The 57,671-nt window shown below is 71.7% G+C and carries 44 protein-coding genes, 1 tRNA gene and 3 pseudogenes (2 of these 48 cut by a window edge); 30 read left to right on the plus strand and 18 right to left on the minus strand.

The annotated features are described in order from the left end of the window. The 5 genes from thrC to ACP4J3_RS29095 all read right to left on the minus strand — a co-directional run. A protein-coding gene (gene thrC, locus ACP4J3_RS29075; RefSeq protein ID WP_426539021.1) for a threonine synthase crosses the window boundary here: on the minus strand, positions 1 to 269 show its 5' portion. Its footprint begins 790 nt before the window's first position; the window shows 269 of its 1,059 coding nt (coding positions 1-269); its start codon is at positions 267 to 269; its stop codon lies off the left edge, out of view. A 6-nt stretch (positions 270 to 275) separates the two neighbouring features. Next, positions 276 to 1,568, minus strand: a complete 1,293-nt coding sequence (locus ACP4J3_RS29080; RefSeq protein WP_426539022.1) for a homoserine dehydrogenase — start codon at positions 1,566 to 1,568, stop codon at positions 276 to 278. Positions 1,569 to 1,750: 182 nt separating this feature from the next. Continuing rightward, positions 1,751 to 3,142 carry a diaminopimelate decarboxylase gene (lysA, locus tag ACP4J3_RS29085; protein ID WP_426539023.1) on the minus strand — a complete coding sequence of 464 codons (1,392 nt, stop codon included), beginning with the start codon at positions 3,140 to 3,142 and terminating at the stop codon, positions 1,751 to 1,753. Positions 3,143 to 3,155: 13 nt separating this feature from the next. Then, positions 3,156 to 4,283 carry an ArgS-related anticodon-binding protein NrtL gene (gene nrtL, locus ACP4J3_RS29090; protein ID WP_426539024.1) on the minus strand — a complete coding sequence of 376 codons (1,128 nt, stop codon included), beginning with the start codon at positions 4,281 to 4,283 and terminating at the stop codon, positions 3,156 to 3,158. A 229-nt stretch (positions 4,284 to 4,512) separates the two neighbouring features. Further along, positions 4,513 to 4,995, minus strand: coding sequence for a response regulator (locus ACP4J3_RS29095; protein WP_426539025.1), 483 nt, complete (start codon positions 4,993 to 4,995; stop codon positions 4,513 to 4,515). Positions 4,996 to 5,170: 175 nt separating this feature from the next. On the opposite strand from ACP4J3_RS29095, the gene ACP4J3_RS29100 reads away from it, so the two are divergent. Further along, positions 5,171 to 5,242, plus strand: a tRNA-Arg gene (locus tag ACP4J3_RS29100). 561 nt (positions 5,243 to 5,803) lie between these two features. Here ACP4J3_RS29100 and ACP4J3_RS29105 read toward each other — a convergent pair. Next, positions 5,804 to 7,480 carry an SWIM zinc finger family protein gene (locus ACP4J3_RS29105; RefSeq protein ID WP_426539026.1) on the minus strand — a complete coding sequence of 559 codons (1,677 nt, stop codon included), beginning with the start codon at positions 7,478 to 7,480 and terminating at the stop codon, positions 5,804 to 5,806. Between the two features lie 206 nt (positions 7,481 to 7,686). Here ACP4J3_RS29105 and ACP4J3_RS29110 point away from each other — a divergent pair, with 206 nt between their 5' ends. The 3 genes from ACP4J3_RS29110 to ACP4J3_RS29120 all read left to right on the plus strand — a co-directional run bounded on the left by ACP4J3_RS29110 (position 7,687) and on the right by ACP4J3_RS29120 (position 10,644). Then, the gene (locus ACP4J3_RS29110; RefSeq protein ID WP_426539095.1) at positions 7,687 to 7,869 is read left to right on the plus strand and encodes a hypothetical protein; all 183 of its coding nucleotides are present in this window, start codon (positions 7,687 to 7,689) and stop codon (positions 7,867 to 7,869) included. 93 nt (positions 7,870 to 7,962) lie between these two features. After that, complete coding sequence (locus ACP4J3_RS29115) at positions 7,963 to 9,480, plus strand: AAA family ATPase (RefSeq protein ID WP_426539027.1); 1,518 nt, start codon at positions 7,963 to 7,965, stop codon at positions 9,478 to 9,480. A gap of 981 nt (positions 9,481 to 10,461) precedes the next feature. Beyond that, positions 10,462 to 10,644 carry a hypothetical protein gene (locus tag ACP4J3_RS29120; RefSeq protein ID WP_426539028.1) on the plus strand — a complete coding sequence of 61 codons (183 nt, stop codon included), beginning with the start codon at positions 10,462 to 10,464 and terminating at the stop codon, positions 10,642 to 10,644. A 221-nt stretch (positions 10,645 to 10,865) separates the two neighbouring features. On the opposite strand, the gene ACP4J3_RS29125 is transcribed toward ACP4J3_RS29120, so the two are convergent. The 4 genes from ACP4J3_RS29125 to ACP4J3_RS29140 all read right to left on the minus strand — a co-directional run bounded on the left by ACP4J3_RS29125 (position 10,866) and on the right by ACP4J3_RS29140 (position 14,504). Further along, entirely contained in the window at positions 10,866 to 11,279 is a 414-nt protein-coding gene (locus ACP4J3_RS29125) for a PIN domain-containing protein (RefSeq protein WP_426539029.1), read from the minus strand. Beyond that, positions 11,276 to 11,539, minus strand: a complete 264-nt coding sequence (locus ACP4J3_RS29130; protein WP_426539030.1) for a CopG family transcriptional regulator — start codon at positions 11,537 to 11,539, stop codon at positions 11,276 to 11,278. The genes ACP4J3_RS29125 and ACP4J3_RS29130 overlap by 4 nt, the downstream gene beginning before the upstream one ends. 1,343 nt (positions 11,540 to 12,882) lie before the next feature. Beyond that, positions 12,883 to 13,704: a hypothetical protein gene (locus ACP4J3_RS29135; RefSeq protein ID WP_426539031.1), complete on the minus strand. Its 822-nt coding sequence runs from the start codon at positions 13,702 to 13,704 to the stop codon at positions 12,883 to 12,885. Positions 13,705 to 14,021: 317 nt separating this feature from the next. Further along, complete coding sequence (locus tag ACP4J3_RS29140) at positions 14,022 to 14,504, minus strand: Lrp/AsnC family transcriptional regulator (protein WP_426539032.1); 483 nt, start codon at positions 14,502 to 14,504, stop codon at positions 14,022 to 14,024. Between the two features lie 94 nt (positions 14,505 to 14,598). On the opposite strand from ACP4J3_RS29140, the gene ACP4J3_RS29145 reads away from it, so the two are divergent. Continuing rightward, positions 14,599 to 15,072: a rhodanese-like domain-containing protein gene (locus tag ACP4J3_RS29145; protein WP_426539033.1), complete on the plus strand. Its 474-nt coding sequence runs from the start codon at positions 14,599 to 14,601 to the stop codon at positions 15,070 to 15,072. A 15-nt stretch (positions 15,073 to 15,087) separates the two neighbouring features. On the opposite strand, the pseudogene ACP4J3_RS29150 reads toward ACP4J3_RS29145, so the two are convergent. Beyond that, positions 15,088 to 15,852, minus strand: a pseudogene (locus ACP4J3_RS29150) (IS5 family transposase); the annotation flags it as partial. A gap of 1 nt (position 15,853) precedes the next feature. Then, positions 15,854 to 15,934: pseudogene (locus tag ACP4J3_RS29155) on the minus strand (short-chain dehydrogenase); the annotation flags it as partial. Between the two features lie 56 nt (positions 15,935 to 15,990). On the opposite strand from ACP4J3_RS29155, the gene ACP4J3_RS29160 reads away from it, so the two are divergent. After that, positions 15,991 to 16,236: a hypothetical protein gene (locus ACP4J3_RS29160; RefSeq protein ID WP_426539096.1), complete on the plus strand. Its 246-nt coding sequence runs from the start codon at positions 15,991 to 15,993 to the stop codon at positions 16,234 to 16,236. A 1,087-nt stretch (positions 16,237 to 17,323) separates the two neighbouring features. On the opposite strand, the gene ACP4J3_RS29165 is transcribed toward ACP4J3_RS29160, so the two are convergent. Continuing rightward, positions 17,324 to 17,878 (minus strand): ATP-binding protein, encoded by a 555-nt coding sequence (locus tag ACP4J3_RS29165; protein WP_426539034.1) that lies wholly within the window; start codon positions 17,876 to 17,878, stop codon positions 17,324 to 17,326. A 198-nt stretch (positions 17,879 to 18,076) separates the two neighbouring features. Here ACP4J3_RS29165 and ACP4J3_RS29170 point away from each other — a divergent pair, with 198 nt between their 5' ends. Then, complete coding sequence (locus tag ACP4J3_RS29170) at positions 18,077 to 18,307, plus strand: DUF397 domain-containing protein (RefSeq protein WP_426539035.1); 231 nt, start codon at positions 18,077 to 18,079, stop codon at positions 18,305 to 18,307. Positions 18,308 to 18,547: 240 nt separating this feature from the next. Next, complete coding sequence (locus tag ACP4J3_RS29175; protein ID WP_426539036.1) at positions 18,548 to 19,459, plus strand: helix-turn-helix domain-containing protein; 912 nt, start codon at positions 18,548 to 18,550, stop codon at positions 19,457 to 19,459. A gap of 46 nt (positions 19,460 to 19,505) precedes the next feature. On the opposite strand, the gene ACP4J3_RS29180 is transcribed toward ACP4J3_RS29175, so the two are convergent. Then, positions 19,506 to 20,321 carry an SAM-dependent methyltransferase gene (locus tag ACP4J3_RS29180; protein WP_426539037.1) on the minus strand — a complete coding sequence of 272 codons (816 nt, stop codon included), beginning with the start codon at positions 20,319 to 20,321 and terminating at the stop codon, positions 19,506 to 19,508. Between the two features lie 259 nt (positions 20,322 to 20,580). Here ACP4J3_RS29180 and ACP4J3_RS29185 point away from each other — a divergent pair, with 259 nt between their 5' ends. The 10 genes and pseudogenes from ACP4J3_RS29185 to ACP4J3_RS29230 all read left to right on the plus strand — a co-directional run. Continuing rightward, entirely contained in the window at positions 20,581 to 21,993 is a 1,413-nt protein-coding gene (locus ACP4J3_RS29185; RefSeq protein WP_426539038.1) for an MFS transporter, read from the plus strand. A 2-nt stretch (positions 21,994 to 21,995) separates the two neighbouring features. Continuing rightward, positions 21,996 to 22,202: an MbtH family protein gene (locus tag ACP4J3_RS29190; RefSeq protein WP_426539039.1), complete on the plus strand. Its 207-nt coding sequence runs from the start codon at positions 21,996 to 21,998 to the stop codon at positions 22,200 to 22,202. Position 22,203: 1 nt separating this feature from the next. Continuing rightward, on the plus strand, positions 22,204 to 25,770 hold the full coding sequence (locus tag ACP4J3_RS29195; RefSeq protein ID WP_426539040.1) for an amino acid adenylation domain-containing protein: 3,567 nt from the start codon (positions 22,204 to 22,206) through the stop codon (positions 25,768 to 25,770). Next, a complete protein-coding gene (locus ACP4J3_RS29200; protein WP_426539041.1) occupies positions 25,761 to 26,807 on the plus strand; it encodes a MupA/Atu3671 family FMN-dependent luciferase-like monooxygenase in 1,047 nt (348 codons plus the stop codon). The genes ACP4J3_RS29195 and ACP4J3_RS29200 overlap by 10 nt, the downstream gene beginning before the upstream one ends. Then, positions 26,804 to 31,636: a condensation domain-containing protein gene (locus ACP4J3_RS29205; RefSeq protein ID WP_426539042.1), complete on the plus strand. Its 4,833-nt coding sequence runs from the start codon at positions 26,804 to 26,806 to the stop codon at positions 31,634 to 31,636. Before ACP4J3_RS29200 ends, ACP4J3_RS29205 begins: the two co-directional genes overlap by 4 nt. Next, positions 31,636 to 35,478, plus strand: coding sequence for a non-ribosomal peptide synthetase (locus tag ACP4J3_RS29210; protein ID WP_426539043.1), 3,843 nt, complete (start codon positions 31,636 to 31,638; stop codon positions 35,476 to 35,478). The genes ACP4J3_RS29205 and ACP4J3_RS29210 overlap by 1 nt, the downstream gene beginning before the upstream one ends. Beyond that, complete coding sequence (locus tag ACP4J3_RS29215) at positions 35,468 to 38,719, plus strand: non-ribosomal peptide synthetase (protein WP_426539044.1); 3,252 nt, start codon at positions 35,468 to 35,470, stop codon at positions 38,717 to 38,719. Before ACP4J3_RS29210 ends, ACP4J3_RS29215 begins: the two co-directional genes overlap by 11 nt. Then, on the plus strand, positions 38,716 to 40,755 hold the full coding sequence (locus ACP4J3_RS29220; RefSeq protein ID WP_426539045.1) for a beta-ketoacyl synthase N-terminal-like domain-containing protein: 2,040 nt from the start codon (positions 38,716 to 38,718) through the stop codon (positions 40,753 to 40,755). The genes ACP4J3_RS29215 and ACP4J3_RS29220 overlap by 4 nt, the downstream gene beginning before the upstream one ends. Further along, positions 40,752 to 41,504, plus strand: coding sequence for a thioesterase II family protein (locus tag ACP4J3_RS29225; RefSeq protein ID WP_426539046.1), 753 nt, complete (start codon positions 40,752 to 40,754; stop codon positions 41,502 to 41,504). The genes ACP4J3_RS29220 and ACP4J3_RS29225 overlap by 4 nt, the downstream gene beginning before the upstream one ends. A gap of 97 nt (positions 41,505 to 41,601) precedes the next feature. Beyond that, positions 41,602 to 42,852: pseudogene (locus ACP4J3_RS29230) on the plus strand (beta-ketoacyl-[acyl-carrier-protein] synthase family protein); the annotation flags it as partial. A gap of 12 nt (positions 42,853 to 42,864) precedes the next feature. On the opposite strand, the gene ACP4J3_RS29235 reads toward ACP4J3_RS29230, so the two are convergent. Next, positions 42,865 to 43,929, minus strand: coding sequence for a Ku protein (locus tag ACP4J3_RS29235; protein WP_426539047.1), 1,065 nt, complete (start codon positions 43,927 to 43,929; stop codon positions 42,865 to 42,867). A gap of 51 nt (positions 43,930 to 43,980) precedes the next feature. Here ACP4J3_RS29235 and ligD point away from each other — a divergent pair, with 51 nt between their 5' ends. Further along, on the plus strand, positions 43,981 to 44,862 hold the full coding sequence (ligD, locus tag ACP4J3_RS29240) for a non-homologous end-joining DNA ligase (protein ID WP_426539048.1): 882 nt from the start codon (positions 43,981 to 43,983) through the stop codon (positions 44,860 to 44,862). A gap of 104 nt (positions 44,863 to 44,966) precedes the next feature. On the opposite strand, the gene ACP4J3_RS29245 is transcribed toward ligD, so the two are convergent. Then, positions 44,967 to 45,776 carry a nuclease-related domain-containing protein gene (locus ACP4J3_RS29245; protein ID WP_426539049.1) on the minus strand — a complete coding sequence of 270 codons (810 nt, stop codon included), beginning with the start codon at positions 45,774 to 45,776 and terminating at the stop codon, positions 44,967 to 44,969. 112 nt (positions 45,777 to 45,888) lie between these two features. Between ACP4J3_RS29245 and ACP4J3_RS29250 the strand changes: the two genes are divergently transcribed. From ACP4J3_RS29250 to ACP4J3_RS29280, 7 genes are all read left to right on the plus strand, one after another. Continuing rightward, positions 45,889 to 46,398: a protein-tyrosine phosphatase family protein gene (locus tag ACP4J3_RS29250; protein ID WP_426539050.1), complete on the plus strand. Its 510-nt coding sequence runs from the start codon at positions 45,889 to 45,891 to the stop codon at positions 46,396 to 46,398. A gap of 91 nt (positions 46,399 to 46,489) precedes the next feature. Continuing rightward, positions 46,490 to 47,227 (plus strand): hypothetical protein, encoded by a 738-nt coding sequence (locus ACP4J3_RS29255; RefSeq protein WP_426539051.1) that lies wholly within the window; start codon positions 46,490 to 46,492, stop codon positions 47,225 to 47,227. Next, positions 47,224 to 48,459 carry an ATP-binding protein gene (locus ACP4J3_RS29260; RefSeq protein WP_426539052.1) on the plus strand — a complete coding sequence of 412 codons (1,236 nt, stop codon included), beginning with the start codon at positions 47,224 to 47,226 and terminating at the stop codon, positions 48,457 to 48,459. The genes ACP4J3_RS29255 and ACP4J3_RS29260 overlap by 4 nt, the downstream gene beginning before the upstream one ends. Positions 48,460 to 48,704: 245 nt before the next feature. Then, positions 48,705 to 49,109, plus strand: a complete 405-nt coding sequence (locus ACP4J3_RS29265; RefSeq protein WP_426539053.1) for an SH3 domain-containing protein — start codon at positions 48,705 to 48,707, stop codon at positions 49,107 to 49,109. A 52-nt stretch (positions 49,110 to 49,161) separates the two neighbouring features. Further along, entirely contained in the window at positions 49,162 to 50,580 is a 1,419-nt protein-coding gene (locus ACP4J3_RS29270; protein ID WP_426539054.1) for an FtsW/RodA/SpoVE family cell cycle protein, read from the plus strand. Next, on the plus strand, positions 50,577 to 52,052 hold the full coding sequence (locus tag ACP4J3_RS29275; protein ID WP_426539055.1) for a penicillin-binding transpeptidase domain-containing protein: 1,476 nt from the start codon (positions 50,577 to 50,579) through the stop codon (positions 52,050 to 52,052). The genes ACP4J3_RS29270 and ACP4J3_RS29275 overlap by 4 nt, the downstream gene beginning before the upstream one ends. 72 nt (positions 52,053 to 52,124) lie before the next feature. After that, positions 52,125 to 52,643: a DUF3291 domain-containing protein gene (locus tag ACP4J3_RS29280; protein WP_426539056.1), complete on the plus strand. Its 519-nt coding sequence runs from the start codon at positions 52,125 to 52,127 to the stop codon at positions 52,641 to 52,643. 45 nt (positions 52,644 to 52,688) lie between these two features. On the opposite strand, the gene ACP4J3_RS29285 is transcribed toward ACP4J3_RS29280, so the two are convergent. After that, on the minus strand, positions 52,689 to 53,795 hold the full coding sequence (locus tag ACP4J3_RS29285) for a ferritin-like domain-containing protein (RefSeq protein WP_426539057.1): 1,107 nt from the start codon (positions 53,793 to 53,795) through the stop codon (positions 52,689 to 52,691). An 89-nt stretch (positions 53,796 to 53,884) separates the two neighbouring features. Here ACP4J3_RS29285 and ACP4J3_RS29290 point away from each other — a divergent pair, with 89 nt between their 5' ends. The 4 genes from ACP4J3_RS29290 (at position 53,885) to ACP4J3_RS29305 (ending at position 57,283) form a co-directional block, all read left to right on the plus strand. Then, positions 53,885 to 54,823, plus strand: a complete 939-nt coding sequence (locus tag ACP4J3_RS29290; RefSeq protein ID WP_426539058.1) for an AurF N-oxygenase family protein — start codon at positions 53,885 to 53,887, stop codon at positions 54,821 to 54,823. A 254-nt stretch (positions 54,824 to 55,077) separates the two neighbouring features. Beyond that, positions 55,078 to 55,725 (plus strand): TetR/AcrR family transcriptional regulator, encoded by a 648-nt coding sequence (locus tag ACP4J3_RS29295; RefSeq protein ID WP_426539059.1) that lies wholly within the window; start codon positions 55,078 to 55,080, stop codon positions 55,723 to 55,725. Between the two features lie 10 nt (positions 55,726 to 55,735). Further along, complete coding sequence (locus ACP4J3_RS29300; protein WP_426539060.1) at positions 55,736 to 56,050, plus strand: hypothetical protein; 315 nt, start codon at positions 55,736 to 55,738, stop codon at positions 56,048 to 56,050. Between the two features lie 99 nt (positions 56,051 to 56,149). Further along, positions 56,150 to 57,283, plus strand: coding sequence for an NlpC/P60 family protein (locus tag ACP4J3_RS29305; protein ID WP_426539061.1), 1,134 nt, complete (start codon positions 56,150 to 56,152; stop codon positions 57,281 to 57,283). Here the strand turns inward: ACP4J3_RS29305 and ACP4J3_RS29310 are convergent. Further along, on the minus strand, positions 57,201 to 57,671 hold the 3' portion of the coding sequence (locus tag ACP4J3_RS29310) for a styrene monooxygenase/indole monooxygenase family protein (RefSeq protein ID WP_426539062.1). Its footprint extends 783 nt past the window's final position; only the last 471 of its 1,254 coding nucleotides appear in the window; its start codon lies off the right edge, out of view — the gene reads right to left on this strand; the stop codon is at positions 57,201 to 57,203. The two genes, ACP4J3_RS29305 and ACP4J3_RS29310, sit on opposite strands and share 83 nt — an antisense overlap.

Consider the following 57,671-nt stretch of genomic DNA (forward strand, 5'->3'; position numbering starts at 1 on the left):
GAGGTGTTGCCGGTGGAGGCGCAGATGACAGCCTTCGCGCCCTCCTCCTTGGCCTTGCTGATGGCCATGGTCATACCGCGGTCCTTGAAGGACCCGGTCGGGTTCGCACCCTCCACCTTCAGGTGGACCTCGCAGCCCGTGCGCTCGGAGAGCACCTGCGCGGGCACGAGGGGCGTGCCGCCCTCGCGGAGCGTCACGACCGGCGTGGTGTCGGAGACGGGCAGCCGGTCCCGGTACTCCTCGATGATTCCGCGCCACTGGTGGGTCATTGCTGGTTACTCTCCTTCAACCCGCATGATGCTGGCGACACCCCGCACGGTGTCGAGCTTGCGCAACGCCTCGACGGTCCCGCCGAGGGCCGCGTCGGACGCACGGTGGGTGACGACGACGAGGGAGGCCTCGCCGTCCTTGCCCTGCTGGCGAACCGTATCGATCGAGACACCGTGCTCCGCGAACACGGTCGCCACCTGGGCGAGAACACCCGGTTTGTCCGCCACGTCGAGGCTGATGTGATAGCGCGTGACGACGTCACCCATCGGTGAGACGGGCAGGGCGGCATACGCCGACTCGCCGGGCCCCGTCGCCCCGCTGAGCCGGTTGCGGCAGACGGCGACGAGGTCGCCGAGCACGGCGGAGGCGGTCGGCGAACCGCCCGCGCCGGGGCCGTAGAACATGAGCTGCCCGGAGGCGTCCGACTCCACGAAGACGGCGTTGTAGGCGCCGCGCACGGAGGCGAGCGGATGGGTCAGCGGAATCATGGCGGGATGCACGCGCGCGGTCACCGACGCCCCGTCCTCCGCCCGCTCACAGATGGCGAGCAGCTTGATGGTGCAGCCCATCTCCTTGGCGGAGGCGAAGTCGGCCGCGGTCACCTCGGTCATGCCCTCGCGGTAGACGTCGTCGAGACGCACGCGCGTGTGGAAGGCGATACCGGCGAGGATGGCGGCCTTGGCGGCGGCGTCGAACCCTTCGACATCGGCGGTCGGATCGGCCTCGGCGTACCCCAGGGCGGTGGCCTCGTCGAGGGCCTCCTGATACCCGGCGCCGGTCGAGTCCATCTTGTCGAGGATGAAGTTGGTCGTCCCGTTGACGATGCCGAGGACGCGGTTGACCTTGTCGCCGGCGAGGGACTCGCGAAGCGGCCGGATCAGCGGGATGGCACCGGCGACGGCGGCCTCGTAGTAGAGGTCCTTGTCGTTCGATTCCGCCGCCGCGTGGAGGGCGGCGCCGTCCTGGGCGAGGAGCGCCTTGTTGGCGGAGACGACGGAGGCGCCGTGCTCGAAGGCGGTGGTGATGAGGGTACGGGCGGGCTCGATCCCCCCGATGACCTCCACCACGACATCAATGTCGCCGCGTTTGACGAGGGCGGTGGCGTCGGTGGTGACGAGGGCCGGGTCGATGCCCTCACGCACCTTGGAGGGCCGCCGTACGGCCACCCCCGCGAGCTCCACGGGGGCCCCGATCCTGGCGGCGAGGTCGTCGGCGTGCGTCGTCATGATGCGCGCCACCTCTGAGCCGACAACCCCACAGCCCAGCAGCGCCACCTTCAGCGGACGCGTACGCATCATCCGACCTCGTTTCCTCATACCGTCTACGGTTGCACCAGTCTCACTCACCGGACGGAAGTTTCTGCCCTTCGTCCGGATCGTGAGACATCGATTTCATTTGTACGGGGGCGACAGACAGGAGATCTTCCGCCCCCGGGTCTTCTCCGGTATCCGGACCTTTTCCGGTCTCTGGGTCTCCGGGGTCACCCGACGTCGAGCCGCAGCAGATCCTCCTCGGTCTCACGGCGGACGATCACCCGGGACTCACCCTCGTGCACGGCGACGACGGGCGGCCGGAGCACGTGGTTGTAGTTGCTGGCCATGGACCGGCAGTAAGCACCCGTGGCCGGTACGGCGATGAGGTCACCCGGTGCCAGGTCGGCGGGCAGGAACGCGTCCTTGACCACGATGTCCCCACTCTCGCAGTGCTTGCCGACGACGCGCGCGAGCATGGGCTCGGCCTCGGATGTCCGGGACACGAGGGCGACGCTGTACTCGGCGTCGTACAGCGCCGTACGGATGTTGTCCGACATGCCGCCGTCGACGGAGACGTACGTCCGCAGCCCGTCGAGCGGCTTGATGGTGCCGACCTCGTAGAGCGTGAAGGCGGTGGGCCCGACGATGGCGCGCCCCGGCTCGACGGAGATACGCGGAGTCCGCAGCTTGGCGGCCTCGCACTCACGGGTGACGATCTCGGTGAGCGCCTTGGCGATCTCGTGCGGTTCGCGGGGGTCGTCGTCGCTGGTGTAGGCGATGCCGAGGCCACCGCCGAGGTCGATCTCGGGAAGCTCGACCCCGTGCTCGTCGCGAATGTCCTTGAGCAGCCCGACGACCCGATGGGCGGCGACCTCGAATCCGGACATGTCGAAGATCTGCGACCCGATGTGGGAGTGGATGCCGATCAGCTCGAGCCCGTCGAGCCGCAAGGCCCGCCGCACGGCCTCGGCGGCCTGCCCCCCGGCCAGCGGAATCCCGAACTTCTGATCCTCGTGGGCAGTGGCGATGAACTCGTGAGTGTGCGCCTCCACACCCACGGTGACCCGAATCTGGACCCGCTGCCGCTTACCGAGTTCCTGGGCGATGTGCGCGACCCGCACGATCTCCTGGAAGGAGTCGAGAACGATCCGCCCGACACCGGCGTCGATGGCACGGCTGATCTCGTCCACGGACTTGTTGTTGCCGTGGAAGGCGATGCGGTCGGCGGGCATACCGGCGGAGAGGGCGGTGGCGAGCTCACCCCCGGAGCAGACGTCGAGGTTGAGCCCCTCCTCGTGCAGCCACCGCACGACGGCACGGGAGAGGAAGGCCTTGCCGGCGTAGAAGACGTCGGCGTCGGACCCGAAGGCGCTGCGCCAGGCACGGGCACGCGAGCGGAAGTCCGCCTCGTCGAGGACGTAGGCGGGAGTGCCGTGCTCCTCGGCCAGCGCCTTGACATCGACCCCGCCGACGGTGACGACGCCGTCGGAGTTACGGCCGACGGTCTCGGCCCACACCTTCGCGTGGAGGCTGTTGAGGTCGGCGGGCGGGGCGGAGTAGTGCCCCTCGGGGAGGACATCGGCGTGGCGGGGCCCGGCGGGGTGTGCGGAACGGCTCATCGTGCGTGCTCTTTCAGATGTGTTCGGGTGCGTCGATGCCGAGCAGGGACAGGCCACCGGCCAGCACCGTCCCGGCGGCTTCGGCAAGGGCGAGCCGGGCACGGTGGGCGGCCGAGGGTTTCTCCGCACCACGCGGGAGAACGACGGGCAGGAGAGGGAGCACGGCATCGGCGACGGTGACGAGGTGCCGGGCGAGACGGTCGGGGGCTCGGTGCGCTGCGGCTTGGGCGAGGGTGCGGGGGTGGTCGGCGAGGAGAGTGGTGATGGCGTGCGACGCGTGCGACACGTGAGATGCGTCCGATGGGCCTGATGAGCCTGATGGGCTTGATGGGCCTGATGCGTCGTGGCCTACGTCCCCGGGCACGGCGTCGAATCCCAGGTCGGCGGCGTTACGGCTGAGGGCCCGGGTGCGGGCGCGGGCGTAACGGACGCGGAAGAGAGGGTTGCTCTCCCGCTGGACGAGGTGCTCGTCGGTGATACGGGGCCGGTCGTGTCCGGCGGGGTGCAGCAGGGCCCAGCGGGCGGCGTCGCGGCCGAGGGCGAGGGGGTCGGCAGGGGCGGGGACGGGGCGCACCGGGATGTGCGGCGCGGCGGGTCGCGTCTGCCGCATGGGCCGTGAGGGCCGGTGGTCGACGCCTACGCCCAAGATGTCGACCCACTCTGGCGCGAGCTCGCCCTCGCAGCGGGTGTGAACGGCGGCCCCCTGGGATCGCAGGATCCGGGCGAGGGCGTCCATCACGATGACGGCCCGTACCTCCCGGGGGCACACCAGCATCAGGTGGTCCGTGGAGGGGCCTTGGGCGTGCCCGTACCGGATGCCGCGCCGCAGGATCTCCTCGACGAGGGCGGTGGAGGCGGTGTCGCCGAGGCTGATGTTGAGGAAGCCGGGCCCTGTGATGACGACGTCGGTGACGCCGTCGGTACCGAGGAGGCGGGCCTGGAGGATCTCGGCGACATCGCGCGGCGACTGCCCGGCCGGCCGGGCGAGCTGGAGGGCGATGTTGGTGGCATAGTCCCCACACCCACCACGCCCGGGCACGGTCACCAGAGCCCGCTCCGGCACGACGACACGCAGCTCCCCCTCGTCGACAGCACGACGCACCGCGCGCAGCACGGTACGGGAGAGCTCGACGGGGGTCACGGGACAAGCGTATGGGAGGAGGGGGGTGGGTATGCGAGTGGGTTTGGGGCGGGGTCCGGCATGTGGACGGGGGTGGGGGTTGGCGCGGTGGGCCGGGATGTGGGCGGGTCGACGGCCGGCCCGGGGGTGGCTGATGCCCCGAGGAAGACTCAGTCTCGGAAGACTGATGCTCGGAGGACTGATGGCTCGGAGGACTGATGTACTGATGACGTACTGGCCGGGGGGATCATCAGCCCCCGGCCCTCCCGGCGGCCTCTCCCGCCCCGAGGACACCTCCGACGACGGCCTCGTCCGCGCCCCGGCCCTCGCCGGCTCCGCCCTCACGCTCCCCGCCCCGCTTCCCCTCGATCAACCGCCGTACGAGGCTGACGAGTTCGGCGGGCTCGAAGGGCTTGGCGAGGAAGGCGTCGACACCGACGTCGAGACCGCTGTCGACCTCGTACTGGGTGCAGGCGCTGATGATGGCGAGGGGAAGATCACGCGTGCGCGGGTCCGCACGCAGCAGCGCGGCGGTCCGGAGCCCGTCAAGCCGTGGCATGACGACATCGAGGGTGACGACATCGGGCCGCACCTGATGAATGACATCCAGACACTCGGCACCATCGGCCGCGGTCACCACCTCGAGCCCCTCCAGCTCGAGATTGACCCTGATCAGTTGCCGGATGACCTTGTTGTCGTCCACAACAAGAACCCGGCCGGACGCCCCTGGCACGAGTCGAGCGTAGGTCGAGACCGGCCATCGCGTCCGGGTTTTCCCGACTTCCACCCCCCTGCGGATGAGCCGCCCCAGGTCGCACCCGGTGCCACCACCCCGGAAACCCGTTCATGAACACCCCACCAGAGCTGGTAGGGTTCTACCCGTCGCCGCCAAGCAAGGCGCCCGACACGCCCCCGTAGCTCAGGGGATAGAGCAACGGCCTCCGGAGCCGTGTGCGCAGGTTCGAATCCTGCCGGGGGCACCCATACGATTTGCTTTGCCGCAGGTCAGGGTGCCCAGGCCCGTTTCCTTCAGCAGGAGACGGGCCTTTGCGATATATGTCGCGATGCTTCCTTCTCGGACACTGGCCGACAGCTGTCCGCGCGAACTTGCAGGTCGGCCGCCCGATAGGGCGCTCGCCGCATTGGACGCGAGGTTTGCGCAGGTGTGGGCCCTCTCCGACACCCAGAACATGGGAACGGAACGTGCTACGACGTGCCTGTGCGGCTCGGTTCTTCCTCGACTCCCTGATGGAGCCCTTGCTGTTCAGCGAGGCACTGAAGGACGTCCAGGATCGCTGCTGCCTGACGCCGTCCCAGCTCCTCCCCTTCGGGCCCATCCACAACGACGTACTCGATGACGACCTTGGGCGGTTCTCTCCGACTCACTCTTCGTACTCTGCATTGTGCGATGCCCGCTCGCGTGAGTTGGAAGAGTCGCGGCGCTTCGGGAATGTGTTTGACGCCGACAGGACGGTGGACGGTCTGCGACCACATACGGCGGTTTGCCGATCTGACGGGAGGGGTGCGAGACACCGTCCGGCTCACAGGCCATGTTCGTCCATCAGGCGCATCAGGTTCCGTTTGCGTTTCTGGGCGGTGCGCAGGGTGGTGACGTACCGGGCGAACTCGTCCTCGGTGCCCAGGCGGCGATGGCAGTTGCGGATGCTGAGCAGCAGGCCGACGAGCTGCTCGTAGACCGTGTTGCCGGTCTGCCTGGTCAGCGGCTCGGCCAGGCGCAGGTAGACGCCGAGTGCGTCGGCGGGACGGGTGGCCCGCGCCTGGTCGGCAAGGGTGAGCCACTGCCGGTCATGGGCGCCGGTCCGGGTAGCGGCCTGCCAGGCGGCGTCGACGTCCTTGTCGTCGAGCAAAGCATCGACCAGGACGGGGCCGCCGTACCAGCTCTGTTGCCGCCGCTCCGCGTCGGCGCGCAGTAGGGCGAGGGCTCCCTCGCGCTCGGCTGGCCAGCTGTCCGCGGCCGTCGCGGCGGCGCGCAGCTGCTGGTACGCGAGCAGCGAGCGGCGGGCGCCGAAGTGGTCGCGGCGCACGGCGACGGCGTCGGCGATCCGGCCCGCCTGCGCATAGCGGTCGCAGAGATAGTCGACGAGGGCGGTGTCCACGGCGGAGAGTTCCCGGGCGTCCCGGATACCGCGTTCTGCCCAGTTCAGGGCCTCGTCGGAACGCCCGGCGGCATCCAGCTCGCGGGCGATGACCAGGTGCGTATGGCCGTTCGGTGCGAGATCGGCCGCGTGCACGGCGATCACCGCGTCGACGTTTCCCCCGGCCTTGGCCAGGCGCTCCATCAGGTACTTCTCCGCCCAGCCGCGACGGTTGCGCCGCCACGCCTCGACAGCCAGTGTTCGCAGGACGACCATGCCTTCTTCGCCGAGGACATCGTCGTAATCGAGCGGATCGATGTCCGTCAGGCCGTCGTCGATGTCGCCGAGCGCATGGCCGACCAGCCAGCGGGCGAGCTCCTCGGGGTCGGGGCGTGCCGCGCGGCACGCGTCGAGGTGGGCGTCGGCGAGGTCTGCGCCGATCTGCCCGAGCCGGCCGTCGGAGTCGTCGACGCTGTCCACCGCCTCGGCCAGCAGCCGCATCGCCTCCCGCGCCAGGACGATCGCGTCGGCGGCCCGGCCCGAGCCGGTCAGCGCGCCGATCGCGGACACCGCCTGCCCGGCCTGATCGGCGTAGGCGCGGGCATCGGCGTACTCGACGTAGCCGTACTGCGCGAAGGGGCCGATGTCGAGCAGATCGCGGATACGGGACCGGACCGCGGCAAGGTCCCCGCGGGCGCTCGCGGACCGCAGTTCCAGGCGGCGCCGCAACTGCCGGTCCTCGTCGATCCGTTCCCGCAGCAGGGCGATCAACTCGTCCTTGGACAGGGCGGACAGCCACGTGTCGAGGTCCTGCGCGCGCTCCCGGGCCGCCTTCCGCTGTCGCGGCAGGCCCTCCCGCTGGGCAAGCGCGGTCAGACCGAGGGCGACCAGGTGCTTGCAGAAGTTGCCCTTCAGACCGTACGGGCAGTCGCATGCGCCGGACAGCCCGCCAGGCCCGTCCAGGGTCAGCTCCACCTCGTACCGCTCCGTCCCGTAGACACTCGCGGTGATCCAGCCGTCCCCCACCTCGACCCCTGACACCGCGTCGAGATACCCGAGGGCGCGATCGAAGGAACGGGCGCCGGCCAGCGCCTTGAGGTTCGCCTCAGTGAGGCCGCGCATGATTCTCTTCCGCCCTGCTGTGATGGTGCAGCCAATGCTCCGCCAGCCTAGGGGGCCGAAGCTTGCAAACCGACGGCTTCGGTGGGTTTGACCCCTCAACTCGCCCAATGCCAGGGGTGGTCAGCCGGTCACTCTCCCTCCCCCGGGCCAGGTGGAGTTCACGGCCCTCGGCTGCCCGCCCCGAGTACGGCGGCTGACCCGAGGCTCTGGCTCTCGCAGCCCACCAGCTCCGTCAGGCGCCCGGCCTGCCGGACGCACCGAGGCTGCCGCTGCCGCTGCACCTCGTCGGCCTCGTGCAGGCAGATGGCGGTGCAGTCCTGGTTCGGCGGCTCCGGGCCGGAGCCCGCCAGGAGCCGCGACCTTCTCAGCGAGAAGCAATCCGTGTGTGACCCACCGCAGCATTACGCTCACAGCCACCCACGTAGGTAAGGTGTGGCTATACGGATTTCGTTAAGGTTGACCTGAACATTTCTGGAGAAGGCATGCCTGTACAGCTTGGCAAGCCGGAGCGGCTGCTGGACCGTGATCACGAGTGGGCGCTGCTGAACGACTTCCTCGACGACCCAGCCGCCGAGCTGCGGCTGGCCATCGTCTCGGGGAGGCGGCGGAACGGGAAGTCGTTCCTGCTGGAGGCGCTCACGGAGGCGGTGGGCGGGCTGTATCTGACCGCCGTGCAGGAGGAGGGCCGGGTGCCCGCACTGCACCGGTTCACCGAGGCGATCGCCGCACACGCGGGAGTGCGGCCCGGGGCGATGCGGCTGGACGACTGGCGGGATGCACTCACCGCCGCCTTGGAGGTGGTGAACCGGGCCTCAGGGGCACCACTGATCGTCATCGACGAGCTGCCGTATCTGATGCAGCACTCCCCGGAGATCCCAGGGTTCCTGCAACTGCTGTACGACCAGTCGCAGTCCGGCAAAGCGCCCGGCGGCCGGATCGTCCTGTGCGGTTCGGCGATGAGCGTGATGTCCGAGCTGCTCTCCGGCACCAAGCCGCTGCGCGGCCGAGCCGTGCTGGACCTGCGCCTGCCGGCCTTCGATTACCGCACCGCCCGCGCCCACTGGGAGATCGAGGATCCGGCGGTGGCGCTGCAGGTCGACGCCGTGCTGGGCGGCGCCCCCGGCTACCGGCCGCTGGCCGCTGGGCCGGTGCCGCAGGGCGAGGCGGAGTTCGGCCCCTGGGTGGAGCACACTCTGCTGGACCCGGGGCGGGCGCTGTACTCGCGGGTGGAGGCCGAGTTCCTGCTGCGCGAGGACCCTCGGATCACCCACCGCACGCTGTACTACGACGTACTGTCCGCCGTAGCCCGGGGCGCCTCGACCCCAGCGAAGGTCGGCTCCATGCTGGAGCGTTCCCGCTCCGCCATGGTCGCCCCGCTGGAGGTGCTGGAATCCACCGGCTACCTCCGCAAGGAACAGGACCTGCTCAAGGCCCGGCACCCGGTCATCAGCGTGGCGGATCCAGTGATCCGCTTCAACCAGCTGATCACGCTGCCCATGGTGGACCTGGTGGAACGGCGACGCGGAGCCCAGGTGTGGCAGTCGTCCCGGCCGACATACCACTCGAAGATCCTCGGCCCGCACTTCGAGGAGACCGCGCGCGAATGGGCCCGCTCCTTCGCCATCGACGAGACAGAGCTGTCGCTCGGTGCGGTGGGCACGGCGGAGATCGCCGACCCGGCCGCCCGGACCAAGCACGAGGTCGACCTGCTCGCCCTGGCCCCCGGTGAACGCCCGCAAAGCCCCCGGGCGTCCATCACCCTGATCGGCGAGGCCAAGGCCACCGTCCAGCCCCGCGGGCTGAAGGACCTCGAGCGCCTCGAACACATCCGTACCCTCCTCGCCGACCAGGGACATCGGCCCGATGACGCGGTCCTGGCGCTGTTCTCCCTGCACGGCTTCCATCCTGACCTCCTCGAAGCCGCCGGGCGCCGCCATGATGTCCTCCTCGTCGACATCCGGGCGCTGTACGGCGAAGGACACATTCGCGGCCTGGCATGACCTGATCCGGCCCGCCGCATGGGAGGACGTCGCGCTGCACACAACCTGGTCCCCGCCCGGGGCCTGCCTGCCCACCCTCCCCCGGCCCGACCCGCGGCAGCGGCGGTCGGACAGTTCTCGGCCGTAGGTCTCCGGTCGCTGCCGGGGTGCCCGCTGAGCATTTCCGTCCAGCCGGACGGGGCGACGGCCCTTAGCCATACCGCACGACGGGGTTCCCTGAGTGAGGCCACCGCGCCCATGGCAGCAGCACGCCGACTGCGCCGCCGAGCGCGAGAAGGATGGGAGTCACGAACTCGCCCGGTACTCCGGCACAAGTGAACGCGGCCGCAAGAACGGCCAAGAGGGCGAAGGCGCCTAAGGCATGCCAGACGATCCGCCTCCGCGCCCCTTGGCCTGACGCGGCCACTGCACCGGGGCTGACCTCAGCGGAGTCTCGGCGCACCTGATCCTGTAATACGGCTACACGTGGCCAGCGTGCGGGTGCGTGCATCTCCCGTGAGGACACTCACCTCCGGTGTCTGCCAACCAGTGCGGGTCGTTGGGGCTTGTCGCGCAGGTGCCTGGTTCTCTTGCCTCGTCATGGCGCCACGGCCGAGACCATGTATTCGCGGACCCCGGCAGGAGCAGGGCCCCGGGCGATGCGTCCGGTCACCCGATCCCTCCCGGCCGGGAGGATACGTCGACCGCGCTGCGCCCGAGTCCGCACCTGGACGTCTTCGAAGCCGACTATCCGCATGAGCTCCGCTACTGCGGAGGCCAGTTCGAACACCTTGCCAGAGCGCACGCTGTTCGCGACGGCGTACGTGGCCGAGCCGCCGGGAGCCAATACGCGCCGCGCTTCCTCAAGATGGCGGAACAATCCGTCGGCGTATGCGCGCACGGCCCGCCCTTGCGCTGTCGACTCATGCCCGTACCGCTCGTACCAGGCGGGTAGCACCGCACCGGGCAGGTTCGTTGCATGAATCCCTGTCCGAAGACTGGATGGCACTCCCGGTCTGGGCGCGCAATCTGGCTTTCCGCCTGCTGTGCCTGCAGCGGCCTGACGACGCCGAAATCCTGGGGAAAGCCGGGGCGGACCTCCTGAGTTTCGGCCCCGACTGGGATGAGTTCGCGGAGAAATTGATGGCTCGATCCGAGGCGCTGAAGGTAAGGAAGAAGGAGTGAGCTCACATTCAGGCTCCGGGGCGAGAATTGGGCAGACGCTGCTCAATTCTGAACTTTCCCTGGCTGGCGTCGAGTTCGTTCGCGCTCTGAGTCACTATAAAGGACATGTTTGGGCCTTAGGGGTGGCTACCGCCATGCTCCAGATCGGAATGGCTCTGCGGTTGGCGGCCCTGCGGTGGGGAGTGTCAACGGGGATCGGTACCGCGGGTGAGAGTCGATGCCTAGACCTTGATGACGGTGATGCGAGAGCCGCACAGGGTGGTTAGATCCTCGGGGTCTGAGGTGAGAACCGTCGTCGGACCGGGGGCGGCGAGGGCGGTGGCGCTGAGCATGGCGTCGATGGCGTACTTGTGGCCGTGCAGCCCGGCGTCAGCGAGGAGTGCGGCGGCATGGCGGGCGATGGGCTCGGTCACCGGTTCGACGACGAGACGAGACAGTGTCCACTCCAGGGCCGGCCGTTTGATCCGAGGATGGACCACCTCGACGAGGGTTGCCGCAGAGGTGATCACTCGCAGGTCGTCGGCGCGTGCGAGGGCGAGCCAGCCGGTGACTGTGCGATCGCGTAGCACGGCCTTGGCCAGCCCTTCGCTGTCCAGGACCAGGGTGCCACCGGGGACGGCGGGAGAGCGGGTCACGCGGCGTTCGACCCGTCTCGTGTCTGCTCCTGGCGTGCGTGGTGGAGCTGGTCGCGCAGAGCCTGGATCTCCTCGTCCGTGATGGGCCCGTGCTCGGCCTCGGCGACCTGGATGAGTTCGTTGAGATTGTCGCGTTCGATCTGGCGAGCTACCGCGGCGGCCACGTAGGCGGACAGCCCGGAGGGGCCGCTGCGGGCCTTGGCGGCTTCGGCGATGTCGCGCGGCATAGTGATCGAGTACTTGCCGGTAGGCTCACTCATGCTACTCATCCTACCCGTCATCCTCTCCGCGGGTGTCGGAGATCGACCTGGTAGAGAGGTGCCCCTATGGCTCGCTTTGTCGAGTGCTCGTGCGATACCTGCCGTGCGCAGCAAGGGCTCCGAGGGCGCCACTGCCACCTGAACCGGAAGCGTTCACCTGGTCAGAGAGGCGGTGGACACCATGAGGAGTTCGGTATCGCAAACAGGCGGTGTCCCCAGACGGAGACGTGGTGGCAGGACTGTGATTGCGACGCGGGCTGTCAGAGACAGCTCCGAGGGCGGTGTGCCAGACGTCAGGGCGCTGGCCGACGAACTCGGTGCCACGCTGGTCCGGGCCGTTCGGCAGTGCACCGCTGACGAGTCGGCCTCGGCTGGGACAGGCCACGGTTCGGTCTCCGCCAGCTGGTATGACTTTGCGCTCGACTATCTGGAGATGCGCTGGCCGCAGGTCGCGGCGAAGACCCGCAACGAGACCGACGATGCGCTGTGCGCGATCACTCAGGCGATGCTCCGGAACGTACGAGGCCGCCCCAACGATGAGTTGCTGCGGCAGGCGCTGCGCGCGGGACTGGGCCTTCGTCGTGCCCCGGCCGGAGCCGCGCATGGCGCCCGCCGACGTGCGGCTTACTCTGCGCTGGGTGGAGAGGGCCTCACGCCCCTTGGTCGACCTGATGGACCCGGTCGTAATGCGGGCGGTGCTGCAAGCTCTGCGACTGAAACAGGACGGTACGATCGCAGCCGCCGAGACCCAGAGACACAAGCGCATGGCCCTCGTGAACGCAGTGCGGTACGCGATCGAGTAGGGCGGACTCCGCACCGACCCGATCCTCCCAGCGTGGCACGGGTGCGGCTTTCGTACGTCCCTTAGGTGGCACGAACAAGGAGGGAACAAACTCCTGCTTCAGCCGATCGAACGTCAGCGGTTCTCCCTCCAGTACGGCTGTCCGTAACAGCTTGGAGAGTTGCTCGGCGTCGTTCTCCGGCCTGCCGCGCGAGCTCCCGTGCGTAAGGATCGTTTCCGCCCGCCACCGTCAGCAGGTACTTGCCGAAGGCATGCTCTGTCATGAACCGCCCCAGCTGATCCAGGGGTTAACCTGCGCCATCAGCTCCAGCCGGAACATCGGCCGGTCCAGGCAGGCTGCAGTAATGACCCCTGAGCGCGCCGATGCGAACTCCGACCCAGAAAAGTGAAACGGCCTGCTGCGCCGGGTGCGCTTCTCGCCGTCTTGGCTGCAAACACGCAGGTGAGGAGAGGGGCGTCTCTCACAGGAACTCCGCATGCTCACGTTCGTCCCACGCATGTCCCACACGGAGCGATTCCATGGGATCGGACAAATGGGAATTCATCGGTTCGGCGCCGTGAAGCCCCAGGTCAGGGCGCCTAGCCGAGTGAGAAGGCGTCCGGCGGGGTCCCACTGGTTGGCCCAGGTCAGCGCCGTGTCGACATGGCGCCCGATTTCACGTCCGGCGGCGTCGAAGGCGAAGTCGAGGGTGTGGCCGTCGATGCCGAGGCCTACGCGGTTGCCTGCGGCGTCGTATGCGTAGGTGGTGACAGCGCCGGAGGGAGTGACTCGGCGCACCGGCCGGCCGAGCGGGTCGCGGTCCAGAGTGAGGATTCGGCCTTCGTACATCTTGGTACGCGGCCTGCCCATGCGGTCGCGCTGCAGGACGAGTTCGGACTCCGGTGTCGCGGCGGCGACGAGGCGGCCTGCGAGGTCGTAGGTGTAGCGGGTTTCGTCACCGTCGGCGTTCTTGACGGTGACGCGGCCGAGCAGGTCCCGTTTGTAGGAGGCGGTCTGGCCCATCGAGTTCGCCCGCTGTCGCAGGCGCCCGGCTTCGTCGTGAGCGTAGACAAGGAGGCGGCCGTCGAAGTCGCGTTCGGTGGTGACGAGGCCGCTGGGATCGTACTCGTAGCCCCAGGTCAGGCCCTGGGGGTTGGTGACCTGGCGCAGCCGGAGTTCGGTGTCGTAGCGGAACTCGTGCCGGGTGCCGTCCGGTTCGGTGCGGGCTTCGAGAAGGTCGAAGTGCGTGTACTCGTACTCAGTGACGCCGCCGACGGGATCGGTATGGCGGATCAGATTGCCTTCGCCGTCCCACTTCCAGGACTCGACGGCTCCGTCCGGGCCGGTGCGTCGGGCGAGCTTGCCGTCCACCGTCCGGCTCATGCGGTGGTGTTGCCCAGTGGGTCGGTCACCGTGACCGGGGTCATCGGGGGAGATCTACGTTCGAATCACGCACCGTGCGTAGGGGTCTGGTGCGCCGGACGGGGAAAGCGTCCGCCTCTCCGCTGCCGGCGGGACCGCAGAATCCTCCACCGTCCTGTCCACGTCCGCGGAGGGAAGTGGGACATGCGTACCCGTCTCACTGCGGGCCGGACGACAGCGGCCGTCGGACACACACGATGCGGCGCCGTGGTGTGTCGCGTCATGCGGGACAGGCGCGGACAGTTCGACGGTGGCAGACCTAGGGCCTGTCTGATGGGTCAGTCACCGTGCCCGCCGGGCGGCCCCTGGGCCACGACCGCCGTTACCGAGCGGCTTGGAAGCGGGCTGGAGTAGACGACGCTCGTGGTGACGGAGCCCAGAGCGGCGATGCGGCCCGTGGTGCGTTCCAGGTCGCGCATCGAGCGAGCGACGACCTTGAGGACGAAGCAGTCCTCGCCCGTTACATGGTGGGCCTCCACGATCTCGGGTGTGGTGTCGAGCAGGTCGTGGAATGGCTTGTAGTTGCCCGTGGGGTACCGGAGGCGGACGAAAGCCAGGATGTCGAGCCCCAGGGCCTCGGAGCTCACGACGGCGGAGTAGCCGGAGACGACGCCGCTGTCCTCCAGCCGACGGACGCGTTCCGTGACGGCGCTTGGTGACATGGAGACGCTACGGGCCAATTCGGCATAGCTGGCGCGCCCGTTGCGTTGCAGGGCTTCCAGGAGGCGTATATCGGTGGTGTCAAGGGAATCAGCGGCCATGGCCGATAGATACCACGGAGTCCACGGCGAAGGGCGAGCAGGACCGTGGATCACGGGTTCTGGGGAAAGGGGCGGGGAGCATAGCGTCCAGGGCATGACCACGACCCGGATCAGCGCCGCCCTTCGGGTGCCGCCGGCGGCACCCGCCGAGGCGGCCGCTTTCTTCCGCTCACGCCTCGCCTTCCAGGCGGATGTGTCCGATGTCCATGCCTCGTTGGAGTCCGGCGAGCCGGGCTTTGTGCTCGTCGACTCACGGGGAGACGCCGCGTGGGCGCAGGCGCATGTGCGGGGTGCGGTGCACCTGCCCACCGCCGAGATTCCGGAGCGCGCCGCGAGCCTGTTGGATCCGGCGGTTCCGATCGTCACGTACTGCTGGGGGCCCGGCTGCGACGGCGCGACCCGTGCGGCACTCGCTCTCGCTCGGCTCGGTTACCGGGTCAAGGAGATGATCGGCGGGATCGAGTACTGGATCCGCGAAGGGCTCCCCGTCGAGGGGGCGAACGGCGTTGAGCGGCGGGCTGCCGACCCGTTGACGGCGCCGGCCGGGTCCGCCCACTGCGCTTGCTAGGGACTCTCCGGCGAGTTACGCCCGCGACCAGAGGCGGAGCGCGGCGACGGTGACAGTGCCGTGAAACACGTAGGCTCTCTTGTCATACCTGGTTGCCACAGCCCGGAAGTCCTCGAGGGCATTGACTGTCCGCTCAACTTCGTTCCTGCGCGCGTACAAATCCCGGTTGAAGCCGGCGGGCCTGCCGCCCGCGCTGCCGCGGTTGCGGCGGTGGGTCCGCTGGTCGCGACGCTCGGGGATGGCGTGTCGGATCTGACGTCGACCCAAGTAACGACGGTTGCGGCGCGACGAGTACGCCTTGTCGGCACTCAGGCAGTCGGGGCGGGTACGCGGGTGCCCGCCAGCAGGTCTCGGCACGCGTAGCCGTTCAAGAGCGGGAATAAGCTGCGGGCCGTCACCCCACCGGCCTGGGGTGATCAGCAAGGACAGTGGTCGCCGACCTCCCTCACTGGCCAGATGGATCTTCGTCGTCAGGCTGCCTCGGGATCGCCCCGGAGCCTCATCCGCGCGGTGCCAGGCGGGGCGGGCTCGCTTGCCCGGGACTCGTGGGGCACGTTTGCGGGCGCCGGCCGCATGCTGGTGAGCACGGCAGACGGTCGAGTCCATACCGACCATGGACCAGTCGATCCGTCCCTCCGCGTCGGCGCCGGTCTGAAGGCGCCGCAGGATCTTCTCCCCAGTTCCGTCCGCCGCCCACCTGCGATGGCGGTCATACGCCGTCTGCCACTTGCCGAACCGGGTGGGCAGATCCCGCCACGGAATCCCCGTGCGTAACCAGAACACGAGCGCCGATGAGGACGGTGTGGCCGGCCTGGATCAAGCGGCGGGCGGTCTCGTACCCGAGGGACTTGTTGGCTCCTGTGCGGCCTGACCAACCTCGTAGAGGAACTGCGGTCCACCAGCGCGGAGTTCGCCCGCCTGTGGGACGAGGGCACGGTCGGCCCGCACGTCTCGGCCCGCAAGACCGTCGTACACCCCCAGGTGGGTGAGGTGATCTGCGACTGCGACGTGCTCACCGTCCCAGGCTGCGACATCCGCCTCGTCGTCTACACGGTGGCCGCGGGTTCCGCCGACGCGGAAAAGCTGGAGTTCCTACGGGTCACCAACGGCGTCCGCGCCGACGGCCCCACGCCTCCGGGGCCCGGCCTGTTCTCCACGCCGTAACGATCGGGCCGGCCGATGGGTGCCGAGACGTGTCTCTTCGGGAACGGCAGCCGTTGGAGTGCGTTCCACACGCCGGCGGCCGGGACGGCGTTCGAGGCCGGCCGGCCGGTCGCGACGACTCAGCACCGAGCCGGCCGTTCCGGAAGAGGTGCGTGCTGCCGCCGCCTCGATGAGCCTGCCTCAGGAGTGCCTGGACGAGCTCCGCGAACGATGCCGTCGTCCGTCAGTACGGCCGTCGCGGAGACCCAGCCCGCGCTCAGCACGCCACGTTGTCGAAGAGCCGAAGCGGCTCCGGCGCGGGGTGGGCGGGGTACTACGGCGCCGGGGGGCAGGGTCCTCACGAGGGTGAGGAGCACCTGGTCGTCGCCGGCCAGTGCGCGGGCGCGGTCGTCGTACGCCTGGGCGTCCGGCGTGGCGGCGCCGGCCGGTGTGGCGAGGGGAAGTGTGCCGGCTCCGGCCGTGAGGGCGAGGGCCGCGAGGTGGGTGAAGCGGCGCCTGGAGAGGGGGCGGCCGGACGGTCGGGGTGCGGTAAGCGAGAGGTCACGGTGGTCCTCTCGGTGACTCGGAGGGCCGGGCCTGCCCCCACCGCCCCCGGATGTTCCGTCGTGGCGGCGGCTATCCGGCCTGGGGGTGGGGAGGCTGTCCCGGCTTTCTGTTCCGGTGGGCCGCGTCCTCGTCGCTGAGTAGTTCCGCTGCCTGGTTCTGGGTGTGTGCCGCTGCTATTTGGGCCTCCGCCACGACATCTCCGCGCTCGCGCACGAGATCTTCATAAATCGGCAGGGGAACGTTTTCGGCGGGTGTGCGAGTCACTGTTCCGCCCTTCCGTTGGGAATACCGGAAGACGGCCGAAGGACCGTAATTGAGGACGACTCGTGGAATTTCCGTGTCCGTCGTGAAGGTGTGTGCCGGTCGTATGTCTGATGTCCGAGGACCGGGACCGGGTCGGTGTTCACGAGAAATCCGATCTGACGCGTTACTGGGGACAAGACGACGGATCACCCTACAGTGCCGGGATTCGGCCATTGCGGGGTGGCCCGCTTCCATTCAGTTCTGCGCCAGGGAAAGACGGCTGTGTTACACCACGAGGTCAGGAGTGATCCGCGGTGGGGAGCATCGCCCACACCGTTTTGCCCGTGGGGTGTCTTCTCGTCCAGCCCCAGTGTTCGGACAAGGCGTCGATGATGCGCAGTCCGCGGCCGTGCTCCTCGAAGGGGTCGCCGGCGTGCGGATACACCGGTGGATGGTCGCTCGGGTCGGTGACCGCGCAGACCAGGTGGGCGGGGCGGCGGATGCTGAGGCGGAGCCAGATCTCGGCCTCAGCGGGGGCGCGGCGGGCCGCGGGGTGCGGTACGGCGTGCAGTACGGCGTTGGCGAGCAGTTCGGTGACCACCATGAGGGCGTCGGGGCCGCAGTGGCCCAGTTCCCAGCTCTCCAGGGTGCGCCGGACGAAGTCGCGGGCCTGGCCGCAGCCCCGTTCGGCGCCCGCGAGGGGCAGGACGGCGGAGCGCGGCGGGGTGAGCGGGAGTTCGGGCCCGGCGGCCCGGGGCGAACCGGAAGCGTGCGCCTGCTGCGTCGCGGTCGGCCCCGCTGAGGACGCGGGGCTGCTGGGCAGTCGGAGCCCTTCGTACGCAGGTAAGGACACAACGTCTCCCTGATACATGGTCAGGACGGGTCGTCCGCGCCGCTCTTGACGCCAAGGGCTATTATCCACGCCGACGGCGTCTCCGTGCAATTTCACGGGAAATTGCGCGAGCGGTGTCGACACAGAGCGCGTGGTGCGGTCCGGGACCGGTGCGGTGCCGGGGCGTACGCGTGACGGAACGTGAGCAAGGAGAGTGCAGTGCCAACAGCACAGAACGGCGTACGGGCAAGCTCGTTGGACGTCCGCTGGATCAAGAGCCGGCACAGCAATGCCGAGGGCAACTGCGTCGAGGTGGCCTCCCTCGGCGACGGCAGTGTCGCGATGCGCAACTCCCGTCACCCCGATGGCCCGGCCCTCGTCTACACCCCGGCCGAGATCTCGGCCTTCCTGGCGGGCGCCAAGGACGGGGAGTTCGACCACCTGGTGTGAGCCGAACCCGTGGCCGGCGGCGGCCCGCCCCGTGCGAGCCGTCCGCCTGCCCGGGAACAACGAACACACCACACGACCGACCACGGGCGGGCGAAACACCTTCCGCAAGCCTTCCGCAAGCGTTCCCGCAAGCCTTCCCGCAAGCGGAAGTTGAGCCTTCCACTTCTTGCGGTTTCGGCGGCATGCGGCAGCGGGATGCGATAATGCGGTCTGTCGTATGCCGGTCTACGGGGAGTCAGGATGTCCGCCGAGTTTCCTCGCATCTCCCGCCTGGAACCCTATCTGGAGCGGACCGAGCCCGCGCCGACCCTGCTGAAGATGCTGGTCGGCGTCCAGTTGGCGGGCATCCGGGAGGACTTCGGCCTGTCCCAGGACCAGGCGGCCCGCGCTGTCGGGTTCAGTCCGGCGAAGCTGTCGCGCATCGAGGCGGGCAAGAGCCGTCGGCCGCCCACGGAGGCCGACGTCCGCAAGCTGCTGGAGCACTATCAGGCCGAGGAGTACGAGGCCTCGCTGCTGCTGCAGTTGCTGCGGCGGGCCGGTGAGCCGGGGTGGTGGCAGCGTTACGACAAGCGGCTGATGCCGGAGTGGTTCGACCGGCTGGTCGGGCTGCAGGAGGCGGCGACGGCCATCCGTACCTTTGAACTGCAGTACGTTCCGGGCCTGTTGCAGACCGACGCCTACACCCGCGCCATCGTGGAGCGCGGGCTGCCGACGGCTCCGTCCCGCGAGGTGCTGCGGCGGGTGGAGCTGCGGACGCGCCGGCGCGAGCTGCTGCACCGGCCCGACGCGCCCCGGCTGTGGGCGATCATGGACGAGTCGGTGCTGCTGCGCGTCCTGGGCAGCCGTGAGGTGATGCGAGCCCAGCTCGAGCACCTCGTGGAGATGGCCCAGCGGCCGCACGTGACCGTGCAGATCGTGCCGCTGGACGCGACCAACGCCTCGGCGCCGGCCATGCCGATCACCTATCTCCGGTTCGGCGGCATCGATCTGCCCGACATCGTCTACCTGGAGCACATCAAGAGCGCGGCCTTCCTGGAGGACCGCGACGAGACCGAGGAGTACCGCCTCGCCCTGGACCGGCTGGGTGACGAGGCCCTCAACCCGCGCGAGTCCCTGGAGCGACTGCGCGAGACGATGCAGCGGTACTGCTGAAGGTCCACTCCCGAAGGTCCACTCCTGAAGGTCCGGGGCCGCAGCCCTACGGCACCCGCCCCACACCCCCGTACTCGATCCACTCCATCGTGAGCTGACGCGGCGCCACCTCGGTGTCGGGGCGCCAGGTGGAGACCTCCACCAGGCCGGGCTCCAGGATCTGAAGTCCCTCGAAGTACTCGTCGACGTCCTTCTCCTGGCGCACCCGGCCCCAGTGCCCCTGCGTCACCTGGTCCATGAAGTTGGTGACGAAGTCGCGGACCTCGGGATCCTCGCTGACGAGCTGGCACATCACCATGTAGCTGCCGGGCGCGAGGCGTTCGCGCACCCGGCGGGCCACGGCGAGCGGGCCGTCGGTGTCGCTGTCCGGGATGCAGTGGAACACCGAGTTGAACAGCACGGCCACCGGCTGCGAGAAGTCGATCAGGCGCTCGGTGTCGGCGTGGGAGAAGATGCCGTCGGTGTCGCGCATGTCGGCGTGGATGACGGCGGTGTTGTCGTTCTGGTCCAGCAGGGCGCGGCCGTGGACCAGGACCATCGGGTCGTTGTCGACGTACACCACGCGCGAGGACGGGTCGACGGCCTGGGCGACCTGGTGGACGTTGTTCTGGGTGGGCAGGCCGGAGCCGTGGTCGAGGAACTGCCGGATGCCGTACTCGCCGGCGAGGGTGCCGACCACGCGCTGGAGGAAGCGCCGGTTGTTCAGCGCGAGGGCGCGGGTGCTGGGGACGACCTTGTCCAGCTCTTCGCAGGCGGCTCGGTCCGAGGCGTAGTTGTCCTTGCCTCCGAGGTAGTGGTCGTACATGCGCGCGGCCGTCGGGACCGTGGCATCGATCGACGTGGACAGCTTTCCAGGCTCCATGGCTTCCCCCAGGGGCAGGACGGCCGAGGAGATCACCTCGCCGACAACACATCCTAGGGAGGGGGCAGTTGGTGGAGCCAGTCCATCGGTCAACCAGCGGGCGAATGCCACCCTTGCGGGGACATCTCGGATGCCGTTGTGTCGTCAATTGTTCGTAGGTGCCTACGAGGTGACGGTGCGACCTTCCGGTTCGGCTGTGCGGCGCTCCGTATCGAACTAGGGTTCTCGATCGGAAGCCACATTCGACGGGGGTATGCACGTGGCCGATGCGGCGCGCTCGCAGGACGACACCGCGCACGACGGGGGAACGACCGGCCGGTTCACCGGCATGGGTCCCTTCATGCTCGTCTGGAGCGGCCAGGCGATATCCCTGGTCGGCAATTCCGTCCTGCGGTTCGCCTTCGTCTTCGAGACCTGGTCGGCCACCGGCCGGGCCACCGCGCTCACCACGCTCTCGCTGTGCGCGCTGCTCCCCCAGGTGCTGCTGAGCCCGCTCGCCGGGGCCTTCGTCGACCGGATCAAGCGGCGTACGGCGCTCCAGCTCGCGGACGGCGGCGGGCTGCTGATCGTGGCGCTGCTCGGCGTGCTGCACTTCACCGGCGGGCTGCGCACCTGGGAGGTGTACGGCGCGGTGATGCTGCTCGGCTGCGCCGCCGCGTTCCAGTTCCCGGCGCTGGGCGCCGCCGTGCCGCTGCTGGTGGACAAGAGGCAGCTGCAGCGTGCGAACAGCCTGTTGGCGAGCGCCAAGAGCACGGCGGACGTCGGCGGTCCGGCGCTGGGCGGGCTCCTGGTGGCGTTCTCCGGGCTCGGCTTCATCCTGGTCGCCGACCTGGTGAGCTTCGCTCTCGCGCTGGCCGCGATCCGCGTCGTACGGCTGCGGGGGGACGGCGGTGGCACGGCGAAGGCCAAGGGCGGGGCGCGGGGGAAGCTGGTCGCCGAGGCCGTCGAGGGGATGCGGTTCCTGTTCCGGTCTCCGAGCCTGCGCGACCTGATGCTGGCGTTCTGCTTCGTCAACCTCGTCATGGTCTTCGGCTTCGCCGCCGTACAGCCGATGGTGCTGGCCCGGTCGGGGGGCGAGACGTCGGCGCTGGCGAGCGTCAACACCGCGATCGGTGTGGGCGGGGTCGCGGGCGGGCTGCTGATGGCGGCCTGGAGCGGGCCGAAGAACCGGGCCCGGGGCATGCTGCTCGGCATCATCGGCATGTGCCTGTCCGCCCAGGTGGCGATGGCGCTGGCGGGCGGGGTGGTCGGCTGGTGCGCGGCCATTCTCGTGGGCGCGGCGCTGATGCCGATGATCAACGGCACGATGCAGGCGATCGTGCAGACCAAGGTGGACCAGGCGTGGCACGGCCGGGTCTTCGGCGCGGTGATGTTCCTGTCGCAGATCTCCGTCCCGCTGGCCACGGCGGTCTCCGGCCCGCTCGCCGACCATGTCTTCGAACCGCGGGCCGCCGACGGCGCCGGGATCTTCGTCGTGCTCGGGCCGCTCCTGGGCGACGGGCCGGGCAGCGGCATGGCCGCCATGCTGCTGATCGCGGGACTGTGCGGCATCACCGTCGCGGTGGTCGGCATGTCCCGGCGCACGGTGCGCGACATCGACTCGCTGCTGCCCGACGCCACCACCGACACCACGGACGACAACCCCGAGAACAGAGAACTCGTGGAGGGCTGAGCATGACCACCAATCCCTTCGAGGACGAGAACGGCACCTATCTCGTGCTCACCAACGCGCAGGGCCAGCACTCACTGTGGCCCGAGGCGATCGCGGTGCCGGACGGGTGGGATGTGGCGCTGACCGCGAGCAGCCGTGCCGAATGCCTCGCCTTCGTCGAGGAGCACTGGACGGACATACGCCCCACCCGCACGGGCGCAGATGCCTGAGATGGGGGCGACGGGGGCGGCATCGCACGGCGTACACGAACTCTTCGCGGAACAGGCCCGGCGGACACCGGCGGCCACCGCGCTGGTCTGCGGCGACGAGCGGCTGAGCTACGGCGAACTCGACGCCCGCGCGGCCCGGTTGGCCACGCTGCTGCGGCGGCGTGGCGTGCGGCCGGGGGCTCTGGTGGGTGTGCATGTGGAGCGGTCCGCCGAGATGGTGGTGGCGCTGCTGGGCACGCTCAAGGCCGGCGCCGGCTATGTGGTGCTCGACCCGGACTTCCCGGCGCGGCGGCTGCGCGGGATGGCGGCCGACGCGCGGGTCGCGGTGGTCGTGACCCGGCGGGGGTGCGAGCAGCCGCTGCCCTCCGTCGAGTCGGTGGCGGTGGAGGACGCCGAGCACTCCGAACCGCTTGAAGCCGGGTCCGTGGCCGTACGGCCGCACGACCCCGCCTGCGTCATGTTCACCTCCGGCTCCACCGGCCGCCCGAAGGGCATCGTCGCCTCCCACGCCGCGATCACCGGGACGCTGACCGGGCAGGACTTCGCCTCCTTCGGGGCCGGCGCGGTGTGGTTGCAGTGCTCCCCGGTGTCCTGGGACGCCTTCGCGCTGGAGCTGTGGGGTCCGCTGCTGGGCGGCGGCCGGTGCGTGCTGCATCCCGGGCAGCGCCCCGACCCGGTGGTGATGGCCGGCCTGGTCGAGCGGCACGCCGTCACCTCCCTCTACGTCTCCGCCTCCCTGTTCCATGTGATCGTCGACGAGTACCCGGGCGCCCTCGCCGGAGTGCGCGAGCTGATCGTCGGCGGCGAGCCGATGTCGCCCGCGCACGCCGCCCGCGCCCTGGAACGCCACCCCGGGCTGCGACTGAGCAACGGCTACGGCCCGGTCGAGGGCATGGTCTTCCTGACCGTCCATCCGGTCACCGCCGAGGAGGTGCGGGACGGAAGGCCGGTGCCGATCGGGCGCCCGCTCGACGGCAAGCGGCTGCGGGTGCTCGACGAGGGGCTGCGGCCCGTGGCGGACGGGGAGAGCGGTGAGCTGTACGCCGCCGGGGCGGGTGTCGCGCTCGGCTACTGCGGCCGGCCCGGGCTGACCGCCGAGCGGTTCGTGGCCGACCCTTACGGGCCCGGCGGTGAGCCGATGTACCGCACGGGGGACCTGGTGCGGCGCCGGGCCGACGGGGTGCTGGAATATCTCGGGCGGGCCGACGACCAGGTCAAGATCCGCGGATTCCGGGTGGAGCCCGGCGAGGTGGAGACGGTCCTGGCCGGACATCCGGGGGTCGTCCGGGCCGCCGTGGTCGCCCGTCCCGACGCCACGGGTGACAAGCGGCTCGTCGCGTACGTCGTCCCACGTGATCCGCAGGTGTCCGAGGGCGAGTTACGCGAGCACGCCGCCCGCGTGCTGGCCGACTATCTGGTCCCGGCCGCCTTCGTGCTCCTGGACGCCCTGCCCCTCACCCCCAACGGCAAGCTGGACCGCGCCGCCCTGCCGGAGCCCGGCCCGATCACCGGCTCGCTCGCCTCGGCGTCCGCACGGGAGCCGTCGGGCGAGGTCGAGCGGGCGCTGTGCGGGCTGTTCTCCGAGGTGCTGGGGGTGGCGTCGGTCGGTCCCGAGGACGACTTCTTCGACCTCGGCGGCAACTCGCTGATGGTGGCCCGGCTGCTGGGCCGGATCCGGTTGACGCTGGGCGCCCCGGTCGGCGTACGGACGCTGTTCGAGTGCCGGACGCCGGCGGCGCTGGTGCCGCACGTGGAGAAGGCGGAGCGGGACGAACCGGCCGCCGGGCCCGCCCCGCGACCGGACAGACCGGACAGACCAGACGGGGGCTCGCTTCCCCTGTCGTACGCCCAGCGCCGCCTCTGGTTCCTCGACCGGGTCGACGCCGGTACCGCCTACACCCTCCCGGTGCTGGTGCGGCTGCGCGGCGAGATCGACGCCGAGGCGCTTCGGGCGGCCCTCGCGGACGTGGCCGCCCGGCAGACGGTGCTGCGCACGGTCTTCGAGGAGCGCGACGGTGAGCCGGCGCAGCGGGTGCTGGACGGCGACGCGGCCCGGCCCCGGCTCAGGCAAGTCGAGGTCGGTGCCGGTGAGTTGGCGGAGGCCGTCGCCGAGGCCGCCCGGCATCGCTTCGACCTCGCCGCCGAACTCCCCCTGCACGCCGTGCTGTTCAGCGTCCGGGACCGGCCGGGCGAGCATGCCCTCCTGCTCGTGCTGCACCACATCGCGGGCGACGGCTGGTCGCTGCCCCCGCTGTTCCGGGACCTGTCGCGCGCCTACGCCGCCCGGGCCTCAGGCACCGAGCCCGAGCTGACCTCGCTGCCCGTCCCGTACGGCGGCTTCGCGCACCGGCAGGCGGAGCGGCTGGGCTCGGCGCACGCGCCGGGGTCGCTCGCGGCGGCCCAGCTCGACTTCTGGCGCAAGGCCCTGGCCGGTCTCCCGCCCGGCGGGCCGCTGCTCCCCCGCCGCCCGGGACGCCCCGCCGTGCCGGGCCGGGACGCCGCCACCGTCGTACGGCGGCTGGACGCGGCGGCGCACCGGCGGATCGTCGAGGTGGCGCGGGCGGAGGGCGCGACGCTGTTCATGGCGCTGCACGCCGCACTCGCCACGGCCCTGCGCCACGCGGGCGCCGGCGACGATCTGGCGGTCGGGTCGCCGATCGCCGGGCGCGGGCACGACGGCACGGTGGACGACGTCGTCGGGTTCTTCGTCAACATGCTGGTGCTGCGCACCGACGCCTCCGGCGACCCCACCGCCCGGCAGCTGCTCGCCCGCACGCGGGAGACGGCGCTGAACGCCTTCGTTCACCAGGACGTGCCGTTCGAGCAGGTCGTGGACGCGCTCAATCCCGTACGGCCGCCGGGGCGGCAGCCGTTCACCGAGGTGGTGCTGGCGTTGCAGAACAACGCCCGCGCCGCGGTGGACCTGCCCGGTGCCGAGGCCCGGGTGGAGCCGTTGCGCACCGGCACCGCGCGGTTCGAGCTGCTGGTCGACGTGACGGACGAGCACTCTCCGGCGGGGGCGCCGGACGGCATGACGCTGGTCTTCGAGTACCGGACCTCGTGTCTGGAGCCGGAGTTCGTCCAGTGGCTGGCGGACGCGGTCGTCGAGGCGCTGCGCGCGGCGGCCGCCGAGCCGGACCGGCCGCTGTCCCGGCTGCCGCTGCCCGAGCCTCCCCGGCGTGCGGACGCGGACCGTGACATGGTCCGCACCCCCGCCGTCGCCACCGGCACCCCGGCGGGCTCCGCCCTGCACCGGGAGATCGCCGCCGTCTGGTCCGACGTGCTCGGCGTCGACGGCGTCGGCCCGCACGACGACTTCTTCCAGCTCGGCGGCAACTCCCTGCGCGCGGTGCGGGTCGCCGCCCGTCTCACCGGCGCCGGGCGCACGGTCACCGCGGCCCAGTTGTTCACTTCGCCCACCGTCGCCGCTCTCGCCGCCGAGCTGGAGCGGGCACCGGCCGAGGCGCCCGCGGCACCGGCGCCCATCCCGCGACGGCCGCGCGTTCCCCGGCAGCCCGGCCGCGACGGCCGTACCGAAACGAGCCAGAAGGAGGTGCCATGGACCTGAGCGTGATGTTCTTCGGCGCCGACAGCCCCGCGACACGGCACAGCGAGGCCTACGACGACATCCTCACCGTGGCCCGGACCGCGGACCGGCTCGGCTTCCACGCGATCTGGACGCCCGAGCGGCACTTCCAGCAGGTGGGCCAGGTCTTCCCCAGCCCGCCGGTGCTCAGCGCGGCGCTCGCGGTGGCCACCGAGCGGATCAACATCCGGGCGGGCAGCGTGATCCTGCCGCTGCACCATCCGCTGCGGATCGCGGAGGACTGGGCGGTCGTCGACAACCTCTCGCACGGCCGGATCGGCCTGTCGGCGGCGACGGGCTGGCACTCCGCCGACTTCGTACTGGCCCCCGGCCACTACGAGGACCGCCGCGAGCGGACCCTGCGGGACATCCCACTGCTGCGCCGGCTGTGGGCGGGCGAGGCGGCCGAGTTCACCGACGGCACCGGCGCCTCGGTCGCCGTCCTGCCGCAGCCCCGCCCCGTGCAGGACACGCTCCCCCTGTGGCTGACCACCTCCGGCAACCCCGCGACCTGGGAGGCGGCCGGAAGTCTGCGCACCGGGGTGCTGGGGGCGACGGTCGGGCAGAGCCGGGAGGAGCTGGCCGAGAAGATCGGCCGGTACCGGGCCGCCTGCGCCGCCGCGCCCGAGCAGGGCGGCACCGACGCGCACGGCCGGGTGACGCTGATGGCGCACACGTTCGTCGGCGCGGACGACGAGGAGGCGCGGCGGCTGACGGCCCCGCCGCTGAAGCGGTATCTGCGGTCGTACGTACGGCAGACCACGGCGAACCGCACGGCCGACAAGGCCACGGCGGAACTGACCGATGGGCAGACCGCGCTGCTCGCCGAGTTCGCCTTCCACCGCTATCTGACCTGGGGCAGTCTGCTCGGCTCCGCCGAGACCTGCCGGAAGATGCTCGCCGATCTGCGCGAGCTGGGCTGTGACGAGGTCGCGTGCTTCGTGGACTTCGGCCTCGGCCGCGACGAGGTGCTGGCCGGGCTGCACCGGCTGGCCGAACTCCGGGAGGATGTGGCGTGAGCGGCCCTTCGGGCGCATCGATGGCGGACCGTTTCAGTGCGCTCAGCGGCGAGCAGCGCGTCCGGCTGATGCGGCGGCTGGTGGAGTCCGGGCAGGCGGGGCTGATCCCGGCGGTGGTGCCGCCGCGCGACGGGGACGGGCCGGTGCGGCTCAGTCCGGCGCAGGAGGACCTGTGGGTGTACGAGTCGCTGTATCCCGGCACTCCGGCGCTCAACCTGTGCTGTGCCTACCACTTCGACGACCCCGTGGACGCGGGCCGGCTGGAGACGGCGCTGACGCTGGTCCGGGCGCACCACGACATCCTGCGGGCCCGCATCGGCGGCGAGCCGGGTGCGCTGAGCGTCACCTTCCCGGCCGAGGAGCGCTTCCGGCTGGAGCGGGAGGACCTGCGCGGCACCGGCACCACCATCGCCGAGGCCTTCGAGACGTTCCGGCGCCGCCCCTTCGACCTGGCCGGTGAGCCGCTGATGCGGGGCCGGTTCGTCACGGTCGACGACCGGCGGACCACGCTGATGCTGAGCCTGCACCACGTCATCGCCGACTGGTGGTCCTTCGACGTGCTCCAGGCCGAGTTCGCCGAGGCCCACGGGGCGCTGCGCTCGGGTACGGCGGGGACTGCTCTGACCCGGCCCTCTGTCCAATACGCCGACTTCGCCTCCTGGCAGGGCGAGTTGGAGGAGGCCGGGGTCTTCGAGGCGCGGCTGGCGTTCTGGCGCCGCTACCTCGCCGAGCCGCCGGGGCCGCTCACCGTGCCCGGGTCCCGCGCGGGGTCCTCGGAGGAGATCGCCCAGATCCCGTTCCGCGTCGACGCGGACACGGCCCGGGCCGTACGGGCGCTGGCCCGCGAACGCGGCGCGTCCGTGTACGTCGTCCTGATGGCGGCCTTCGCGGTCCTGGCGCACCGCCTCACCGGCGCCGACGACATGGTGCTCGGCACCCCGACGGCCAACCGGGCCGCCAAGGGCCTGGAGCGGGTCATCGGGTACGTCATGAACGCCATCCCGACCCGCTGGCGGATCCGGCCCGGGGACTCCTTCGCCGACGTACTGGCGAGGTTCGCGGCCGACTTCCCCGAGCTGATGGCCAACGCCGACGTGCCGGTGGGGCGGATCGTCTCGGCGGTCGCGCCGGACCGCAGCGCCGGGCGCTCCCCGCTGTTCCAGTGGGTGTTCATGCACCTCACCCAGCAGCGCAGCGTGGCCGCGCTGCGGGAGTTCAGCGAGCCCGAGCGGATCCACACGGGCGGCGAGCACGACCTGGTGGGCATCGTCCGGGACGCCGACGACGGGGCGATGGACGGCAGCTTCGAGATCCGTACGGCCCTCTTCGACGAGGACGCCGTGCGGCACTGGACGGACGCGTACCTGGAGCTGCTGCGGCGCTTCACCGCGGAGCCGGAGGTGCCGCTGGCCGAGGTGGGGCTGGTGCCCGAGGCGGACCGGCGCCGGGTGGTGGAGCTCAGCGCCGGGGGGCCCGCGCCCGATCCGCTGGCGTTGCCTGAATTGGTCGCCCGGCAGGCGGCACGCACGCCTGATGCGCCTGCGCTGGAGTCGAGGGCCGGGGCGCTGTTGCTGACCTACGCCGAACTTGACGAGCGGGTCGATGAATTGGCTGAGGTTTTCGCCGAGTACGGGGCGGGGCCCGGTGAGGTCGTGGCCCTCGCGTTGGGTCGTACCGCCGCGATGACGCTCGCGCTGCTGGCGGTGCAGCGGGCCGGTGCCGCGTACTTGCCTGTCGACCCCGACTATCCGGCGGAGCGGGTTTCGATGGCCTTGGCGGATGTGGGGCCCGTGTTGGTGGTTGTGGGTGAGCGGGGGGTGCCGGTCGATGTGGATGTGCCGACGCTCACGTTGAACGATTCACTGCAATTGTCGGGAAATGTTGTCGATCGTCTGCCGCGCCGTCGTGGCTGGTCGCGCAGTTCCCCGCGCCCCTATGGGGCGCTCACCTCCGCGTACGTCATACACACCTCTGGCTCCACCGGGCGTCCCAAGGGCGTTGTCGTTCCGCACACTGGGCTTGCCGCCCTCGCTCAGGGTTTCGTGGACGCCATGGGGCTGACCGCGGACAGCAGGGTGTTGCAACTCGGCTCGCCCGCCTTCGACATCTCGCTGGGTGAGATGTGCATGGCGTTCGGCTCGGGCGGGACGCTGGTCGTAGCGCCGGAGGGGCCGCTCGTCGGGCAGGAGCTGGGTGATGTGCTCACCGGGCGGCGCATCAGTGCCGCCCTCGTGCCGCCGTCCGTGCTTGCGACCGTTCCCGCCGGGGAGTACCCGGAGCTGCGGGTGCTCGCGGCCGGTGCGGAGGTGTGTCCGCCGGAGCTGGTGGCGCGCTGGGCCGTCGGCGGGCGTCGGTTCCACAACGCGTACGGGCCCACCGAGTACACCGTCGGTGCCACCGTCTCCGGTCCGCTGACCGGTGACGGCACGCCCCCGCCGATCGGCGCGCCGCTTCCGGGCACGCGTGCGTACGTTCTCGACGAGCGGCTGCGGCCGGTGCCGCCGGGGGTGTGCGGTGAGCTGTATCTGGCGGGGCCGGGTGTGGCGTACGGGTATCTGGGGCGGGCGGGGGATAAGCGGGTCCGGGGAAGTAGAGGTGCGTTCCCGCGTCGTTCGGTGCGTGCTCTCGGCGTGCCGGACGAAGGTCCTCGTAGCGGAACTAGGACCTTTGGCCGGTGCGGCGAGAGTGCGTGCCGGGCGGCGTGGGGGCGTGCCTCTACTTCCCCGGACCCGCTTAGTGCCGAGCGGTTCGTCGCCGATCCGTACGGGCCGCCCGGGGAGCGCATGTACCGGACCGGGGATCTGGCCCGTCGGCGGGACGACGGGCAACTCGACTACCTGGGTCGGTCCGACGACCAGGTGAAGATCCGGGGGCAGCGGATCGAGCCCGGTGAGATCACCGCCGTGCTCACCGGGCATCCCTCGGTGGAGCGGGCGGTGGCCGTCGTACGGGAGGACCGGCCGGGGCGGCCGCGGCTCGTGGCGTACGTCGTCGGTGGCGAGGGCGCCGAGCCGGTGCCGGGTGCGGTGCTGGCGTACGCCGCCGGGCGGTTGCCGGCCGCGATGGTGCCGGGCGACGTGGTGGTGCTGGACGCGCTGCCGCTGGCGCCGAACGGCAAGCTGGACCGGGCCGCGCTGCCCGCGCCGGGAGGCGGGTCGGGCCCTTGTGGGCGGGCTCCGGAGGGCTCGCGTGAAGTCGCTCTGTGCGGCCTGTTCGAGGAGGTGCTGGGTGTCGAGAAGGTGGGGGCCGACGACGACTTCTTCCGGCTGGGCGGCGACAGCATCATGGCGATCCAGCTCGCGGGGCGGGCCTCGGGGGCGGGGCTCGGCGTCACGCCGCGTGATGTCTTCACGGCCCGTACGCCCGCCGCGCTGGCGCTGACCGCGCGGGACGTCGCCGACCTGGGCGCGGACTCCGGCACGGGGCGTTTCCCGCTCACGCCGGTCATGCGCTGGTGGCGTGAACAGGGCGGGGACGCGGCGGCGTTCACGCAGTCGATGGTGTTCCCGGTGGCGCCGGGCGTGGGCCCGGCACGTATCGAAGCCGCTGTGCGTGGGCTGGTCGAGCGGCACGGGGTGCTGCGGATGCGGCTGGTGGGGGGGGAGCTGGAGATTCCCGAGGCCGTTCCCGACGTGACCGTCGAGCGGGTCGAGGTGCCCGGCGGTGCCGATCCGCGCGAACTGGCGAACGTGTGCGCTGCTTCGGTGCGGCTCGATCCCGAGAAGGGGGAGATGCTGCGGGCCGCCTGGCTCGATCCGGGCTCCGGGCGGCCGGGGCTGCTGTTGCTGACGGTGCATCATCTCGCGGTGGACGGGGTGTCCTGGCGGCTGATCGGGCCCGAGCTGGCGGCCGGGACGGCCGGGGAGCAGCCGGTGCCGGCGTCGGGTACGTCGTTCGCGGGCTGGGCGCGGCTGCTGGCCGAGGAGGCGGTGCGGCCCGAGCTGGCGGATGTGCAGTCGGCCTGGTGGGAGCGGATGCTGAGCGGACCGGACGCGCGGATCGCGGGCGGCCGGGGTGCCGGAGCGCCCCGTGCCGTGCTCACCGTCGAGCTGACGCCCGAGGTCACCGAGGCGGCGCTGGCCGAGGTGACGGAGGCCTTCCACTGCGGACCCGACGCGGTACTGCTGACCGCGCTGGCCGCGGCGGCGGTACGGCGACGGGGCACCGGCACCGGCCTGCTGGTCCAGCTGGAGGGCCACGGCCGCGAGGGGCTGTCCCGGCCGGCCGACGTCTCGCGCACCGTCGGCTGGTTCACCACCCAGTACCCGGTCCGGCTGGACGCGGGCGACGCGCTCGGCGCGGACTTCTGGCAGCCCGCGCGGGACGCGGCCGGCGAGGCCCTCAAGCAGGTCAAGGAGCAGTTGCGGGCGGTGCCGTCGGCCGGTCTCGGCTGGGGCCTGCTGCGGTACCTCAACCCGGACACGGCCCCGAAGCTGGCCGCACTGCCCGTGCCCGACCTGCGCTTCAACTACCTGGGCCGGTTCTCGGACGGCGACACCGCAGAAGGTGAGCTGCTCGGCATGGCCGCCGAGGCGCTGCCGGTCGGGCACGCCGTGGAGGTGGACGCGGTCGTGGTGGAGCGGGGCGCCGGGCGGATGGGGCTTAGTGCCGGGTTCTCGTATGCGCGCGGGGTGCTCGGCGAGGACGAGGTGGCGGAGCTGGCCCGGCTGTGGTGCGAGGCGGTCGAGGTCCTGGTCGAGCACGCCCGCCGCGGCGGCACGGGCGGCCACACCAGCTCCGACTTCCCGCTGGTGGACCTGTCGCCGGACCAGCTCGCGCTGCTGGAGGACGACCTGGACCTCGGGCTCGACGGCGAGGGGGACGAGTGATGGGCGGCCGTATCGCGGATGTGCTGCCGCTCTCCCCCGCCCAGGAGGGCCTGCTCTTCCATGCCCTGCGCGATCCGGAGCGCCCCGACCCGTATCTGGTGCAGGCCCGCTTCCGGGTCGGCCCGGACACGGCGCCCGAGGCGTTACGGGCCGCGGTGGCCGCGCTGCTGGAACGGCACCCCAACCTGCGGGCCTGCTTTCGGCACGCGCACGTCGACCGTCCGGTGCAGGTGATCCCGCGCGCCGTGAAACCGCCGTGGACGGAGCTCGACCGCACCGGGCGGACACCGGGTGAGACGGAGGCGGAGCTGGCGCGTGTCATGGTCGAGGACCGGGGCCGCCGGTTCGATCTGGCCCGCCCGCCACTGGTGCGGGCCACGCTGGTCCGGCACGACGAGGGCGCCGAGCTGCTGCTGACCTTCCATCACATCCTGCTGGACGGCTGGTCGCTGCCGTTGCTCGCGCGGGATCTTCAGGCGCTGACGACGGGGGACGCCGAGCTGCCGGCCGCCGTGCCGTTCAAGCAGTACCTGGTCTGGCTGCGGGGCCGGGACCAGGAGCGCGCGGAGGCCGCCTGGCGTGCGGCGCTGAGCGGGCTGACGCGGCCCGCGCTGCTGGCGCCGGAGGGCGCCGACGACGGCCCGGAGGACACCCTCGACATCGAGTTGACCGCCCGGCTGACGGCGTCGATCGCCCGCCGTGCGGCGGACGCCGGTGTCACCGTCAACACCGTGGCGCAGACCGCCTGGGCCCTGGTCCTGGCCCGGCTGACCGGCGCCGACGACCTGGTCTTCGGCGCGGTCGTCTCCGGGCGGCCGCACGATCTGCCCGGCGTCGAGCGGATGGTGGGGCTGTTCATCAACACGCTGCCGGTGCGGATCGCCCTGCGCCCCGGCGAGGGGGTCGACGAACTGCTGGCCCGGGTGCAGCGGGAGCAGTCGCGGCTGGCGCCGTATCACCACGTACGGCTGTCGCAGGTGCAGCGGGCGGCCGGGGCGGGCGAACTCTTCGACACGGTCCTGGCCTTCGAGAACTTCCCGCGCCCCGAAAGCGCCGCCCCGGCCGTCGAGCTGGTCGAGACGCGGGACGCGACGCACTACCCGGTGACGATCGCCGTCGTCGCCGGGGAGCGGATGCTGCTGCGGGTGAGCTGCCGCCGGGGCATCCCTGCGGCTGCGGTCGGCGCCCGTCTGGTGCACGCCTTCGAGGCGTTGACCTGCGCCGACGGCACACCGGCCGACCGGCTCGACGTCCTCCCCCGGGAGGAGCGGCGGCACCTGCTCGCCCTCGCCGAGGGCCCGGCGCGTCCGATGTCCGCCGCGAGCATCCCCGGGCGCTTCGCCGAGCAGGTGGCCCGTGCGCCGGACGCGCCGGCCGTCGAGTCCGGCGGTGCGGTGCTGACGTACGGCGATCTCGACGTGGCCTCCGACGGGCTGGCGGCGCGGCTGCTGGAGGCGGGAGTGCGGCCCGGTGACACCGTCGCGCTGCCGCTGGCCCGGTCCGTGTCCATGGTCGTCGCGCAGCTCGCGGTGCTGAAGGCGGGCGCGTGCTGTCTGCCGCTGGATCCAGCGGCCCCGGCGGGGCGGCTGGCGGCGCTGGTGGGGGCGGCCGGTGCGAGGGTGGCGGTCGGGGACGCACAGTTGCCGTCCGGGGTACGGGTGTTGGACCCCTGCGGACCAGAGCCCACAACACCCCCTGCCGTGCCCGTGCACGCCGAATCCGCCGCCTACGTGATGTACACCTCCGGCTCGACCGGCGAACCCAAGGGCATCGTCACCCCGCACCGGGCCGTCGTGGAGCTGGCCGCCGACAGCCGCTTCGCGGGCGGTGCGCACCAGCGGGTCCTGCTGCACAGCCCGCACACCTTCGACGCCGCCACCTACGAGACCTGGGTGCCCCTGCTGAACGGCGGCACGGTCGTGGTCGCCCCGCCCGGACCCGTCACGCCCGATCTGCTCGGGCGGCTGCTGCCGGAAGCGCGCGTCACGGCCCTGTGGCTGACGGCCGAACTGCTGCGCACCGTCGCGGAGATCGCACCCGAGGTGCTGGGCACCGTGCGCGAGGTGTGGGCGGGCGGTGACGTGCTCGCGCCCGAGGCGGTCCGGCGGGTGCGCGAGCACTGCCCCGGCACCCGGGTGGTCAACGGCTACGGGCCCACCGAGACGACCGTGTTCGCCACGGCCCACCCGGTGACGGGGGACGTCGGCGCGTCCGTGCCCGTCGGGCGGCCGCTCGACAACACCCGCGCCCATGTCCTCGACCGCCTGCTGCGCCCGGTGCCGGCCGGGGCGGTGGGCGAGTTGTACATCGCCGGCACCGGTCTCGCCCACGGCTATCTGAACCGTGCGGGGCAGACCGCCGAGCGCTTCGTCGCCGACCCGTACGGGCCGCCCGGCGCGCGGATGTACCGCACGGGCGACCTGGTGCGCCGGCTTCCCGGCGGCGAGCTGGAGTTCCGGGGCCGGTCCGACGACCAGGTCAAGGTGCGCGGCTTCCGGATCGAGCCCGGCGAGGTGGAGGCCGCGCTGGCTGCGTGCCCCGGCGTGGAGCGGGCCGTGGTCGCCGCGCGGCCCGGGCCGGACGGCGGCAGGAGGCTCGTCGCGTATGTCGTGGGCGGCGACCTGGACCTCGTACGGGAGCATGCGGCGCGCACCCTGCCCGCGCATCTGGTGCCGTCGGCGTGGGCCGCGCTGGACGCCGTACCGCTGACCGCGCACGGCAAGGTGGACCGGGCCGCACTGCCCGAACCCGGGCCCGGGCACGCGGGCCGGGGCCACGGCCGGATCGCCCGGCCCGGGCGGGAGCAGCGGCTGTGCGCGCTGTTCGCTCAGGCGCTCGGGAGGGACGCGATCGGCCCCGACGCCGACTTCTTCGCGCACGGCGGCCACTCGCTGCTCGCCCTGCGCCTGACCGCGAGCATCCAGGCGGAACTCGGGACCCGGGTGTCGCCCGCCGCGCTGTTCGAGGCGCCGACCCCGGCCGCGCTCGCCGCCCGCCTCGCCACCGGGCCGGCCAGCGACGACGAGGACGAGGACGCGTACGCCCCACTGCTCGCCCTGCGCCGCGAGGGCGACCTGCCCCCGCTGTTCTGTCTGCACCCGGGGCTGGGTCTCGGCTGGGGCTACGCGGCGCTGCTGCCGCACCTGGCCCCCGGCCGGCCGGTGTACGCGCTCCAGACACCGGTACTGCACGGCGAGCAACTGCCCAAGGCCCTGGGCGAACTGGCGGACGACTGTCTGCCGCGCATCCGGGCGGTGCGCCCGCACGGGCCGTATCTGCTGCTGGGCCGCTCCTTCGGCGGGCCCTTCGCCCATGAGCTGGCGGTGCGGCTGCGGGCGGCCGGTGAACAGGTCGCGCTGGTGGCCGTGCTGGACGCGATGCCGAAGCCGCCCGTGGTGGCGCGGGTGCCGCTGGAGGCGGCGGTCGTGGAGCAGGTGGCGCTGGGCAACCTGCTGCGCAACGCGCTGCCCGGGGCACCGGCCGGGCCCGACCCGCTGGACCGCGCCGAGGTGATCGCCCGCGTCCACGCGCACAGCGCGCTCCTCGCCGACCTCGACGAACAGCGCCTGGGCACCCTGCTCGGCGCGATGGAGCGGTACATCGAGATGGCCCGCGCCTGGCAGCCGTCACCGTACGACGGCCGGGTGACCCTCTTCTCCGCGACCCGCGCCTCGGAGGCGAGCACCGCGGACAAGCGCGCGGCGTGGCGGTCCTGCGCGGCCGGGGTGGACGTACACGAACTGGACTGCGAGCACAGCGATGTGCTCACGCCGGGGCCGGTCGGCGAGATCGCCGCGGCCGTGGAGGACGTACTACAGGGGGAACGAACCGTTGGACGCTGAAACAGACTCCACGGCCGAGGAGTACGAGTTCCCGGCCTCCGACGCACAGAGCCGGCTGCTGGTCCTGGACCGGATGAACCCGGGCACCGCGCAGTACAACGTGCCCGCCGCCTACGCCGTGCACGGCCCGTTCGACGTGGCCGCGTTCGGCCGCGCGCTGGACAGCCTGGTCGCCCGGCACGAGTCGCTGCGCACGGTGGTGCGGACGGCACCGGACGGTACCGCCGTGCAGATCGTGGCGGCCTCGGCACGCGCCGCGCTGACGGTCGAACGCGCCGTCCCCGCGAAGGACGTGGGCGACCTGCTGCACGCCGAGGCGGCCCGCTGCTTCGACCCGGAGACCGGCCCACTGCTGCGCTGCACGGTGTACGCCCTCGACGACGGAAGCCACCGTGTCCTTCTGGTGGCCCACCATCTGGTCTGCGACGGCTGGTCCCTGGGCGTACTGCTGCGCGAGCTGTCCGCCGCCTACGAGAACGAGACCAAGGGCCTGGCGCAGCCCCTCCCCGAACTTCCCTTGCAGTTCGGCGACTTCGCCGCCTGGCAGCGCGAACGCCAGTCGAACGGGGAGTACGCGCGCTCCGTCTCCCACTGGGCCGAACGGCTGCGCGGCGCCCCCGAGACCGTCGCGCTGCCGCTGGACCGGCCGCGCGGGGCGGTCCGTACGGCGGCGGGCGGCACCGAACGGTTCACACTGCCGGCCGGGGTGCGCGAGCGGATCGCCGAGACGGCCCGGGCGCGCGGCGGTACGCCGTTCATGGCGGTGTTCGCCGCGTACGCCGCGTTCGTGAGCCGGCTGTCCGGCGCCGAGGACCTGGTGATCGGCTTCCCCGTCTCCGGCCGGGACCGCCCCGAGCTCCAGGACATGGTCGGCATGCTGACCAACACCCTCGCCCTGCGCGTCGACCTGTCCGGCGACCCGTCGTACCACGACCTGATCACCCGCCTGCGCACCGCGCTGCTGGACTCCCAGCCGTACCAGGACGCCCCCTTCGAGGCGGTGGTGAACGAGGTCGCCCCGGCGCGCGAGACCAGCCACGACCCGGTCGTACAGGTGATGTTCGGCTACGACGACGACACGGAGCTGACCCTGCGCCTGGCGGGCGCCGAGGTCGAGCGGGTCCCCCTGGTACTCGACACGGCCAAGTTCGACTTCCACCTCCAGGTGGAGCGGTGGGGCGAGGACCTGGCCGCGTATCTGATCTACCGCAGCGCGCTGTTCGAGGCGGAGACGGTGGGGCGGTGGGTGCGGTGCTTCGAGACGTTGGTGGACGGCCTGCTGGAACACCCCGAGGCGCCGCTGTCGACCATCGACATGCTGCCGGCGGATGAAAAGAAGCGGCTACTGGCCGCGCCCCAAAGGGGCGCGGGGCTGTCATCGATTTGCGGCTACCGCCGCGTGGGCGCGACCAGCCACAACGAGCCCGCAGACCGCCTCGTACCTGACTTGATCGCGGACCGGGCCGCCGCCCAACCGAACACGACGGCCCTGGTGTACGGCGAGCTACGTCTGACGTACCACGAACTCCTGGAGCGCGCAGACCACTTGGCGGCCCTCCTCCACAAGCAAGGCATACGCCGAGGAGACCGCGTCGGCCTGCTACTGCCCCGTGGTGCCGACATGGGAATCGCCGCTCTCGCGGTCCTGCGCGCAGGCGCCGCGTACGTACCACTCGACCCGGCACATCCGACCGCCCGCCTGGCGTACATGGTCACCAACTCGGGCACATCGCTGCTGCTGACGGCGTCGGCGACAACCGGCCTGGCGGGGACGGACACGCCGGAACTGCGGGTGGACGAGGAGATGGACTCGGCAACTCCGAGGGAACCGGTGCCATGCACCCCCGACGACCTCGCCTACGTCCTCTACACCTCCGGCTCCACCGGCGTCCCCAAGGGCGTGGCCGTCTCGCACCGAGCCCTGCACAACCTCGCGGTGAACGTCCGGCCCGTGTTCCCGGTGACCGAGAAGGACCGCGTCCTGCAGTTCGTGTCGTTCGGCTTCGACGTGGCCGTGTCCGACCTGTTCTTCCCCTGGGTCGCGGGCGCGGAGCTGCACATCGCGCAGGAGGACGAGCGGCTGGGCGAGGCGCTGCAGGCACGGCTCAAGGGCTCCCATATCACGTACGTCTTCCTGCCGCCGTCCGCCGCGATGACGCTCCCCCGGGCGCCGGGCGCGCTGCCCGAGCTGCGCACGCTCGCCGTCGGCGGCGAGGCGTGCCCGGCCGAGCTGGTCGAGCGGCTCGGCGAGGAGGGCCGGCGGATCGTCAACGCGTACGGCCCCAGCGAGGCCACGGTCTACTCGACGACGGCCGAGCTGCGCCCGGGCGAGCCGGTGGTGATCGGCCATGCCGTCCCCGGCTCCCGCGCGCACGTCCTGGACGCCCGACTGCGGCCGGTCCCGGTAGGCGTGACCGGCGAGCTCTACGTCGCCGGCGCCACCCTGGCCCGCGGCTACATCGGCCGGCCCGGCATGACCGCGGAACGCTTCGTCGCCGACCCGTACGGCCCGCCCGGCAGCCGTATGTACCGCACCGGCGACCTGTGCCGGATCGACGCGCACGGCGTCCTGCACTACCTGGGCCGGGGCGACTCGCAGGTGAAGCTGCGCGGCTACCGGATCGAGCTGGGGGAGATCGAGGCGCTGCTGGCGGGCCACCCCGATGTCACGGTGGCCGCGGCGGCGGTGCGCGGGGAGGGCGCCGAGCAGCGGCTGGTGGCGTACCTCGTCACCACCGCCGACGTCCCGGACGCGGCGCTGCGCGCCGACCTGGCCGGCCGCCTCCCCGGCTACATGGTCCCGGAGGTCTTCGTGCGCCTGCCGGAGCTGCCCCTGAACCGCTCGGGCAAGATCGACCGGTCCCGGCTGCCCGAACCGCCGTCCGTCCGGCCCGAGTTGAGCGAGTCGTACGCCGCCCCGGGCACCGAGGCCGAGCGGCGGGTGGCCCGGGTCTGGCAGCAGGTGCTGACTCTGGACCGGGTCGGCGTCCACGACAACTTCTTCGACCTGGGCGGCAATTCGGTACGGCTGCTGGCCGTGCTCGCCGCGCTCCAGGACCACCCGGAGTACCGGGACCTCACCCTGATCGACCTGTTCCGGCATCCGACGGTCGCCGCCGCGGCGGCCCATCTCGACCGTACGGCCGAGCAGAGCGCACCCCACGAGGAGGCGGCCCGGCGCGGCAGCGACCGCCGGGCGGCCGTGCACAGGCTCCGTTCCAGGAAGGGCACGACGCGATGACGACCGAGGAAGCAGCACCGCGGGACATGGAGTCCGCAGTGGCCGTCGTGGGGATGAGCGGACGGTTCCCGGGCGCCCCGGACCTCGAGGCGTACTGGGCCAACCTGCGCGACGGCGTCTGCTCCATCTCCACCTTCACCGAGAAGGAGCTGCTGGCCGACGGGGCGGACGAGGCGGAGGTGCGCGGTGCGGCGTATGTCCCCGCCCAGGGCCGGCTCGCCGACGCGGACCGCTTCGAGGCGGACCTCTTCGGCTTCAACGGCACCGAGGCCGCGGCCCTCGACCCCCAGCACCGGGTGCTGCTGGAGACGGCCTGGTCCGCCCTGGAGGACGCCGGGTACGCCCCGCTGGACGCGCCGCGGCACACCGGCGTGTACGTGGGCGGCGGCCCGACCGAACACGCCCTGGCCGCCGGCACCGACCCCGCGCTCGCCGCGTCGATCGGCGATCTTCAGGTCCGCATCCTCACCGACCGCGAGTTCCTGGCGCCCTGGATCTCCTACCGCCTTGGTCTGGACGGCCCGAGCATGACGGTCCAGACGGCCTGCTCGACCTCGCTGACGGCGGTCCATCTCGCCGTGCAGGCCCTGCTGCTGGGCGAGTGCGACGCCGCGCTCGCGGGCGGCGTGGCCATCGGCAGTGTGCGCAAGCAGGGCTACGTCCACTATCAGGGCGGGATCTTCTCCCCCGACGGCCGCTGCCGCCCCTTCGACGAGAAGGCCGCCGGCACGGTGCCGGGCAGCGGGGTGGGCGTACTGGTCCTGCGGCGGCTTCAGGACGCGCTGGCCGACGGCGACCCGGTGCGTGCGATCCTCCGCGGCACGGCGGTCACCAACGACGGTTCCGGCAAGGTCGGTTTCACCGCTCCGGGGGTGGACCAGCAGACCGCGGCGATCACGGAGGCGTGGTCGGCGGCGGGTCTCGAGCCGTCGGCGGCGCAGTACCTGGAGGCGCACGGGACCGGGACGGAGCTGGGGGACCGGATCGAACTGGCGGCGGCGAGCGCGGCGTTCGCGCCCGGTGCGGACACCGGGATCGCGCTGGGCTCGGTGAAGTCGAACATCGGGCACGCGGACGCGGCGGCCGGGGCGGCGGCGCTGATCAAGACGATCCTGATGCTGGAGCACGCGACACTGGCCCCGACGGTGGACGTCACCAGCCCGGTGGCCGCCCTCCGGGACTCACCGCTGCGTCTGGTGACCCAGGCTCGGGAGTGGCCGGGCAGGCCGGGCCTGCCCCGGCTGGCGGGCGTGACGTCGGTGGGCATCGGCGGCACGAATGTGCACGTGGTGGTGCAGGAGGCGCCGGAGCACCGGTCACGCGCGGGCGCCGCGCCGCATCCGGTCGTCCTCCCGCTGTCGGCGCGCACGCAGTCGCAGCTCGCGCTGGTCGCCGACCGGCTGGCGAGGCGGCTGCGCGAGGCGGACGACGCCCTGCGCCTGGCCGATGTCGCGCACACTCTGCGCACCGGCCGGGTCGGGATGCCCGTGCGTGCGTACGTCGTCGCCGCCGACGCGCGGGAGGCGTCGGACAGGCTCACCGCACTGGCCGAGGGCCGCCGGGACACGGTGACCGACCCGCTGGGCGAGGCGTGGCTGCGGGGCGAGGAGGTGACCTGGCCGGCCCTCGACGGTGAGGTACGGCGGGTGCGGCTCCCGGCGTACCCGTTCGCGGGCGAGAGCTACGGCGCCCTGACGCTGCGCGGGCCGGCGACGGCGGCGGCGCCCGAGGTCCCGTCCCCCGCGCCGGAGGACGAACTGGACGCCAGGGTCGCCGCGTTGGCGATCGAGGCGCTCGACCTGGGCGATGCCGCCGCTCTGGAGCGGTCGTACTTCGAGGCGGGCGGTGACTCGCTGACGGCCGTTCATCTCGCCGGACGGCTGCGCGACGAGGTGGGCGTCGACGTACCGATCCAGCTCTTCCTGGAACCGATCACCCTGAGAGAGATGACGGCCCGGATCGTGGAGATGAAACGCAACGGCGCCGCGGACGGCGCCCTGGACGCGCTCCTCGCCGAGTTCGAGGCGGAGTCGTGACCGTCCCCGAGATCCGCACCCGCTGGCTCAGGGGGGTGAGCGCGCCGGGCGCGAAGATCCGCCTGGTGTGCTTTCCGCACGCGGGCGGAGCGGCGAACTCCTTCCACGCCTGGACGTCGCTGACGCCGCCGGAGGTCGAGGTCGTGTCGGTGCAGTACCCCGGCCGCCAGGACCGGCTGTCCGAGCCGTGCGCGGCCACGATGGAGGAACTGGCGGACGCGGTCACGAACGCCCTGCTGCACGAGCTGTCGGGCGACCTGCCGCTGGCGCTGTTCGGCCACAGCATGGGGTCGTCGGTGGCGTACGAGGTGGCCCGCCGGCTGGAGGAGACCCCCGGCCGCACCCTCACCCGGCTGATCGTGTCGGGCCGGACCCGGCCCCGCACGGCCCGGGAGCTGGCCCCGCGCCCGGCCCCGACCGACGCGGAGATCCTGGACTACGTCCGGCTGCTGGATCCCGAGGGCGCGGCGCTCTACGAGCATCCCGAGCTGCGGGAGGTGATCATGCCGTCCCTGCGGGCGGACTTCGCGATCCTGGCCGGCTACCGGCCGACTCGCCTGCACCGGCTGGGCGTTCCCGTGACGGTGTGCGGGGGCGACCGCGATCCCGCGTGCGCGGTGGCGGATCTGTCGGAGTGGGCGGACGTGACGACCGAAGGGCTGGAGATCCGGGCCTTCGAGGGCGGCCACTTCTATCTCAACCCGAGGAAGGAGGAGTTGGTCGAGTTCGTCGTGGGGCGGGTGCTGTGAGGCGTTTCTCATTCCGCATGTGCCGGACTTGAAATGGGCATGTTTGCCTTTCAACGACCCGAGGAGACATGCCGAGATGAGCGAGGCACCCCCCAGTCCCCGCAAGGTCGTCGTCACCGGGCTCGGGGCGGTCACACCGCTGGGCGTCGGGGCCGGGGAGCTGTGGCGGGGGCTGCTCGACGGGCGGCACGGGATACGGGAGCTGGCCGGGGCGGAGTTCGCCGGGCTGCCGGTGCGGGTCGCCGGGGTCGTGCCCGTGGACCCCGCCGGGCTGCTGCCCCGGCCGATGGCGCGGCGGATGAACCGGGCCGCGCAGTTCGGGGTGCTGGCGGCGCGGGAGGCATGGGCCGACGCCGGGTTCACGGCGGGCGGCACCCGGGAGAGCGGAATCGATCCTGCGCGGGTCGGAGTGAGCCTCGGGGCCATACTCGGCGACGCGTCCGTGCTGGTGGGCGGCGACCGCAGGCTGCGCGAGAAGGGCCCGCGGGCCGTCTCGCCCCTCACCACTCCGATGACGGTGCCCTCGCAGGCCGCCTCCCAGGTCTCCCTCGATCTGCACATCACCGGCGAGGCCCGGACCGTGACGAGCGCGTGCGCGTCGGGCACCGAGGCCATAGGGCAGGCGATCGACCGCATACGGTACGGGCGGATCGACGTGGCGCTCGCGGGCGGCGCCGAAGCGGTCGTCACACCGGCGATCATGGCGTCCTTCGCGGCGATGCGGGCGCTGGCCGACGGGGACGCGTCGTCGGACGTCTCCCCCTCCCGCCCGTTCGCCAAGGACCGGTCCGGCTTCGTCAACGGGGAGGGCGCCGGGATCCTCGTCCTGGAGGCCGAGGAGCACGCGCGAGCCCGGGGTGCGCGGATCTACTGCGAGGCCGCGGGCTGGGGACTGTCGGCCGACGCCCACCACATGGCGGCGCCCGATCCGTCCGGGCACGGCATCGCGCTGGCGGTGCGGCGGGCCCTGCGGGATGCCGGGGCCGGCGTCGCGGACGTGGTCCACGTCAACGCCCACGCCACGGCGACGACCGAGGGCGACCTCGCGGAGGCGGGCGCGCTGCGGGCGGTGCTCGGGGAGCGGACGGTGCCGGTCACGGCGCTCAAGGGACACCTGGGGCATCTGCAGGGCGCGGCGGGCGGGGTGGAGGCCGTGGCCGCCGCGCTGACGCTGCGGCACGGGGTGATACCGCCGACCGCGGGGTGCCTCGAGGTGGACGACGCGATCGAGCTGGATGTGGTGACGGGGGCGGCCAGGGCGTTGCCGGAGGACGGGGACGTGGTGCTGAGCAATTCGTTCGGGTTCGGGGGGCACAACGCGGTGCTGGCGCTGCGAAGGGTGGAGTGACCCGGCGGCCGGTCACGCCGTGCGTTTGCGTGAGCTGGTCTTCTTCGCCGTCTTGGTCGCCGTTTTCGTCGCCGTCTTGGTCGTCTTCTTCGCCGTCGACTTCTTCGCGGTGCTCTTCGCGGCCGGCTTCTTCGCGACCTGGGCCGACTTGGCCGTCGACTTCTTGGCCGACGCCGCGGTCTTCTTCGCCGCCGTCTTCTTCGTGGCCGTGGACTTCTTGCCCGCCGTCTCCTTCGGGGCCGCTCTGGCCGACTTGCGCTGATGCAGGCGTCTGACCTCGGCCGCCTCCTCGGGCTCCTCGCCGCGGGACTCCTTGGCCGCGCGGACGCTGCTCTCCAGGGCCGCCATGAGGTCGAGGACCATGCCGCCGGCGGCGGGCTCGGGGGCGGCCGGCGGGGTCTCGCCGGCCGCCTTCGCGGCGATGACCTCCTCGACGGCGTGGCGGTACTCGTCGTGCAGATCCTCCAGCTCGACCTCGCCGAGGGTGTCCATCAGGGCGTCCGCGAGGTCCAGCTCCTTGTCGCGGACGGTGACGTCCACGTCGGGGGCCACGCCCTCGGGGGCGCGGACCTCGTCGGGCCAGAGCAGGCCGTGCATGGCGATGGCGTCGCCGACGACCCGGAGCATGCCGAGCCGCTCCCGGCCGCGCAGCGCGAACTTGGCGATGGCGACCTTGTTGCTGCGCTTGAGCGCCTCGCGCAGCAGGGTGTACGGCTTGGCGGCCGGGGCGCCGCTCGCGGCGAGGTAGTACGCCGCGTCCATCTGGAGCGGGTCGATCCGGTCGCCCGGCACGAAGGCCACGATCTCGATGGTCTTGGCCGTGGGGATGGGGAGCTGGGCCAGGTCCTCGTCGGTGATCGGGATGATCGAGCCGTCGGCGTCCTCGTAGCCCTTGCCGATCTCGGCCTGGCTGACCTCGCGGTCCTCCACTTCGCAGAACTTGCGGTAGCGGATCCGGCCGCCGTCCTCGGTGTGGATCTGGCGGAAGGAGATCGAGTGGCTCTCGGTCGCGTTCACCACCTTGATCGGGATGCTGACCAGGCCGAAGGAGACGGCGCCGTTCCATATGGATCGCACGTTCAGCACCTTTCGAGGCGGTTTTGGCCGTTTTCGTGTGATTCTCATCGTATGACGCCGATCACAGAGGTGGAGGGACGGCGCCTGGCGCTGAGCAACCTGGAGAAGGTGCTGTATCCGGCGACCGGGTTCACCAAGGGCGAGGTGCTGCACTACTACGCGACCGCCGCCGACGTGCTGCTGCCGCATCTGCGCGACCGTCCGGTGTCCTTTCTGCGCTACCCGGACGGGCCGGACGGACAGGTGTTCTTCACCAAGAACGTGCCGCCGGGTACGCCCGAGTGGGTCACCGCCGCCGAGGTGCCCCGTTCGGAGGGGCCGGCGCGGATGGTGCTGGTGCAGGATCTGCCGTCGCTGATGTGGGCGGCCAACCTGGTCACGGAGTTCCACACGCCGCAGTGGCTGATCGGGGCGCCGGGCGAGGCGGACCGGCTGGTCTTCGACCTGGACCCCGGGGTGCCGGCGAGCGTGGTGGAGTGCTGCGAGGTCGCGCTGTGGCTGCGCGAGCGCCTGGCGGCGGACGGCATCGAGGCGTACGCCAAGACCTCCGGCTCGAAGGGCCTGCATCTCGCGGCGGCCGTGCGGCCCGTCCCGTCCGAGCAGGTGACGGAGTACGCCAAGGAGCTCGCCGTGGAGGCCGAGCAGGCCATGCCCCGGCTCGTGATCCACCGGATGACCAGAAGCCTGCGCCCCGGAAAGGTCTTCGTCGACTGGAGCCAGAACGCCGCCCGCAAGACGACGGCGACGCCCTACACCCTGCGGGCCCGCCCCGAGCCGACCGTGTCCGCGCCGGTGACCTGGGAGGAGGTGGCGGACTGCCGCTCCCCCGACGCCCTGACCTTCCTCGCCCGGGACCTGGCCCCACGCCTCCAGGACTACGGCGACCTGCTGGCCCCTCTTCTGGACCCGAACCAAGCAGGCGCGCTGCCCTGACCCAGCAGCCCGTCCGGCGATTGAGGACTAGGCCCCTCAAGGGCCGAAGCGGGGGTCTGGGGGCGGCAGCCCCCAGGGACGGTCACCCCAGCCGACCCGCACCCTCAGCCGGCGGCACTCCAGACCCGCCGGTCCCGAGCCATCGCATGCAACGCCTCCACATCCGCCGGCTTCAGCACCCCACCCGTCCGGCCCAGCCCCCGCACCTCCGTGTCCCGCAGAACCCGTACCTCCCTGAGCGGCGGTGCCGTGATCGTCACGTCGGCCGCGGCGACGAGGGCGAGGACGGGGCGGACCTCGGCGGTCAGGGCGTAAGACGCACGGTCGGCGTCGGCCCGCACCCGCCGCAGCAGGGGCTGCGAGTCGCGGCGGCCGAGGGTGACCACCGGGTCGGCGACGGTGACCCGCTGCTTACGGGCGTACAGGGTGTGCAGCGCGAACAGCCCGCCGGGCCCGATCACCAGATGGTGGATGCGGTCGCCGCCGGGCAGCGGCACCGAGTGCAGCGTGTGCCAGCCCGCGCCGTCCAGTCGGTCCAGGGCCTCGCCGACCGCCTGCTCCGCCGCCAGCGCCCGCCGCCGGGGGTCGGGCCGCAGCCGGTGCGCGGGGCCGGGGTCCCGGTCCAGGGATATCAGCAGCGCCTCGCCGGGGCGGTTGGGCGCGAGGTCGTCGTCGGGATGCAGGGACAGCCGGGCCAGCTCGGCGGGCGTGGGCACCGGCGGCGGGCCCACCGTCACCGGGCCGGTCACGAAGGGGCCGAGCACCTCCAGCACATCCTCCCTGCGCTCCTCGCTGAGCAGGTTGATCCGGCCCGCCTCACGGTCGTACCAGGCGAGGTTGTGCCCGTCCCGCCGGCACACGTAGAGCCGTTCCTGGCCGTGCCGCCAGGTCGGTACGACGCGCAGTCCGCTCATGCACCATCACCCCACTGACCATGGGAACAGGCGGGGTGCTGCGGGGGCAAGAACCCGGCTACCTTTGAGAGGAGTTGGGCAGACCGCCCTGGGGGTGGTTGGGGAGGCGCCGTTGCGTACCCGCAGGAAGCAACCCGACGTACCTGCTCCGGACAGCCCGTGGAGCGAGATCGTGCCCGGCCTGTGGATGGGCGGGCACGAGTTCCGGGGCCGGACGGGGCAACTGGAGTTCGCCGTCGTACGGGACGAGTTCGATCTCGTGCAGACGCTGCTGAGCCTGCCCGGGCACGGGCCGGATCCCGGCGTGGAGCACCATGTGTGGCCGATCCCGGACGGGCCGCTGGACGGCACCCAGCTCGCCGGGGTGATCCGGCTGGCGGAGGCGGCGTGCGAGGCGCTGGACGGCGGCCGCAGGGTGCTCGTGCGCTGTTACCACGGGTACAACCGCTCCGGCCTGGTGATCGCCCACGCCCTGGTGCGCCGGAGCCAGTCGGCCGAGCAGGCGATCCGGCTGATACGCTCCCGCCGCTCTCCGTGGGCCCTGCACAACGAGCTGTTCGTCGACTACCTCCGGGCCGGACTGTCGACCGCGCGGCTCCTCGAGGAACTCGCCGAGCAGTAGCTTCGCCCGTCCGCCCACCGGGTGCGCAAAAAGGACTTCCGTACGAATAGGGTGTACGGGCCCGACCACCAGCCAGCACCCCGGGAGAACCGTGCCCCGCCGCCGCCTCACGCGCACCACCGCGCTCGGTGCCCTTGCCGCACTGCTGCTGGCGGCCGCGACGGCCTGCGGTGACGCCGGGGGGCTCAAGGGCGCGGGCCCGACCGAGACCGCGGTCAGCCCGGACAAGCTGTGGCCGAACCTGACGCCGGCGTCCCGGCCCGCCTATGAGATCGGCGAGGTGGTCCGGGAGGTGGTGAAGGGCGTCACCGTTCCCCGGGGCGGCATCCGGGACGTGGACCCGGTGACGGTCGTACGCAAGGAGATGGCCAGGAGCCGCGGGGACTACGAGGGCGACGCCGCGCAGTACCGCGAGACCGGCCGTCTGATGGACCGGTGTGGCGACGGTGCCGGACACGGACAGTGCCCGGTGCTCCAGCCGTACTACCGCGACCTGACCGGCGACGGGCGCCCCGAGCTGACGCTCGGTTTCAAGCTGATGCCCGGCAGGACGACCGCGGTGCGCGTCTACACCGTCGAGAAGCAGCGGCTGATGCAGGTGATGAGCTGGGACGACGCCATCAGCGGCGTCGAGCTGGCCGGGCGGTCGGTGATCATACGCTCGCCGTCCGAGGTCGCCGGGTACGAGTACCGGCTCCAGTGGACGTGGGACGCGGACCAGAAGGCGATGCTGCTCACCCACGACGAGATGCTGCGCACGGGGCCGCACAAGAAGGCGCACCACACCTCGCCCACACCGTCCGCCTCCCCCTCGGCGAGCACGCCATGAGGTTCGCGCTGCCCCAGTGGGCGGGCACGCTCGCCGTGAAGGCGGCCGTCTTCATCACGGTGATGTGCTGTGCGCTCGCCGCGCTGCTCGGCGTCCTCGTGCATGTCTCGGTGACCAACCAGACCGTCGGCCAGGCCCGCGACCGCGCGCTGTCCCGGCTGACGGACGCGACGGCGGCGTTCGAGGCCGGGGACCCGACCGGGCGCGGCGTCGGCCTGGATCCGCCTGAGCTGCCCGGGGCGCTGCGGGACCTGGCGCTGGCCGGGGACCGGGGCACGATGGTCGCCGACCACCACGGCCGTCCCACGATGTGGGCGGCGGGCCCCGCCGACCATGAGCGGGTCCTCGCGGTCGAGGTGGACTACTCGCAGCAGGCCCGCACCATCGAGGGCCTCGACCGGGCGATCCTGTGGTCGTCGGCGCTGGCCATCGGCGTGACGGTGCTGGTGGGCGCGTTCGCGGTGACGCGGGTGACGCGCCGGCTGCACGCCACGGCCCGGGTGGCCCGGCGGATCAGCGGGGGCGACCTGGACGCCCGGGTGGACGACCCCCGCACGAAGGACGCGACCCGGCCGCCGGACGAGGTGGCCGCGGTCGCCGCCGCGCTGGACTCGATGGCGTCGTCGCTGCAGAGCAAGCTGCTGGCCGAGCAGCGGTTCACCGCGGACGTGGCGCACGAGCTGCGCACTCCGCTGACCGGGCTGCACGCGGCGGCCGAGCTGCTGCCGCCGGGGCGGCCGACGGAGCTGGTGCGGGACCGGGTGGCCGCGTTGCGCACGCTGACCGAGGATCTGCTGGAGATCTCGCGGCTGGACAGCGGGCGGGAGCGGTCGGAGCCGGACAGCGAGCCGCTCGGGGCGCTGGCCGAGCGGGTGGTGCGGGCGTCCGGGACCGAGACCGAGGTCGTGGTCCTGCGGGACGTGGTGGTGGAGACCGACCGGCGGCGGCTGGAGCGGGTGCTGGGCAACCTGGTGGCCAACGCGCACAAGCACGGGCGCACACCGGTGTCGCTGACCGTGGACGGTCCGGTGGTCACCGTGCGGGATCACGGCGAGGGCTATCCGGACTACCTGCTCGCGCACGGACCTCAGCGGTTCCGTACGGAGGGCGGCGCCAAGGGGCACGGCCTGGGGCTGACCATCGCGCTGGGGCAGGCGGAGGTGCTGGGGGCGCGGTTGTCGTTCTGGAACGCCGTGGACGGCGGAGCCGTCGCGCAACTGACGCTGCGCTAGGCCCTGTCGTCAAATTCCCGTCGTCCGCCCGGAGGGCGGGCCGCGCGGCGTCAGGTGCGTGCTCTCGGCGTGCCGGCGAGAGTGCGTGCATGGCGCCGCGCGGCAGGCGGGAATTTGACGACAGGGCCTAGGGACGGGGCGCTCCTGGCGCTACCCCTATGGCCCATTAGGACGCGCGAACTACCCATATGGCTCCTAATGTTGCGGTTAGTCAGGTTCGTTCCGCTGTCCTGGAGGTGGTCCACATGGCTCTGCGCTCCCGCTTCGCCATATCCATATCCGCCGGCATACTCGCCGCCGCGGCCGCCGTCACACCCGCCGTCGCCGATGACGGAGGGGGGACCCAGAGCGACCCGGGCGCTTCTCAGGGCGGGGACTGGGGCGGATCCGGGGGCGACTGGGGCGGCGGACACGAGCAGGAGTTCACGCCCGGCCGCGTCACCGCGAGCACCCTGCTGCTGCGCAGTGCGCCCAACCGGGGCAGCCAGGTGATCCGGACCGCCCACCGGGGGGACCGGGTCAGGATCTTCTGCAAGACCGAGGGGCAGAGCGTGCAGGGCAACCGGCACTGGTACCTCCTCGCCGACGGCACCTGGGCCTGGGGGTCGGCCCGGTACATCGAGACCCGGCACTCGCCGCGCTGGTGCTGACCCACAAGGCACACAAGGCGCGCAAGGCAGACTATTTGGGTAGGTTCCGGACATGACCAAGGCCGGAACCACCCTGGCGGCAGCGGACGCACCCGCTCCCGCCGCACCGCTCCCCCGGCGCCGTGGCATCGAACTGGCCCTCATCGTCGTGGCCGTCCTGCTCTCCGTGTACGGCTACTGCGCGGTCGGCCTCGCCCGCAGCGGCACCGTCCCGCCCGGCGCCGCCGGCTACGGCGCCGGGCTCGGCGTACTGGCGCTGGTAGCGCATCTGGCCGTACGCCTGCGCGCCCCCTGCGCGGACCCGCTGCTGCTGCCGATCGGCGTGCTGCTCAACGGCATCGGCCTGGTCCTGATCTACCGGCTCGACCTGGAGACACCCGGCGACCGGGCGGCGCCCACCCAACTCGTGTGGTCCACGCTGGGAGTGGCGCTGTTCATCGTGGTGGTCCTCCTCCTGCGCGACCATCGCGTGCTCCAGCGCTACTCCTACGTCTGTGTGGTCGCCGCGCTCGTCCTGCTCACCCTGCCGATCTTCTTCCCGTCGGTGAACGGGGCCCGCATCTGGATCCGGGTCGCCGGATTCTCCATCCAGCCCGGCGAGTTCGCGAAGGTGCTGCTCGCGGTGTTCTTCGCGGCGTATCTGGCCGCCAACCGCAGCGCGCTGGCGTACACGGGCCGGCGGGTGTTCGGCATCGACCGGCTCCAACTGCCCACCGGCCGCGTCCTCGGCCCGATCGTCGCGATCTGGCTGCTGAGCGTGGGCGTCCTCGTCCTGGAACGCGACCTCGGCACCTCGCTGCTGTTCTTCGGCCTGTTCGTGGTCCTGCTGTACGTCGCCACCGGCCGCACCGGCTGGATCGCCGTCGGCCTGGTGCTGGCGGCGCTCGGCGCGGTGGCCGTCGGGGAGCTGGAGCCGCATGTGCACGGCCGGGTCGAGGACTGGCTGCACCCGTTCGCGTCGATCGAGGCGGGCGAGGGACCCAACCAGCTCTCCCAGTCGCTGTTCGCCTTCGCGGCCGGCGGCCTGACGGGTACGGGCCTGGGCCTGGGCCACTCGATCCTGATCGGCTTCGCGGCCAAGTCGGACTTCATCCTGGCGACGGCCGGCGAGGAGCTGGGCCTGGCGGGCCTGTCCGCCCTCTTCATCCTCTACGGCCTGCTGGTGGAGCGCGGCTACCGGGCCGGCCTCGCCCTGCGCGACTCCTTCGGCCGGCTGCTCGCGGTGGGGCTGGCCTCGATCGTGGCGCTCCAGGTGTTCGTGATCGCGGGCGGGGTGACGGGCCTGATCCCGCTGACCGGCATGGCGATGCCGTTCCTGGCGCAGGGCGGCTCGTCGGTGGTCACCAACTGGGCGATCGTGGCGCTGCTGATCCGGGTGAGCGACAAGGCGCGCAGCCGGCTCGGCGTGCCCAAGGGCGAGCAGACCGCCGTACCGACACCACAGGACGAGCACCTGGAGGCCGCCCGATGACCCGGCACATCCGGCACGCCGCCCTCTTCTGCGCGCTGCTGCTGGTCGCACTGCTCCTCAACGCCACCCGCATCCAGCTCTTCGAGGCCCCGTCCTACGACGACAACATCGCCAACCGCCGCACCACCATCGCCCGTTACGGCCAGCCGCGCGGCGACATCCTGGTCGACGGCGAGCCGGTCACCGGCTCCCACGACACCGGCGAGCACCTGCGCTACGAGCGGACGTACACCAACGGCCCGATGTACGCGCCCGTCACCGGCTTCGCCTCGCAGGAGTACGGCACGACGCTCCTGGAGCACGCCGAGGACGGCGTCCTCGCCGGCACGTCCCCGCTGCTGTCGCCGTTCGCGCTGTGGAACGGCGTCGCCCGCGACCGCTACCCCGGCGGCGACGTCGTCACCACGCTGCGCAAGGCCGCGCAGGAGGCGGCGTACGAGGGGCTGGCCGGCCGCAAGGGTGCGGTGGCGGCGATCGAACCGTCGACGGGCCGCATCCTGGCCCTGGTCTCGGCCCCGTCCTACGACCCCTCGGCGCTGTCCGGGAACGGCGCGTCGGTGACCCGTTCCTGGTCGTCCCTGAACCGGGACGCGGACAAGCCGATACTCAACCGGGCCGTGCGCAAGACGTACCCGCCGGGCTCGACCTTCAAGGTGGTCACGGCGGCCGCGGCGCTGGACGCGGGCGTGGTCGAGGACCTGGACGACAAGACCGACTCCCCGGACCCGTACACCCTGCCGGGCACCAGGACCTCGCTGACCAACGAGTCCGAGGGCTGCGAGCACGTACCGCTGCGCAAGGCGTTCGAGTGGTCGTGCAACACGGTGTTCGCGCGCCTGGGCGTCAAGGTGGGAGTGGAGCGCATGGCGGCGACGGCGGAGGCCTTCGGCTTCAACGACGCCGACCTGAGGATCCCGTTCTCGGTCGCCGAGAGCACCTTCGACACCAAGGTGGACAAGGCGCAGCTCGCCCTGTCGTCGATCGGTCAGTACAACACGCGCGCGACCCCTCTGCAGATGGCGATGGTCGCGGCGGCCGTGGCGAACGGCGGCCAGGTGCGCTCGCCGTATCTGGTGGAGCGCACGACCCGGGAGGGCGGCGCCACGGTGGCGACGGCCGGCTCCCGCCCGACCCGGCAGGCGATGCGCCCGTCGACCGCGAGGCTCATGAAGGAGATGATGGTGGACGTGGTGCGGGAGGGCACCGGCACCAACGCCTGGATCCCCGGCGCGACGGTGGGCGGCAAGACCGGCACGGCCCAGCACGGACTGGGCAACTCCGGTACGCCGTACGCCTGGTTCGTCTCGTGGGCCAAGGGCGACCGCGACCTGGAGCCCAAGGTGGCGGTCGCGGTGGTGGTGGAGGACGCGGCCGCGGAGCGCGGCGAGATCAGCGGGGGCGGGGACGCGGCGCCGATCGCGCGTGCGGTGATGGAGGCGGTGCTGAAGTCCCCGGCGCGCAAGGGAGGTTGACGCACGCACACCACGCTCACGATCTGAGACGCCCCCTGTGCCCGGCGCCCCGACCGACCTATCGTTCGGTCCATGACGACATCAGCCGCCGCGGAACCCGCCTTCGAACTCGCCCAGGTCAACATCGCCCGTCTCAAGGCCCCGCTGGACTCGCCCCAGTTGAAGGACTTCGTCGACAACCTCGACCCCGTGAACGCCGACGCCGAGGCGGCCGACGGATTCGTCTGGCGGCTGCAGGACGAATCCGGCGACGCGACGGACGTGAGCGTCTTCGGGGACGAGTGGCTGATCATCAACCTGACGGTGTGGCGGGACACGAACACCCTGACCGCCTTCATGTACCAGGGCCGTCACCGCGAGATGCTGGCCCGCCGCCGCGAGTGGTTCGAGCGCGTGCAGGAGGCGATGACGGCGCTGTGGTGGGTCCCGGCGGGCCACCGCCCCACGGTCGCCGAGGCCGAGTCCCGCCTGCTCCACCTGCGCACCAACGGCCCGACGCCGTACGCCTTCACCCTGCGCACGTCGTTCCCGCCGCAGGGTGCGGAGCCGGTACTGGGCGAGGTGCCGGAGGGTCTGGGCTGCTCGGCGTAGGACAACCGGCCGGGTCAGCCTTCCGCACCCCCCTTGATCGCCGGGTCAGCCTTCCACACCCCCCTCGATCGCCTGCTCCACCTCCGCCACCCGCTCCCGCTCCTCCGCCGCGAACCGCTCGGCGTCGAGCTTGTCGGCGATCTCCTCGTCCTGAGCCATCAGCAGATCCAGATTGGAGTCGCCCATCTCGAACACCCCCATGTCGACATAGGCCTGCTGGAGCCGCTTCCCCCACAGCCCGATGTCCTTCACGCACGGGACGATGCGCGAGAAGAGCAGCCGCCGGAACAGCTGCAGGAACTCGGACCGCTCACTGATCTCCTCCGCCTCGGCCTTGGGGATGCCGAAGTTCTCCAGAACCTCGGCTCCCCGAAGCCGGTCCCGCATCAGATAACAGCCCTCGATGACGAATTCCTCACGCTCACGGAGTTCGACATCGCTCAATTGCCGGTAATAGTCCCTGAGCGCCATCCGCCCGAAGGCCACATGCCGCGCCTCGTCCTGCATCACATAGGCCAGGATCTGCTTGGGCAGCGGTTTGTCGGTGGTGTCCCGGATCATGCCGAACGCGGCCAGCGCAAGCCCCTCGATCAGCACCTGCATACCGAGATACGGCATGTCCCACCGGCTGTCCCGCAGCGTGTCACCCAGCAGCGACTGCAGATTGTCGTTGATCGGATAGACCATTCCGATCTTCTCGTGCAGAAAACGCCCGTAGATCTCCGCGTGCCGGGCCTCGTCCATCGTCTGCGTCGCCGAATAGAACTTCGCGTCCATGTCCGGCACCGACTCCACGATCCGCGCCGCACAGATCATCGCGCCCTGCTCACCGTGCAGAAACTGGCTGAACTGCCAGGACGCGTAGTGCTGCCGCAGCTCGCCCCGCTCCCGCTCGCTCATCTTCGCCCAGTACGGCGTCCCGTAGAGCGCCATCGCCTCCTCGGGCGTACCGAGCGCGTCGAACGGATCGACCTCCAGATCCCAGTCGATCCTTCGCTGCCCGTCCCACTGCTTGTCCTTGCCCTTCTGGTACAGCGCCAGCAGCCGGTCGCGCCCGTCGTCGTACTCCCAGCTGAAACGGGCCGAGCCGGCCGACGGCACCTGCCAGAGGGGTTCTCCCGGATCGCCTGCGTACAGGTCCTGTGTCGGCATGCCTCGCAGGCTCACACGTAGTAGACGCGGGGTCAACAAGTCTTGCGCAAGGGATTGACGACCTTGCTGACAAGCAGTCTCATAAGCACATGACGACGCTGACGGAAGCCGACGCGCTCACCGGCCTGCGCGATGCCCTCGGCCTGCTCAAGGACCGCGAACAGGTGGCCGAACGCCTCCTGGCCTCCTCCGCGAAGCACAGCTTCGACCCGGACAAGGAGCTGGACTGGGACGCGCCCTTCGAGGAGGGCAAGTGGTTCTGGCCCCCCGAGCTGGTCTCCCTCTACGACACCCCCCTGTGGAAGCGCATGAGCGAGGACCAGCGCCTCCTGCTCTCCCAGCACGAGGCCGCCGCCCTCGCCTCCCTCGGGATCTGGTTCGAGATCATCCTCATGCAGCTCCTGGTGCGCCACATCTACGACAAAGCGGCGACAAGCGCCCACGTCCGCTACGCACTCACCGAGATCGAGGACGAGTGCCGCCACTCCAAGATGTTCGCCCGCCTGATCTCCCACGGCGGCACCCCCTGGTACCCCGTCGGCCGCGTCCACCAGAACCTCGGCCGCCTCTTCAAGACAATCTCCACCACCCCCGGCTCCTTCACGGCCACCCTCCTCGGCGAGGAGGTCCTGGACTGGATGCAGCGCCTGACCTTCCCGGACGAACGAATCCAGCCCCTGATCCGCGGCGTCACCCGCATCCACGTGGTCGAGGAGGCCCGCCACGTCCGCTACGCCCGTGAGGAACTGCGCCGCCAGATGGTGACGGCTCCGAGGTGGTCCCAGGAGTTCACCCGCATCACCTCCGGCGAGTTCGCCCGCGTCTTCTCCGTGGCCTTCGTCAACCCCGAGGTCTACACGAACGTAGGCCTGGACAAGCGCGAGGCGATGGCCCAGGTCAAGGCCAGCGCCCACCGCCGCGAGGTGATGCAGACAGGGGCCAGGCGCCTGACCGACTTCCTGGACGACATAGGCGTACTGCGAGGAGTGGGCCGCCGCCTGTGGAGGTCGTCGGGGCTGCTGGCGTGAGTGGGGGGTGAGCTTGAGGTCGGATCGCTCGCCCGCGCCGGCGGGGTGCCGCCTGTACCCACCCGTGCCGCCCATGGGGGTACCTCCCAGGCCCTTTAGGCACTGGGGGAGGCACGACTGCCCGCAGGCTGCGCGGCTCAGCCGGACACCCGACGGCGCTGCAGCGCCCAAGGGGCGCGGGGAACTGCGCGACCAGCCACAACGCACCCGCAGTCGCCAGCGATCCGCACCCCTACGGCGACTAGGCTGCCCCCATGACCCCCGCCGCCCCTGCCTACCGGCGCCTCAGCGTCGAGGAGCGCCGCACCCAGCTCCTCAACGCCGCCCTCACCCTCTTCGCCCACCACACCCCCGAGGACGTGTCCCTGGACGACGTGGCAGAGGCGGCCGGCGTCTCCCGCCCCCTGGTGTACCGCTACTTCCCCGGCGGCAAGCAGCAGCTCTACGAGGCCGCCCTGCGCTCCGCCGCAGAAGAACTCCGGCACTGCTTCGACGAACCCCGCGACGGCCCCCTCCTCCCCCGCCTCGCCCGCGCCCTCGACCGCTACCTCACCTTCGTGGACGAGCACGACACCGGATTCAGCGCCCTGCTCCAGGGCGGCAGCGTCGTGGAGACCTCCCGCACGACGGCCATAGTGGACGGGGTGCGCCGCGCCGCGGCCGAGCACATCCTCAGCCACCTAGACGTCACCGACCCCGGCCGCCACCTCCGCATGACCGTCCGGATGTGGATCACGGCGGTCGAGGCGGCCTCCCTGATCTGGCTGGACGAGGGCAAGCAGCCTCCGAGGGACGACCTGCGGGACTGGCTGGTGGAACAGTTCGAGGCCACGCTCGCCGTCACAGCGGCCCGCGACCCCCAGACGGCCGCCCTGGCCCAGCAGCTCACGGCCGACGAGTGACACTGTTGCGGTGAAGAGCGAAGACACCCCCTTCGAGGGCGGCCCCATGGACGGCCGCGTCCTACCGGTCCTCCTGGGCATCACTGGCCACCCGCCCAAGACGTACCGCATCCCGGTCCCCGACCCGCACGGCGGCCCGCCCACGGTCCTCGTCTACCGCCGCGTCCCCCGCAAGCAGGGCCGAGGCGCCGGCCTCACCCAACGGTGGAAGTACGAGTACGACCCCGAGGGCAGGCAAGAGCGCCACCTGAACTGGCCGTGGTCAAAGCCGGACACCAGGCCGAACGCCACGCCGCCCGGCAAGCCACAAGACCCGGACGAGTGACGCGACTGCGCCGAACCGCGCACACCTACCGCGCGAACCCGCCACCCCCGACACATGCTCACGATGCGGAGCAGAGCGCCCCGCTTCGGAGGTGATGACATGTCAGGAAGGCTTCTGCGTCTGGCGTGTACGGCGGCAGCCGCCACACTCCTCGCACCCGCCCCCGCGACCGCGGCCCCCACGGCGCCCGCGGCCCCGACCCCCATCGAGCCCCAAAGCCGATCCACGGCAGAGCTGCTGACAGACCTTCAGCGCCTGTACCGACAGGCCGAACAGGCCACGGAGACCTACAACGCCACCGAGGAGAAGCTGAAGAAGCAGCGCTCCGAGGTGACCCGCCTGGACACCGCCCTGACCCGCGCCCGGCTCTCCCTGCACGACAGCCGGAGTGCCGCCGGCCGCCTGGCCCGCCAGCAGTACCAGAACTCCACCGGCATCTCCCCGTACGTACGCCTGCTCCTGGCCCAGGACCCCCAGCACGCCCTCGACCAGGGCCATGTCATCGGCCGCCTGGCACGCGAGCGCGCGGCGACGGTCGGCCGCCTGACCGGCACCGAACGCAAGACCGCCGAGCTGGCCCGCAAGGCCCGTAAGGCCCTGGACGCCCAACTCGCCCTCGCCGAACGCCAGAAGAAGAACCGCGACGCCGTACACAAGCGCCTCGACAAAGTGGAGGAACTCCTCGCGTCCCTCACCGCCGAACAGCTCACGGCGCTGGCCGAACTCGAGAAGAAGGACACCGCGAAGGCCCAACGGGCGTTCGTGGCCTCCGGCGCCCTCGCCCACGACGACCACAAGCCGTCCCGCAAGAGCGCCCGGGCGATCCGCTACGCCAAGAAGCAGCTCGGGAAGCCGTACAAGTGGGGCGCGGAGGGCCCGAAGTCCTACGACTGCTCAGGGCTGACGTCCAAGGCCTGGGCCCACGCGGGCACCCGCATCCCCCGGACCAGCCAGGAGCAGTGGGCGAAGCTCAAGCGCGTTCCGCTCACCGAACTGCGCCCCGGCGACCTGGTCGTCTACTTCCCGGACGCCACCCACGTGGCCCTGTACCTGGGCAAGGGCAAGGTGGTCCAGGCCCCGCGGACCGGGGAGAAGATCAAGATCTCCCCGATCGCGTCGAACCCGGTCCTCGGGGCCGTACGCCCGGAGGTCAGGCCCCGGAAACCTCAGCGAGATACGCCGCGGTCTTCTCGGGCACATAAAAGAAGTTCTCGAAGTCAGCAGGGTCGTTGAAGCCGTTCGCGAAGCGATCGGCCACGGGCGGAAGCTGACCGGCCGCCCCGATGAGGCCCAGGATGTGCTCCGGCGGCGGCGCCAGCATGGCGTTGGTCCACTTGGTGACGTGCTGCGCGGTGGCCCAGTACCGGTCGAACGTGGCCCGCATCCAGTCCTCGTCGAACTCCTTGTCCCCGTGCTCCAGGATCGAGGCGAGGTAGGCGGCCGCGCACTTGGAGGCCGAGTTGGAGCCCTGGCCGGTGATGGGGTCGTTGGCCACGACGACGTCCGCCACGCCCAGCACGAGACCGCCGCCGGGAAGCCGCCCGACCGGGTTGCGCACCGTCGGCGCGTACCGCCCGCTGAGCACACCGCCCGCGTCGGTGAGCTCGACCCCCCTCGCCCG

The organism is Streptomyces sp. UG1, assembly GCF_049974585.1.
Lineage (GTDB): Bacteria > Actinomycetota > Actinomycetes > Streptomycetales > Streptomycetaceae > Streptomyces.

Coding starts and splice junctions, on each gene's coding strand:
- ACP4J3_RS29145 (WP_426539033.1), top strand. CDS start 14,599: ATGACCACGACCCGGATCAGCGCCGCCCTTCGGGTGCCGCCGGCGGCA.
- ACP4J3_RS29220 (WP_426539045.1), top strand. CDS start 38,716: ATGACGACCGAGGAAGCAGCACCGCGGGACATGGAGTCCGCAGTGGCC.
- ACP4J3_RS29195 (WP_426539040.1), top strand. CDS start 22,204: ATGGGGGCGACGGGGGCGGCATCGCACGGCGTACACGAACTCTTCGCG.
- ACP4J3_RS29285 (WP_426539057.1), bottom strand. CDS start 53,795: ATGCCGACACAGGACCTGTACGCAGGCGATCCGGGAGAACCCCTCTGG.
- ligD (WP_426539048.1), top strand. CDS start 43,981: ATGACGCCGATCACAGAGGTGGAGGGACGGCGCCTGGCGCTGAGCAAC.
- ACP4J3_RS29265 (WP_426539053.1), top strand. CDS start 48,705: ATGGCTCTGCGCTCCCGCTTCGCCATATCCATATCCGCCGGCATACTC.
- lysA (WP_426539023.1), bottom strand. CDS start 3,142: ATGAGCCGTTCCGCACACCCCGCCGGGCCCCGCCACGCCGATGTCCTC.
- ACP4J3_RS29190 (WP_426539039.1), top strand. CDS start 21,996: ATGACCACCAATCCCTTCGAGGACGAGAACGGCACCTATCTCGTGCTC.
- ACP4J3_RS29175 (WP_426539036.1), top strand. CDS start 18,548: ATGTCCGCCGAGTTTCCTCGCATCTCCCGCCTGGAACCCTATCTGGAG.
- ACP4J3_RS29245 (WP_426539049.1), bottom strand. CDS start 45,776: ATGAGCGGACTGCGCGTCGTACCGACCTGGCGGCACGGCCAGGAACGG.
- ACP4J3_RS29180 (WP_426539037.1), bottom strand. CDS start 20,321: ATGGAGCCTGGAAAGCTGTCCACGTCGATCGATGCCACGGTCCCGACG.
- ACP4J3_RS29260 (WP_426539052.1), top strand. CDS start 47,224: ATGAGGTTCGCGCTGCCCCAGTGGGCGGGCACGCTCGCCGTGAAGGCG.
- ACP4J3_RS29210 (WP_426539043.1), top strand. CDS start 31,636: ATGGGCGGCCGTATCGCGGATGTGCTGCCGCTCTCCCCCGCCCAGGAG.
- ACP4J3_RS29295 (WP_426539059.1), top strand. CDS start 55,078: ATGACCCCCGCCGCCCCTGCCTACCGGCGCCTCAGCGTCGAGGAGCGC.
- ACP4J3_RS29080 (WP_426539022.1), bottom strand. CDS start 1,568: ATGATGCGTACGCGTCCGCTGAAGGTGGCGCTGCTGGGCTGTGGGGTT.
- ACP4J3_RS29120 (WP_426539028.1), top strand. CDS start 10,462: ATGGCACTCCCGGTCTGGGCGCGCAATCTGGCTTTCCGCCTGCTGTGC.
- ACP4J3_RS29275 (WP_426539055.1), top strand. CDS start 50,577: ATGACCCGGCACATCCGGCACGCCGCCCTCTTCTGCGCGCTGCTGCTG.
- ACP4J3_RS29135 (WP_426539031.1), bottom strand. CDS start 13,704: ATGAGCCGGACGGTGGACGGCAAGCTCGCCCGACGCACCGGCCCGGAC.
- ACP4J3_RS29305 (WP_426539061.1), top strand. CDS start 56,150: ATGTCAGGAAGGCTTCTGCGTCTGGCGTGTACGGCGGCAGCCGCCACA.
- ACP4J3_RS29105 (WP_426539026.1), bottom strand. CDS start 7,480: ATGCGCGGCCTCACTGAGGCGAACCTCAAGGCGCTGGCCGGCGCCCGT.
- ACP4J3_RS29280 (WP_426539056.1), top strand. CDS start 52,125: ATGACGACATCAGCCGCCGCGGAACCCGCCTTCGAACTCGCCCAGGTC.
- ACP4J3_RS29270 (WP_426539054.1), top strand. CDS start 49,162: ATGACCAAGGCCGGAACCACCCTGGCGGCAGCGGACGCACCCGCTCCC.
- ACP4J3_RS29115 (WP_426539027.1), top strand. CDS start 7,963: ATGCCTGTACAGCTTGGCAAGCCGGAGCGGCTGCTGGACCGTGATCAC.
- ACP4J3_RS29140 (WP_426539032.1), bottom strand. CDS start 14,504: ATGGCCGCTGATTCCCTTGACACCACCGATATACGCCTCCTGGAAGCC.
- ACP4J3_RS29200 (WP_426539041.1), top strand. CDS start 25,761: ATGGACCTGAGCGTGATGTTCTTCGGCGCCGACAGCCCCGCGACACGG.
- ACP4J3_RS29290 (WP_426539058.1), top strand. CDS start 53,885: ATGACGACGCTGACGGAAGCCGACGCGCTCACCGGCCTGCGCGATGCC.
- ACP4J3_RS29130 (WP_426539030.1), bottom strand. CDS start 11,539: ATGAGTGAGCCTACCGGCAAGTACTCGATCACTATGCCGCGCGACATC.